General features: G+C 62.7%; 39 protein-coding genes (1 of these 39 only partly in view). 20 read left to right on the forward strand and 19 right to left on the reverse strand.

All coding sequences use genetic code 11. The features are described from left to right. Positions 1-2,670: the 5' portion of an NAD-glutamate dehydrogenase gene (locus AC19YY_RS23765; protein WP_169955757.1), read on the reverse strand. It extends 2,190 nt beyond the left edge of the window; 2,670 of the gene's 4,860 nt are visible here — the first part of the coding sequence; it begins with the start codon at positions 2,668-2,670; the stop codon falls past the left edge of the window. Between the two features lie 585 nt (positions 2,671-3,255). Between AC19YY_RS23765 and AC19YY_RS23770 the strand changes: the two genes are divergently transcribed. From AC19YY_RS23770 to AC19YY_RS23825, 12 genes are all read left to right on the forward strand, one after another. After that, entirely contained in the window at positions 3,256-4,785 is a 1,530-nt protein-coding gene (locus AC19YY_RS23770) for a dermonecrotic toxin domain-containing protein (RefSeq protein WP_500604965.1), read from the forward strand. A 94-nt stretch (positions 4,786-4,879) separates the two neighbouring features. Beyond that, positions 4,880-5,233, forward strand: coding sequence for a hypothetical protein (locus AC19YY_RS23775; protein ID WP_500604966.1), 354 nt, complete (start codon positions 4,880-4,882; stop codon positions 5,231-5,233). Between the two features lie 245 nt (positions 5,234-5,478). Further along, positions 5,479-6,438, forward strand: coding sequence for an AAA family ATPase (locus AC19YY_RS23780; protein WP_003218556.1), 960 nt, complete (start codon positions 5,479-5,481; stop codon positions 6,436-6,438). A gap of 5 nt (positions 6,439-6,443) precedes the next feature. After that, positions 6,444-7,376 carry a DUF58 domain-containing protein gene (locus tag AC19YY_RS23785; RefSeq protein ID WP_169955760.1) on the forward strand — a complete coding sequence of 311 codons (933 nt, stop codon included), beginning with the start codon at positions 6,444-6,446 and terminating at the stop codon, positions 7,374-7,376. Continuing rightward, complete coding sequence (locus AC19YY_RS23790; protein WP_169955761.1) at positions 7,373-7,867, forward strand: DUF4381 domain-containing protein; 495 nt, start codon at positions 7,373-7,375, stop codon at positions 7,865-7,867. Before AC19YY_RS23785 ends, AC19YY_RS23790 begins: the two co-directional genes overlap by 4 nt. After that, positions 7,860-8,948: a vWA domain-containing protein gene (locus AC19YY_RS23795; RefSeq protein WP_169955762.1), complete on the forward strand. Its 1,089-nt coding sequence runs from the start codon at positions 7,860-7,862 to the stop codon at positions 8,946-8,948. The genes AC19YY_RS23790 and AC19YY_RS23795 overlap by 8 nt, the downstream gene beginning before the upstream one ends. Further along, positions 8,945-10,681 carry a tetratricopeptide repeat protein gene (locus AC19YY_RS23800; RefSeq protein ID WP_169955763.1) on the forward strand — a complete coding sequence of 579 codons (1,737 nt, stop codon included), beginning with the start codon at positions 8,945-8,947 and terminating at the stop codon, positions 10,679-10,681. The genes AC19YY_RS23795 and AC19YY_RS23800 overlap by 4 nt, the downstream gene beginning before the upstream one ends. Then, complete coding sequence (locus tag AC19YY_RS23805; RefSeq protein WP_432754316.1) at positions 10,678-12,318, forward strand: BatD family protein; 1,641 nt, start codon at positions 10,678-10,680, stop codon at positions 12,316-12,318. Before AC19YY_RS23800 ends, AC19YY_RS23805 begins: the two co-directional genes overlap by 4 nt. A 483-nt stretch (positions 12,319-12,801) precedes the next feature. After that, positions 12,802-13,101, forward strand: a complete 300-nt coding sequence (locus AC19YY_RS23810; protein WP_170041060.1) for a DUF6124 family protein — start codon at positions 12,802-12,804, stop codon at positions 13,099-13,101. A gap of 209 nt (positions 13,102-13,310) precedes the next feature. Continuing rightward, positions 13,311-14,552, forward strand: a complete 1,242-nt coding sequence (locus AC19YY_RS23815; protein ID WP_169955765.1) for an exonuclease SbcCD subunit D C-terminal domain-containing protein — start codon at positions 13,311-13,313, stop codon at positions 14,550-14,552. Further along, positions 14,549-18,187 carry an AAA family ATPase gene (locus tag AC19YY_RS23820; RefSeq protein ID WP_500604967.1) on the forward strand — a complete coding sequence of 1,213 codons (3,639 nt, stop codon included), beginning with the start codon at positions 14,549-14,551 and terminating at the stop codon, positions 18,185-18,187. The genes AC19YY_RS23815 and AC19YY_RS23820 overlap by 4 nt, the downstream gene beginning before the upstream one ends. Continuing rightward, positions 18,184-18,792: a glutathione S-transferase gene (locus AC19YY_RS23825; protein WP_170041057.1), complete on the forward strand. Its 609-nt coding sequence runs from the start codon at positions 18,184-18,186 to the stop codon at positions 18,790-18,792. Before AC19YY_RS23820 ends, AC19YY_RS23825 begins: the two co-directional genes overlap by 4 nt. 21 nt (positions 18,793-18,813) lie before the next feature. On the opposite strand, the gene AC19YY_RS23830 is transcribed toward AC19YY_RS23825, so the two are convergent. The 3 genes from AC19YY_RS23830 to AC19YY_RS23840 form a co-directional block, all read right to left on the reverse strand. Continuing rightward, positions 18,814-18,993 carry a hypothetical protein gene (locus AC19YY_RS23830; protein ID WP_169955768.1) on the reverse strand — a complete coding sequence of 60 codons (180 nt, stop codon included), beginning with the start codon at positions 18,991-18,993 and terminating at the stop codon, positions 18,814-18,816. 155 nt (positions 18,994-19,148) lie between these two features. After that, the gene (locus AC19YY_RS23835; protein ID WP_170057110.1) at positions 19,149-20,324 is read right to left on the reverse strand and encodes a lactonase family protein; all 1,176 of its coding nucleotides are present in this window, start codon (positions 20,322-20,324) and stop codon (positions 19,149-19,151) included. Next, positions 20,311-20,601 (reverse strand): DUF5629 family protein, encoded by a 291-nt coding sequence (locus tag AC19YY_RS23840; protein WP_169955770.1) that lies wholly within the window; start codon positions 20,599-20,601, stop codon positions 20,311-20,313. Before AC19YY_RS23840 ends, AC19YY_RS23835 begins: the two co-directional genes overlap by 14 nt. A gap of 141 nt (positions 20,602-20,742) precedes the next feature. Here AC19YY_RS23840 and AC19YY_RS23845 point away from each other — a divergent pair, with 141 nt between their 5' ends. Both AC19YY_RS23845 and AC19YY_RS23850 read left to right on the forward strand, forming a co-directional pair. Next, positions 20,743-25,596: a hypothetical protein gene (locus AC19YY_RS23845; protein ID WP_500604968.1), complete on the forward strand. Its 4,854-nt coding sequence runs from the start codon at positions 20,743-20,745 to the stop codon at positions 25,594-25,596. Positions 25,597-25,641: 45 nt separating this feature from the next. Further along, entirely contained in the window at positions 25,642-30,303 is a 4,662-nt protein-coding gene (locus tag AC19YY_RS23850; protein ID WP_500604969.1) for a hypothetical protein, read from the forward strand. Positions 30,304-30,368: 65 nt separating this feature from the next. Here the strand turns inward: AC19YY_RS23850 and AC19YY_RS23855 are convergent, their stop codons facing one another. Together AC19YY_RS23855 and AC19YY_RS23860 are read right to left on the reverse strand one after the other, a co-directional pair. Continuing rightward, positions 30,369-32,744, reverse strand: a complete 2,376-nt coding sequence (locus AC19YY_RS23855; RefSeq protein WP_500604970.1) for an efflux RND transporter permease subunit — start codon at positions 32,742-32,744, stop codon at positions 30,369-30,371. Positions 32,745-32,759: 15 nt separating this feature from the next. Continuing rightward, entirely contained in the window at positions 32,760-33,800 is a 1,041-nt protein-coding gene (locus AC19YY_RS23860) for a WD40/YVTN/BNR-like repeat-containing protein (protein WP_170041594.1), read from the reverse strand. Between the two features lie 328 nt (positions 33,801-34,128). Here AC19YY_RS23860 and AC19YY_RS23865 point away from each other — a divergent pair, with 328 nt between their 5' ends. Continuing rightward, a complete protein-coding gene (locus AC19YY_RS23865; protein WP_500604971.1) occupies positions 34,129-35,244 on the forward strand; it encodes a Gfo/Idh/MocA family protein in 1,116 nt (371 codons plus the stop codon). Positions 35,245-35,366: 122 nt separating this feature from the next. Here AC19YY_RS23865 and AC19YY_RS23870 read toward each other — a convergent pair whose 3' ends face one another. From AC19YY_RS23870 to AC19YY_RS23915, 10 genes are all read right to left on the reverse strand, one after another. Then, positions 35,367-37,070 carry an AMP-binding protein gene (locus tag AC19YY_RS23870; protein ID WP_169955775.1) on the reverse strand — a complete coding sequence of 568 codons (1,704 nt, stop codon included), beginning with the start codon at positions 37,068-37,070 and terminating at the stop codon, positions 35,367-35,369. A gap of 27 nt (positions 37,071-37,097) precedes the next feature. Continuing rightward, positions 37,098-38,396, reverse strand: coding sequence for an acetyl-CoA C-acetyltransferase (locus AC19YY_RS23875; protein WP_170057105.1), 1,299 nt, complete (start codon positions 38,394-38,396; stop codon positions 37,098-37,100). Beyond that, a complete protein-coding gene (locus tag AC19YY_RS23880) occupies positions 38,393-39,295 on the reverse strand; it encodes a MaoC/PaaZ C-terminal domain-containing protein (protein WP_500604972.1) in 903 nt (300 codons plus the stop codon). The genes AC19YY_RS23875 and AC19YY_RS23880 overlap by 4 nt, the downstream gene beginning before the upstream one ends. Positions 39,296-39,297: 2 nt before the next feature. Next, positions 39,298-40,641, reverse strand: a complete 1,344-nt coding sequence (locus tag AC19YY_RS23885; protein WP_500604973.1) for a 3-oxoacyl-ACP reductase — start codon at positions 40,639-40,641, stop codon at positions 39,298-39,300. A gap of 143 nt (positions 40,642-40,784) precedes the next feature. Further along, the gene (locus AC19YY_RS23890) at positions 40,785-43,310 is read right to left on the reverse strand and encodes an acyl-CoA dehydrogenase (RefSeq protein WP_500604974.1); all 2,526 of its coding nucleotides are present in this window, start codon (positions 43,308-43,310) and stop codon (positions 40,785-40,787) included. A gap of 305 nt (positions 43,311-43,615) precedes the next feature. Beyond that, the gene (locus tag AC19YY_RS23895; RefSeq protein ID WP_170057101.1) at positions 43,616-45,061 is read right to left on the reverse strand and encodes an outer membrane protein transport protein; all 1,446 of its coding nucleotides are present in this window, start codon (positions 45,059-45,061) and stop codon (positions 43,616-43,618) included. 124 nt (positions 45,062-45,185) lie between these two features. Next, entirely contained in the window at positions 45,186-45,710 is a 525-nt protein-coding gene (gene praB, locus AC19YY_RS23900; RefSeq protein WP_169955781.1) for an alkane oxidation protein activator PraB, read from the reverse strand. Between the two features lie 129 nt (positions 45,711-45,839). Continuing rightward, the gene (praA, locus tag AC19YY_RS23905) at positions 45,840-46,334 is read right to left on the reverse strand and encodes an alkane oxidation protein activator PraA (protein WP_170041041.1); all 495 of its coding nucleotides are present in this window, start codon (positions 46,332-46,334) and stop codon (positions 45,840-45,842) included. Positions 46,335-46,481: 147 nt separating this feature from the next. Continuing rightward, positions 46,482-47,759: an alkane 1-monooxygenase gene (locus AC19YY_RS23910; protein WP_169955783.1), complete on the reverse strand. Its 1,278-nt coding sequence runs from the start codon at positions 47,757-47,759 to the stop codon at positions 46,482-46,484. Between the two features lie 326 nt (positions 47,760-48,085). After that, on the reverse strand, positions 48,086-49,084 hold the full coding sequence (locus AC19YY_RS23915) for an alpha/beta fold hydrolase (protein ID WP_262376859.1): 999 nt from the start codon (positions 49,082-49,084) through the stop codon (positions 48,086-48,088). Between the two features lie 300 nt (positions 49,085-49,384). Here AC19YY_RS23915 and AC19YY_RS23920 point away from each other — a divergent pair, with 300 nt between their 5' ends. The 3 genes from AC19YY_RS23920 to AC19YY_RS23930 are packed head-to-tail and all read left to right on the forward strand — an operon-like array spanning position 49,385 to position 52,673. Beyond that, on the forward strand, positions 49,385-50,941 hold the full coding sequence (locus AC19YY_RS23920; protein ID WP_500604975.1) for a flavin-containing monooxygenase: 1,557 nt from the start codon (positions 49,385-49,387) through the stop codon (positions 50,939-50,941). Next, positions 50,938-51,834, forward strand: a complete 897-nt coding sequence (locus AC19YY_RS23925; protein WP_169955786.1) for an SDR family NAD(P)-dependent oxidoreductase — start codon at positions 50,938-50,940, stop codon at positions 51,832-51,834. Before AC19YY_RS23920 ends, AC19YY_RS23925 begins: the two co-directional genes overlap by 4 nt. Further along, a complete protein-coding gene (locus AC19YY_RS23930; protein ID WP_500604993.1) occupies positions 51,834-52,673 on the forward strand; it encodes a metal-dependent hydrolase in 840 nt (279 codons plus the stop codon). Before AC19YY_RS23925 ends, AC19YY_RS23930 begins: the two co-directional genes overlap by 1 nt. A gap of 44 nt (positions 52,674-52,717) precedes the next feature. On the opposite strand, the gene hemN is transcribed toward AC19YY_RS23930, so the two are convergent. From hemN to AC19YY_RS23945, 3 genes are all read right to left on the reverse strand, one after another. Next, on the reverse strand, positions 52,718-54,103 hold the full coding sequence (gene hemN, locus AC19YY_RS23935) for an oxygen-independent coproporphyrinogen III oxidase (protein WP_500604976.1): 1,386 nt from the start codon (positions 54,101-54,103) through the stop codon (positions 52,718-52,720). Continuing rightward, positions 54,090-55,415, reverse strand: a complete 1,326-nt coding sequence (locus AC19YY_RS23940; RefSeq protein WP_170057097.1) for an oxygen-independent coproporphyrinogen III oxidase — start codon at positions 55,413-55,415, stop codon at positions 54,090-54,092. Before AC19YY_RS23940 ends, hemN begins: the two co-directional genes overlap by 14 nt. An 82-nt stretch (positions 55,416-55,497) precedes the next feature. Then, a complete protein-coding gene (locus tag AC19YY_RS23945) occupies positions 55,498-55,941 on the reverse strand; it encodes a CopD family copper resistance protein (RefSeq protein WP_500604977.1) in 444 nt (147 codons plus the stop codon). Between the two features lie 328 nt (positions 55,942-56,269). Between AC19YY_RS23945 and AC19YY_RS23950 the strand changes: the two genes are divergently transcribed. Next, on the forward strand, positions 56,270-56,875 hold the full coding sequence (locus tag AC19YY_RS23950; protein WP_169955790.1) for an SCO family protein: 606 nt from the start codon (positions 56,270-56,272) through the stop codon (positions 56,873-56,875). Further along, the gene (locus AC19YY_RS23955) at positions 56,875-57,345 is read left to right on the forward strand and encodes a copper chaperone PCu(A)C (protein ID WP_432754329.1); all 471 of its coding nucleotides are present in this window, start codon (positions 56,875-56,877) and stop codon (positions 57,343-57,345) included. The genes AC19YY_RS23950 and AC19YY_RS23955 overlap by 1 nt, the downstream gene beginning before the upstream one ends. Positions 57,346-57,671 lie beyond the last annotated feature (326 nt).

Raw genomic sequence — 57,671 nt, forward strand, 5'->3', positions numbered from 1 at the left:
GTCGGTAATGTCCAACAGGCCGGAAATGAAGATGCGATAGCAGGCGATGCCCTCGGCCGCGATCTCGTCGCGGCTGCCGCCCAATGGCAGGCGACGCGGCAGGAAGCCACCCTTGGCGCCGACCGGCACGATCACCGAGTTCTTCACCTGCTGGGCTTTGACCAGGCCCAGCACTTCGGTACGGAAGTCTTCTTCACGGTCGGACCAGCGCAGGCCGCCGCGAGCGACGTTGCCAAAGCGCAGGTGCACGCCTTCGACGCGCGGCGAGTAGACGAAGATCTCGAACTTCGGCACTGGCTTGGGCAGCTCGGGAATGGCGTGGGGGTTGAACTTGAAGCTGAAGTAAGACTTGTTCTGGCCGTTGGCATCAGTCTGGTAGAAGTTGGTGCGCAGGGTGGCCTTGATCAGGTCCAGGTAGCGCCGCAGGATCCGGTCCTCGTTGAGCACCTGCACGTCGTCCAGGGCAGTGAGGATCGCTTGCTCCAGGCGTTGCTGCTTGTCTTCCAGGTCGTCGGCGGTGAGCTTGCGCGCCAGGTAGAAGCGGGTCTTGAACAACCGGGTCAACTCGCGGGCGATGTCGGTGTGGTTGTTCAGGGTGCTGGCGATATAACCCAGGTCGAAGCCCAGGCGGATCTGCTTCAGGTAACGGGCGTAGGCACGCAGCAGTGCAACGTCACGCCATGGCAGGCCGGCGGTCAGTACCAGGCGGTTGAACGCATCGTTCTCGGCGTCGCCGTTGACGATATGCACGAACGCGTCCTGCAGGGTGTCGTTGAGCTGCTGGATATCGAGGTTCAGGCCTTCGGCGGCGGTGAACGCAAAGTCGTGGATCCAGAACTCGCGGCCATTGGCGTGACGCAGGCGGTACGGGAACTCACCGAGCACGCGCAGGCCGAGGTTTTCAAGGATCGGCAACACGTCGGACAGCGCCAGCGGGGTATCGGCGTGATACAGCTTGCAGTGCAATTCCTGCTGGCCGGTCACGTGGCCCAAAGGCTGGTAGAAGCTCATCACCAGTGGCTTGGCTTCCGTCAGGTTCAACAGATGCTGCATGTCGACCACGGCTGAATGCGCGGCGAAACGCTCGCGATAGCCTGCGGGGAAGCCTTTGGGGAAGTCTGCCAGCACGTTGGTGCCGTGGGCTTCGCCGAAGCTCTCGACCACCAGGCTCGCGTAGTCGTCCTGCCAGCTGCGGCAGGCCTGCACCACTTCTTTTTCCAAAAGCAGGGGGTCGATATCCAGGCGGTTCTTCGGGTCAACCCGCAAAATCAGCTGGACACGGGCCAGCACGGACTCGGAGAAGAAGGTCCAGAACTCGCAATCCGAGGCCTTGAGGCGATCCATCAGCACTTGCTGGATCTTCTGGCGCACTTCGGTGGAGTAGATATCACGCGGCACGTAGGCCAGGCAGTAGCAGAAACGACCGTACGGGTCTTTGCGCAGGAACACGCGGATCTTGTTGCGTTCCTGGATCTGCACGATCGACATCACGGTGCTGAACAGCTCGTCCACCGGGGTCTGGAACAGGTCGTCGCGAGGCAGTACTTCAACCACCTGGGCCAGTTCCTTGCCCAGGTGCGCCTTGGCCTGGAAGCCCGAGCGGCGCTCGATTTCCGCGACCTTGCGGCGGATATAAGGAATCACCCGCACGCTTTCGCCGTACACCGAGGAGGTGTAGAGGCCCATGAAGCGGCATTCCTTGATGACCTTGCCATCGGCATCGATCTGGCGGATCGACACGTAGTCCGGGTAAGCCGGACGGTGCACACGGCTTGGGTGCGCAGCCTTGGCGAACGACAATACAGCCGGCTCGCGCAGATAGGCCACGGCGTAATCTTCGATGCGCAGGTCTTCAGCGGTGAGGCCGGCGCGCAGCAGTTTGGTCAGGCCGAGGAAGGAAGTGGCGTCATATTCCAGATGACCGCCGTCCTGCTCGTCATGCACCACAAACTCTTCGTAGCCCAGGAAGGTGAAGTGGTTGCCCACAAGCCATTCCAGGAAGCTCTTGATCTCGGCCTTTTCTTCGCCTTCGATGGCGAACTGGCTGTTGTCGATACCGGCCAGCAGTTCCTGGACCTTGGCCTTCATCGGCTCGAAATCAGCCACGGCCACGCGCACCTCGCCCAACACCTGCTCAAGTTCCGTGCTCAGGACATTCAGCTCGGCGGCATTGGCGCAGCGGTCGATCTCCAGGTACATCAGCGATTCTTGCAGGACGTCTTCGCCCTGGGTGCCCTTGGGCAGGATTTCCAGCAACTCGCCCTTCTTGCCACGGCGCACGCTCAGTACCGTGGTTTGCAGGGTATGGATGCTGTAGCCGCGGCGGTTCAGTTCGGTGCGCACCGAGTCGACGAGGAACGGCAGGTCGTGGTGCAAGACCTCGACCGCCGTGTGGGTCGACTGCCAGCCGTGGCGTTCGTAATCGGGGTTGTACACTCGCACTTGCGGCTGGGTGTGATCAAAGCGCTCAAGCAGGCGCCAGGCAGACAGGGTGCAACCGGCCAGGTCGGACATGCGACGCTGGGTCAGCTCGTCCAGGGAAATAATGCCGAAGAATTGTTCAGCGAACAGCGCCACTTGTGGCAGTGCCTGTTCACTGATGTGCTGCGCCAGTGCCGCTTGCAGTTGATGCTGGAAGTCGGCTTTGCTGGCTGCGGTGAAGAACGCCATCTGTGGTACTCCGCTTGGGCTTGTTATTGATGGAAGCGTCGCGTGTTATCCCCTGGTGGGGAGACCGTCATTTCTGTTCGCAGGTGATGATGATAAACACCATAAACGAATCAGGGTGACAGGTGGGTGAAGCTGGACAAGTCAATGAGGTCACATTCGACGTCCACTGGATGCACCCCCTGCGCATGACGGTACGGCGGGCAGGTCAGAGTCACGCAAAAGGCACATCCGTTGCGCAGCTTAACGAGTGCGGCAAGCTGGCTGCTTGCTGCACTGCGACATATTCGGTCAACACACGGCATTGCGCGGTTGCACCAAGAGCAACCCTTCCTACCGCTCAGGTGTAGGTTGAGGATTAAAAGCGCAGCCGCCAAGCAGGCATGATCAACCTGCCGCCCGGTAAAACTTCATACATCCGTAAAATCTAATTCCTAACTCCGCGCAGGAACCGTATTTCAATATTGAGTCACTTAGTTTGAGCAGGTATTTCCTTCGACACAGGCTCTATTACCACTCAACGAGGCGCTATTGAACGTATATTCCCCCGCCCTCCGCACCCCGCTGCCAGGGCACCAGCACCCTTGCATGCAGCCCCCTGCACCATCACGTCCGGGTAGTGCTGCCACTGCTGGGCAAGACATTACGGCGGCCTGTTTCAAAGCGCCCGTAGCCAACAATAAGGCCGTGCAACAACTCATCACCGACTACACCTACCCCAAGACACCGGACGAAGTCACTTCGCTCCACGTCAGGCGCCAGATCAAGCAAACGTTCGGTAAAGATATTGACCCCGATAAAACTTACTTAGTGAGCATTCAATATGATCACCGCACTAACGCCCCACCTTATAGCGGGGTCATTGTTCAAAAAATATCACTGACCCAGGCAGCAAGGCTCAACCAGCAGGACGAACCTGAGTTCCACGGGGCGCTACGTTCAAAAGAAGACGGGCCCTTTGAAATAAGACAAAGCTCAACACATACCCACGACCCTGACGGCTTTGGCAGGTTCGCGCGCCCAAATGAATCGGGGTTCACCAGCCACTTTCAAGGTATTTACACTGAGCCGTCGCAAGCGACTGCCCATCTCTATGATGCAAGCAATAGAGTCGATATCAGAGCCACCGACTTTAAACAGATGGTATGGGATAACAGTTATAAGTCCCCCTATGACCAGTACCTGAACAATTACTGGAACAGCAATTCCCGCCATGCCTATGCCCAAGCCTCCAGAGGCGCCTTCTTGCAGGCGTCGCACAGATCCCTGAGCGAAAACGATCGACAGATCGCCATGGGTGCCGCAGGACTACCGGCCGACCAAAGTTACCAGTCCCTTAGTCACAATGACCTGATACAGCCCTACAAGGCTGATCCAAATCTGCAAACCAAATTCCTCACGTTCAAAGGTTTTAACATGCGCGCCTTTTACACTTTGGATAAGTCCACAGGCCGGGTCTTGTTGTATCTGCCTGGCCATGGGTCCATGTTGAAAGGCTTCGACTCCAAGAAACACATGAATAAGTGGCTGGCCGAACAATTGAAGGACCCGCAACAAGTCGACAGTTTCAAACTGTACTTCCGCCCCCAGGACCGTCCCGATGAATTCCTGTCCAAAGGCATTGATGCGCTCATAGACAACACCCGTAATGTGCTTAACAGTGACCTTCCTGTCGCTACGCAAGAAAAGCTCGGGTACTTTGACGAGGGCGGCCTATTCGATGGCCAGGTAGTCCAAGGGAACCCGTTTGAGGAACTGCAGCAACGCACCGAGCAAGACCTGAAAAACGCCACTCGCTTTCAATTCGTACTTAATCGCGACGTCACGGCAAAGACTGCCTTCAAATATTTGAATTGGGCCAAATATGGGCTGCTGCTTTTAGCTCCGCTAGGTATCGCTTTTCCACCGCTGGGCGCTGCACTGACAGTAGCGAGCGTCTCAGTGGGTGCAGCAGAGCTCGGCGTTGGCATTGACAGCTATATCAATAAGCGCCCCGAGGCAGACAAGCTCATCAGCGAAGGCACGGCGAAAACCTTTGTCCCGCTGTTTACCAGTGGTCTGGGCAATGCCTTTAAACCGATCAGCAGCACAATCAGCGCCTGGGCCTTCAATCCCTGATGCCCGTTTGACACAAAAGCCGACACAAAGCCCGAGGTAATGGCAGAATTACAGCCTGCCGGCCTTGTCGCCGCCTTTCCACACAGGACTCCACATGCAACTGACCACCGCCCACCTGCTCGCCACCCCTTGCGATGACGAAGAAGACAACATGGCCATGCTGTGCTGCCACGGCACCCAGGGCGAGATGTTCATGCTGTCCCGTTATCCGGATGAGGACGAGGTGGAGCTGACCTGGGACTACGAGCCTTCGACCCTGGATGGCTTGAAGATCACCTTGAGCGCGACCACCCTGCTGGTGGAGATCGGTGCGGCGGACAAGGATGCGCCGGGCGGCAATGATCACCTGCTGATTAACCACGCCACCGCCGAGTCGGACCTGGCCGAGGTAGAAGAAACCTTGCAGAACATTCTCAAGGGCACTGGCACTTACATCCGCACGCTTTGACTGGCGGCGGCTAAATCGCCATCGCAGCGATGGGGCGACCTGACAAACCCGCTCCCACCTGTGGGAGCCGGGCTTGCCCGCGATGGAGCCCTCATCAACGCCAAAAACCTCAGGCCTTTGCTGTAAGCCGCAAAAAATACCCCCCGGTTCGTTAGTCGCCAGCCCCTCCAATGCATTAAAGTAAGCGCCCCAGGCCTTGGCGTTTTTCACAATCCCCAGGCTCATCTTTCCAGGAACCGTCATCGATGGAACATCGTGAAGCGCTGCTCGCGCTGCGAACCTTTCTTTCTACGCAGATTCTCGGCCAGGAAAAACTCATCGAGCGCTTGCTCATTGCCCTGCTCGCCGACGGCCATATGCTGGTAGAAGGCGCTCCCGGCCTGGCCAAGACCAAGGCCATCAAGGAGCTTGCCGAAGGGATCGAAGCACAGTTCCATCGTATCCAGTTCACCCCCGACCTGTTGCCCGCCGACATCACCGGCACCGAGATCTACCGCCCGGAAACCGGCAGCTTCGTGTTCCAGCAAGGGCCGATCTTCCACAACCTGGTGCTGGCGGACGAAATCAACCGCGCCCCGGCCAAGGTGCAGTCGGCGCTGCTCGAAGCCATGGCCGAGCGCCAGGTCAGTGTCGGGCGCAGTACCTACGAGCTGTCGCCGCTGTTCTTGGTGATGGCCACGCAAAACCCCATCGAGCAGGAAGGCACCTATCCCCTGCCCGAAGCCCAGCTCGATCGCTTCCTGATGCACGTCAAGATCGGCTTCCCCGATGCCGCCGTGGAGCGGCGCATCCTGCAACAGGCCCGTGGCGAAGCGCTCAACGGCGAGACCAAGCCCGAACGGCGGGTCAGCCAGCAGGCGATCTTTGCCGCGCGCAAGGAAATCCTCGGCCTGTACATGGCCGATGCCGTGGAGGAATACCTGGTGCAACTGGTCATGGCCACGCGCACACCAGCCAAGTTCGACCCGGAAATGGCCGAGTGGATTGCCTACGGCGCCAGCCCCCGGGGCTCGATCGCCCTCGACCGCTGCGCCCGCGCCCACGCCTGGCTGGCCGGGCGCGACTTTGTCAGCCCGGAAGATATCCAGGCGGTGCTGTTCGACGTGCTGCGCCACCGCATCATCCTGTCCTTTGAAGCCGAAGCGGCCGGCATCGACCAGGACCGCGTGGTGCAACGCATTCTCGACGTCGTTGCCGTCGCTTGATCCCCATGAACGCCGGCGATGGAATCCGTGTTTCCCTCAGCGAATTGATCGAGATGCGGCATCGCGTGCGGGAGGTGCAACTGTTTTCCACGCCGAGCCAACGCAGCCCGCTGATCGGCCTGCACCATTCCAAATTGCGCGGGCGCGGCGTCGACTTCGACCAGGTGCGGGTGTACCAGGCCGGCGACGATGTGCGCACCATCGACTGGCGCGTCACCGCCCGCACCCAGGAGCCGCACACCAAGCTGTTCCATGAAGAGCGGGAGCGGCCGATCTTTATCATGGTCGAGCAAAGCTGCCGGCTGTTTTTCGGCTCCGGGCTGATGTTCAAGTCAGTCCTCGCCGCCCAGGCCGCGAGCCTGATCGGCTGGGCCGCGCTGGGGCACAACGACCGGGTCGGCGGCCTGGTGTTCGGGGATAACGAGCACTACGAGATCAAGCCCCGGCGCAGCAAACAAAGCCTGCTGCAACTGCTCAACCGCCTGGTGCGGGTCAACCAGAGCCTGAACACCGAGAGCCGCCCCGAAGCCGATGCCCTGGGCATGGCCCTGCGCCGTGGCCGCGAGGTACTGCGCCCCGGCAGCCTGGTTATCGTGATCTGCGATGAACGCGCCCTGACCGAAGGCGCCGAGCAGCAACTGAGCCTGCTGTCGCGCCATTGCGACCTGCTGCTGCTGCCGGTCTCAGACCCGCTGGACCACGCCCTCCCCGCCGCCGGCCTGCTGCGTTTTGCCGAGCGTGGCGCACAACTGGAAATCGACACCTTGAACTTCGAGCTGCGCCAGGCCTACAAGGCCCAGGCCGAAGCACGCATCGCCCGTTGGGAACTGCTCGCGCAGAAGCTGCGGGTGCTGCTGATGCCATTGAGTACCCAGAGCGAAATGGTCGAGCAGCTACGTGAATACCTCAACCCCCAGCGCCCGGTGAAAAAGCCATGAGCAGCCTGGACTCGTTGCAACCGCTGATCGCCCCGCCGGCCATTGGTTTCTGGCCACCGGCGCCGGGCTGGTGGCTGTTGCTGGTGCTGATCCCCCTGGCGGGCTGGGGCGTGTGGTGGCTGCGCCGCTTTCTGCCCGGCAAACGCCCGCTGGCCCGGGCCGAGCAACCGCTAGACCCTCTGCGTATCGCCGCCCTCGCGGAGCTGGCGCTGATGCCCAAACCCTACGATGGCGCACCGGCCGGCGCCTGGCTGCAGCAGCTCAATGGCCTGCTCAAACGCCTGTGCCGCAACGACTACCCCTACAGCCAGAGCCACACCCTCAACGGGCGCAAATGGCTGGCCTTTCTTGACAACCGCTGCCCGGCGGCCGGCCTGACGCGCTGGATGGTCCTGGTGGAAGGCGCCTACAAACCCGAATGCAAACTCGACGACAAGGCCATCGCCGGCCTCACGCAAGCGGTCGACACCTGGATTCGCAAACATGTTTGAGTTCGCCTGGCCGTGGGTCTTTGCCCTGTTGCCCTTGCCGTGGGTGATGCGCCTGATCCTGCCAGTGGCCGACAGCGGCGAGCCGGCGTTGAAGGTCAGTTTCCTGGGCGATCTCGAAGGCCTGGCCCGGCGCCGTGCGCGCATCAATCTGCCGGGTTGGCGCCAACAAGCGCCGTTCGTGGTGCTGTGGCTGTTGCTGCTGACCGCCGCCGCGCGCCCGGAATGGCTCGGCGAGCCGCTGCCGATTGCCGCCAGCGGCCGCGACCTGCTGGTGGCGGTGGATGTGTCGGGCTCCATGGACTTCCCCGATATGCAATGGCAGGACGAAGACGTCAGCCGCCTGAGCCTGGTCAAGCACCTGCTGGGGGACTTTCTCGAAAGCCGCGAAGGCGATCGCGTGGGCCTGATCCTGTTTGGCAGCCAGGCCTACCTGCAAGCGCCGCTGACCTTCGACCGGCGTACCGTGCGCACCTGGCTGGACGAGGCGCGCATCGGCATTGCCGGAAAAAATACCGCGATTGGCGACGCCATCGGCCTGGCCCTCAAGCGCCTGCGGCAACGCCCGGCACAAAGCCGGGTGTTGATCCTGGTCACCGACGGCGCCAACAACGGCGGCGAAATCGACCCACTGACCGCCGCCCGCCTGGCCGCCGAAGAAGGCGTGAAGATCTACCCCATCGGCATTGGCGCCAACCCCGAACAGACCGGGACCCTGGGCATGCTCGGCCTCAATCCCAGCCTGGATCTGGACGAGCCGGCGCTCAAGGCCATCGCCGCGGCGACCGGCGGGCAATATTTCCGCGCCCATGACGGTGCCGAGCTGCAAGCGATCAAGCAAACCCTCGACCAGTTGGAGCCGGTGGCGCAACAGCCGACCCAGGCCCGCCCGGCCCAGGCGTTGTATAGCGGGCCCCTGGCGCTGGCGCTGTTTCTCAGCCTGCTGTTGGTGATCCAGGAACGCTGGCCGGATAACGCCTTGCAACGGCTGCTCAATAAACTCTCGACCAAGGGCCATTTCCTGCAACAGCACCCACAATGGCGCCAACGCCTTCAACGCCTGCGTTTGCGGAGGCGTCGATGATCGCTTTATGGCCGCACTGGTTCCGTCCCTGGTGGTTGTTGCTACTGCCCGTGCTCGGCTGGTTGCTGTGGCAACTGTGGCATCGGCAAAAACGCGCCGGGCGCTGGCAGATGATCCTGCCGCCGGCCTTCCACGCGGCCCTGCTCAGTGGCGGCAATGGCCGGGAGAGCAAATCGCCGTGGCTGCTGCTGGGCCTGGCCTGGCTGCTGGCCCTGCTGGCCTTACTCGGCCCAGGCTGGCAACGGGTCGAGCAGATCAGCCAGAAACCCGCCGACCCGCTGGTGGTGTTGCTGGAACTGACCCCCGAGATGCTCGCCACCGACAGCCCGCCCAACCGCCTGGAGCAGGCACGGCGCAAGCTGGTGGACCTGCTGCAGGCGCGCAGTGACGCGCAGACCGCCATCGTCGTGTATGCCGGTAGCGCCCACACACTGGTGCCGCTGTCCGACGACCTGGCCACCAGCCGCAACCTGCTGGAAGCCCTGCGCCCGTCGATCATGCCCGAGGCCGGCCATCGCGCTGACCTCGCGGTGGAAAAAGCCCTGGGCCTGCTCAAGCACGGCGGCCTGGGCCAGGGTCGCCTGTTGTTGATTGGCTCGTCGCTGTCCAAGCAGGAGCGCCAGGGCATTCGCCTGCTGCTGCAAGGGCAGGCACCGAGCCTGTCGATCCTGGGCATTGGCAGCCGTGAAGGCACGCCGGTGACTCAGGAAAGTGGCGAGTTCCTCAAGGACGAACAAGGCGCGATCCTGATCCCGCGCCTGGACAGCCCGACGCTCAAGGCCTTCGCCAGTGAAATGGGCGGCCGCTATCGCCAGGCCCGCCTGGACGACAAAGACCTGCGCAGCCTGGGCCTGCTGGACGGCCCGCAAAACCTGCGCGACGACGGCCAGCGCCTGCAACTGGACACCTGGGCCGACCAGGGTTACTGGTTTTTGCTGCCCCTGCTGCTGCTCGCCGCCTGCGCCGGGCGCCGTGGCTGGCTGTTCTGCCTGCCGCTGCTACTGCTGGCGGCGCCGCAACCAAGCTATGCGTTCAGCTTTGATGACCTGTGGCTGCGCCCCGACCAACAAGGCCAGTACCTGCTCAAGCACAAACGCCCGGCCGAAGCCGCCGAACACTTTGAGAACCCACAATGGCAAGGTGTGGCCCTGTATGAAGCGGGCAACTACGCCGAGGCGGCCCGGCGCTTTGCCGAGGGCAGTGACGCCTACTCCCACTACAATCGAGGCAATGCCCTGGCCCGCGCCGGCGAGCTGGAAGCCGCGATAGACGCCTATGAACAGGCCCTGGAAGCCCAGCCCGACCTGCAGCCGGCCCTGAAAAACAAAGCCCTGGTGGAACGCCTGCTCCTTGAAGAACCGGAGCCCGAGCCGCCAGCCCCCGAAAAAAACGAGGATGACGAATCCCCCCAACCCGGCCAAACTGCGCAACCAGGCGACAACAGCCAGCAAACCAACGGCGGCGAGCAATCGCCCCAGGGCGCAGGCCAGGCGGGCACCGGCGAGACACAAACCGGCACCCCGCCCACCGCGGGCAACAACGAAGTACCCGGCAGCGAACTGGGCGACGAACAGACCACCACGCCCCCCTTGCGCCCGGCCGATGCCAACCTCGACGAGGAGCACCGCCAGGCCCTGGAACAATGGCTGCGACAGATCCCGGACAACCCCGGAGAGTTGTTGCGACGCAAATTCTGGTACGAACAGCAACAACATCAGGACAAGACTCGATGAGCCGCTGCACCCCATTTGTCTTATCGCTAGCGCTGTGGGCCGGTCACGCCCAGGCGGCCGACCTGGCCGCCAGTATCGACCGCAGCCGCGTCAATTCCGGGGAAACGGTGGAGCTGACAATCGAGTCCGATGACGTTACCCAGTTCGGCAAGCCGGACCTGTCGCCCCTCGACCCGCTGTTCGACGTACGCGGCACCCGCCAGATCAACCAGCTCACCACCCTCGACGGCAGCAACCACGCCACCACCCGCTGGATCATCACCTTGCAGCCCAAGACCACCGGCACTGTGGTGATCCCAGCGCTGCAACTGGGCGAATTCAAGACCCAGCCGATCAGCCTGCAAGTGGACGAAACCCTCGGCCAGGACAGCGACAACCAGCTCGAACCAGTATTCATCGAAGCCAGCCTCGATGAGGACAGCGTATATGTGCAGGCCCAGGCCCTGCTGACCGTGCGTATCTACCATTCGGTGGCGCTGTATGACGACAGCGTCCTTACGCCCTTGCAGTTGTCTGACGCGCGCGTCGAGCCAGTGGGTGATTCGCGCACCTATGAAAAAGTCATCAACGGCGTGCGCCATGGCGTGATCGAAATGCGTTATGGGATCTACCCGCAGCACAGCGGGCAACTGCTGATCCCCGCGCAAATGTTCAGCGCCACCATGGTCGAACCACGCCCGGCCCAGGGCACCGCGCCCCAGGCGCCCAGGCCCGGCAAGCTGTTGCATGTCAATTCCACCGAGATCCCCCTCACGGTCAAGCCCAAGCCTGCGCTCTATCCAGCGGACGCCCCCTGGCTGCCGGCGCGCAGCCTGAGCCTGGGCGAAAGCTGGAACCCGGAACCCACAAACGTGCAGGTCGGCGACTCCCTGACCCGCATCCTCACCCTCAAGGCCGAAGGCCTGGCCAGCGCCCAGCTGCCCGCGCTGCCCAGCACCGAAATCGCCGGCCTGCGGCGCTACCCCGACCAGCCGGTGCTGAGCAACCAGAACAGCGAGCGCGGGGTGATCGGCAGCCGTGAAGACCGCGAAGCCCTGGTACCCAACCGCGCCGGCGCCCTGGAATTGCCCGCCGTGGAAGTGGTGTGGTGGAACACCCACGAAGACCACCTGGAGCGCACCAGCCTGCCGGCCCGCACCCTGCAGGTGGCGGTCAACCCGAGCCTGGTGGTCGACACCCCGGCCACCCCCACCGTGATCACCGCACCGGACGATGGCCGCCTGTGGATCTGGCAGCTCACCAGCCTGTTCCTCGCCTGCACCACCCTGCTCGGCTTCGGCCTGTGGTGGCGCGCCCGCTCCCGCCCGGCGATCCAACGCGCCGCCCAGACCGGGCCCAGCCCCCGCACCTTGCTCGACGACCTGCGGCGTGCGAGCCAGGCCAACGACCCCCAGGCCACGCGCCAGGCGCTGGACGCCTGGGCACGCCAGCAACCGGAAACCCTGGCAGAGATGGCGGCGCGGTTTGTGCCGCTGTCCGATGCCCTGGATGGGTTGAACGGCGCGCTCTATAGCGAAAGCGGCCAGTATTGGCAGGGCGAAGAGTTGTGGCGGGCAGTCAAGGCCATTCCCATGGCCGAACGCGAACAGGCCCCGGTGGCCGACAGCACCAGCTTGCCGCCGCTGTATCCCAAGTAACCGCCCACGCTGTACCGACGGTGAACTCAGCTGTAGGAGCTGGCTTGCCTGCGATGGCGGTGTATTAGTCGATAAATGTGTTGGCTGACCCAGCGCCATCGCAGGCAAGCCAGCTCCCACAGGGGAATGCAGCTTCGCGCTCTGGCGTTGGAGGGCTCGTCACAGATTGTTAAAGGCCAGCAATCCATATCCCTTTAATTTGCAGGACGTTTCCTAGACAATCCTTCGGCCTTGCGCCTGCACAGTCCACTGGCTAGCCTTCGCTCCTTCGCTGAGCATCAGCGATCGGGTGTGAGAACCTGCCAACCAGTAGGCGCCAAGCGCCACTACCGTCATTACCATGTTCTATGGCGGCTGTGTGCGGGCAGACTTCGGTCTGGCCGGAGTCCTACTGTCCGGTATTCTCACCCTGCACATAGCTGCCACCTTTTTGTCGAGTGAGACCGACATCGGGATGGCTCCCTTTTCAGTAGGAGCTTATGCATGAACAAAATCGTCCCCGACCCACCCCGCTTCACCCCCGACCGCGAAATATTTGACCGCGCCCTGAGCCACTACCTACAACCCGCCTCGCCCCCTTCCTTCACCGTGCATCAAGACCTCAGTTTTGAAGACGCCCTTGCCCAAATCAGCGACCTGCTGCGCTGCGCAGCCGCCACCGCAGCCGGCACCACCCAAGGGCTGACCGGCAATCAACGGCACATGGCAGGCGCCACCGAGCATTTGATAGACAAGGCGAAAATCCTGGCCGACCGTGCGCTCGACTGCCTCAAACCCCATTGACCTTCCACACGCAGCCTGCGTGGATGCGAAGGCCATGCGTTAGAGATGGCGGTGTATCAGCCGATAAATGTCTTGGCTGACCCATCGCCATCGCCGGCAAGCCAGCTCCTACAAAGGATGCAGCTTCGCGCTCGGTTCTTGATCTTGGGCGCCTCGTTACCATTACAGGTAAACTCCGCTCCTTTACCTATTCCCCCACGGAGTTCGCCTTGCGTCTGTTTCACACCTCCGACTGGCACCTGGGCCAAAACCTCCACGGCCAGGAACGCGACTTCGAGCACGCTTGTTTCCTCGACTGGCTGCTGGGCCAGATCAAGCTGCACGGCCCCGATGTGCTGCTGATCGCTGGCGATATCTTCGATACGGTCAACCCGCCCCTCAAGGCCCAGGAGCGTCTGTATGACTTCATCATCAACGCTCATGAACAGAACCCCGACCTGACCGTTGTGATGATCGCCGGCAACCACGACTCCGGCTCGCGCATTGAACTGCCGGCGCCATTGATGCGGCGTTTGCGTACCCATGCCCTGGGCCGGGTGCTGTGGCTGGATGACGGGCAACTGGATGTGGAGCGCTTGCTGATTGCCCTGCCGGACAAAACCGGCGCCGTGGCCGGCTGGTGCCTGGCGCTGCCGTTCCTGCGCCCGGCCGAAGTCACCGGTGCGCTGTTGGGCGACGATTACCTCAAGGGCATCGGCCAGGTGCATGAGCGCCTGATCGCCGCAGCCAACGCCAAGCGCCAACCGGGCCAGGCGCTGGTTGCCATCAGCCACGCACATATGGCCGGTGGCTCGGTGTCGGAAGACTCCGAGCGCAGCCTGATCATCGGCAATGCCGAAGCGCTGCCGGCCAGTCTGTTCGATGCCAGTGTCAGCTATGTCGCCCTCGGCCACTTGCACAAGCCCCAGCGGGTCAATGGCGAGGAACGCATCCGTTATTGCGGCTCGCCGATCCCGCTGTCATTTTCCGAAATCGGCTATCAACACCAGATCCTCGACGTGCAACTGGACGGTGCAACCCTGGTCAGCGTCGAACCGCGCCTGATCCCCCGCGCCGTGCATCTGCAACGCCTGGACGCCGCGCCCCTGGCCGAGATCCTCAAGCAACTGGCGCAGTTGCCCGACGTCGATCTGCTGGCCGACACCCAGCGCCAGCCCTGGCTGGAGGTGCGCGTGCGCCTCGACGAACCCCAGCCTGACCTGCGCCAGCAAGTGGAAAACGCCCTGCTGGGCAAGGCCGTGCGCCTGGTGCGCATCGCCGCCGAGTACGCCGGCAGCGGCGCGCGTCAGGACCAAGGCGATGAGCCGTTGATCGAACTCGACCAGCTCACGCCCCAGGAATTGTTCAGCCGCGCCTGGCAGGAAAGCTATGGCAGTGACGTGGACGAACAGACCCTCAAGGATTTCGCCGTGTTGCTCCAGGACGTACAACACGAGGAGCAACAGCCATGAAGATCCTCGCCATCCGCCTGAAAAACCTCGCGTCGCTGGCCGGGCCGTTCGAAATCGACTTTACCGCCGAGCCCCTGGCCAGCGCCGGGTTGTTTGCGATCACCGGGCCCACCGGCGCCGGCAAAAGTACCTTGCTCGATGCCTTGTGCCTGGCGCTGTTTGGCGCCGTGCCACGCCTGGGCGACACCGGCCAGGCAAAAATGCCCGATGCCGATACCGATATCTCCATCGGCGACCCGCGCACCCTGATCCGCCGCGGTACCGGCGGCGGGTATGCCGAAGTGGACTTTGTCGGCGTCAGCGGCCGGCGCTACCGCGCGCGCTGGGAGGCCAATCGCGCCCGCGACAAGGCCAGCGGCAAGCTGCAGAACAGCCGGCAAAGCCTGATCGACCTGGACAGCGAGCAACTGCTGGCCAGCCAGAAGACCGAATACAAGACGCAACTGGAGCTGGCCCTGGGCTTGAACTTTGAACAGTTCACCCGTGCGGTGCTGCTGGCGCAAAGTGAGTTCAGCGCCTTTCTCAAGGCCAACGATAACGAGCGCAGCGAACTGCTGGAAAAGCTCACCGACACCGCGCTCTACACCCAACTGGGCCAGCGCGCGTTCATCAAGGCGCGGGAGGCCAAGGAAGCCCACAAGCTGCTGCAAGACCAGGCCACTGGCGTCACGCCGTTGCCGGCCGAGGCCCGCGCCGAGCTGGATCAACAATTGAGCGCAGCCCAGCAGCAACTCAAGACCCAGCAGGCCCAGCTCAAGCAACTGGAACTGCAACACACCTGGCTCAAGGAGCTGCGCGAGTGGCAGGAGCGCCAACACAGTGCGGCCGAGCAATTGCAACAGGCCGAGCAGGCGTGGCACGCCCAGGGCCCGCAACGCCTGGACTTGAGCCGCCTGGAGCAACTGGCGCCGCAGCGTCATCATTTTACGCGGCACAACGAACTGAACGGCCAATTGGAGCCCCTGGCCGCGCAGATCCGCCAGCACCTTGAGCAACAAACCGCCCTGCACGCACGCCAGGAGCAACTGCAACAGCAGCAAGCCAGCGCACACAGCGCCTTGGCCGCCGCGTTGCAACAGCAGACCGAAGCCGTGCCGTTGCTGCGCCAGGCCTTCGAGGAACAAAGCAGCCTCGCCCGCCTGACCCGCGAGCTGGCCCAAAGCAGTGAACAGCAACAACTGGGGCAAGCCGCCTGCACCGAAGGCCAAGCCGCGCTCGATACGTTGCATACCCAGCAGCAACAGGTTGCCAGCCGCCTGCAACAACTGGCGGCGCAACTGGAACGCAGCGCCACCCTCGCGCCCTTGAGCGACGCCTGGAACGCCTACCGCGACCGTCTGCAACAACTGATGCTGATCGGCAATCGCCTGAACAAGGGCCAGGCCGAACTGCCGCAACTGGAAGAACGCGCCAACCGCGCCAGCGAGCAATGGACCCAGCAACGCACGGCCCTGGAGTTGCTGTATCAGGAAGCCGGGGCCGAGCCCCATGCGGTGGCCGAGCAGATCCAGTTGCTCGATAGCCTGCTCAAGGACAATCGCAAGCAGCAACGGGCCTTCGAGGACCTGACGCGGCTGTGGGACAGCCAGCAGCAATTGGACCAACAGCAACAGGAGCTGGCCCAAAGACAGGCCAGCGCCCAGCAACAGCGCGAGCAACTGAACCAGACCGGCCTGCAAGCCAAGGCCGAGCTGACAGTGGCCGAGCAGACCCTGAGCGTGACCAAGCAGTTACTGGAACGCCAGCGGCTGGCACGCAGCGCCAGTGTCGAGGAGCTGCGTGGGCAATTGCAGGATGAGCAACCCTGCCCGGTGTGCGGCAGCGTCGAGCATCCGTATCACCAGCCCGAAGCCCTGTTGCACAGCCTCACGCGCCATGATGAAAGCGAAGAAGCCAATGCGCAGAAAGCGGTCGACACCCTCAAGGAAACGCTCACCGAACTGCGCGCTGCAGTCGGCGGCTTGATCGCCCAGCAAAAAGAATTCCTGCAACAGCAAGAGCAGTTGGCGACCCAGCTCCAGGGCCTGGCGCCAAGCCTCGAGGCCCACCCGCTGAGCGCCGCGCTGTTCAACCAGGACAGCGGCAAACGCAGCGCCTGGCTGGCGCAGCAGTTGGGCCAGCTCAGCCAGAGCATCACCCAGGACGAACAGCGCCAGGGCGCCCTGCTCAACCTGCAACAAAATGCCGGGCGCCTGCAGCAACAGCTGCAAGCCGCCCAGGATGCCAGCCAGCAAGCCCGCCAGCAGTTGATCGACCAGCAACGGGAACTGGCCAGCGACCGCGAGCGCCTGGACGAAGAGCTCAATGCTTTCGCCAGCCTGCTCCCGGCCGAGACCCTCGAAGGCCTGCGCACGCAGCCGGCGGCGACGTTCATGCTGCTGGACCAGCAGATCAGCCAGCGCCTGGAGCAGCTTGGCTACCAGAAGGATGAACTGGCCGAGCAGCAACAGCGCCAGCAAGCCATCGAAAAAGAACAGGACCGCCAGCAGCATCGCCAGCAACAATTGGCCGTGCAGCACCAGCAGTTGGCCGAGTTGACCCAGCAACAGCAGGCCACCCAGGAAAAACTCAGCGCCCTGCTGGGCACACATGCCAGCGCCGAGCACTGGCAGCAGCAGCTCGAACAGGCCGTGGAACAGGCCCGTCACAGCGAGACCCAGGCCAATCAACAGTTGCAGGACACCCGCAGCGAACTGATCCAACTGGCCGCCGACCTCAAGGCCCGCCAGGAGCGCCAGCAAGCCCTGGACAGCGAACTCCAGGCGTTGCACAGCCGTATCAGCGAGTGGCGCGCCCAGCATCCGCAGCTCGACGACGCAGGCCTGGCACATCTGCTGGCCTTCGACGAGGCTGGGATCAGCGAACTGCGCCAGCAGGTACAGCACAGCGAAAAAGCCATCGAACAGGCCAAGGTCCTGCTGCAAGAACGCGAGCAACGCCTCAAGGACCACCAGGCCCTGCACAACGGCAACCTTGACGCCGAACAGCTGGACAGCGCCCTGGCCGAGCTGAACCAGCAACTGCTTGGCGGCGAAAAACACTGCGCCGAACTGCGCGCGCAACAAGCCGAAGACCAGCGGCGCCAGGACGCCAACCAGAGCCTGGCGCTCACCACCGCCAAGGCCTATGAGGAGTGGCAGCGCTGGGCGCGGCTCGATGCACTGATCGGCTCGGCCACCGGCGACAAGTTCCGCAAGTTCGCCCAGGCCTACAACCTCGACCTGCTGGTACACCACGCCAACGTGCAACTGCGCCAACTGGTGCGCCGCTACCGCCTCAAGCGCGGCGGCAGCATGCTGGGCCTGCTGGTACTGGACACGGAAATGGGCGATGAACTGCGCTCGGTGCATTCGCTGTCCGGCGGCGAGACGTTCCTCGTCTCCCTGGCACTGGCCCTGGGGCTGGCGTCGATGGCCTCCAGCACGCTGAAGATCGAGTCGTTGTTTATCGATGAAGGCTTCGGCAGCCTGGACCCCGAATCCCTGCAATTGGCCATGGACGCCCTCGACGGCTTGCAGGCCCAGGGGCGCAAGGTGGCGGTGATTTCCCACGTACAGGAAATGCACGAACGAATTCCGGTGCAGATCCAGGTCAAGCGCCAGGGCAATGGGTTGAGCACCCTGGAGGTGAAATGAGCGAAGGGGTGTTGTATTCGTTTCGCCGCTGCCCCTACGCCATGCGCGCGCGGATGGCCTTGCGCTATTGCGCGGTGGCGGTGCAGGTGGTCGAAGTCAGCCTCAAGGCCAAGCCGGCGCAGATGTTAGCGCTTTCGCCCAAGGGCACGGTGCCGGTGTTGAGTGTGGGCGGCCAGGTGCTCGACGAGAGCCTGGCGATCATGGGCTGGGCATTGGCGCAGCATGATCCCGAAGATTGGCTGCTCAAGGAGGATCCGGCGGCGCAGGGGCTGATGGCAGCGTTGATTGCAGAGAATGACCAGGCCTTCAAGGAGCATTTGAATCGCTACAAATACGCCGAGCGCTACCCGGAGCAGCCGATGGAACACTATCGGGGCGAGGGCGAGGTGTTTTTGCGCAAGCTTGAAGGATTGCTGACGCAGCGCGACTACCTGCTGGCCGATCACCTGAGCCTGGCGGATGTGGCACTGGCGCCGTTTGTGCGCCAGTTTGCCCATGTGGACCGGGAGTGGTTTGCAACGACGCCTTATGTGCACTTGCAGCAGTGGCTGGAGCGGTTTTTGGCGTCGCCGCTGTTTGTCCAATCCATGGCCAAAAACCCGTAGCCACGGTGCAGCCTTGGCGTGTCAGCCTTGGGTCTTATGATCCAGGGCGGCATAGAAGTTGGCGCTCTGTTGCAGGTATTTCTGGGTGTAGGCGCTGGTGCTGGATTTTTTGCTGCTGATCTCCACGCTGGCGCTGGCTGGCAAGGCCACGGTGGCGGAAACAGCGGAGGCGGCGATGATCGAGAAGAGATTGAAGTTCATGGCGGTAACCCTTGTGTTCAGTTGGCTGGATGGCTTGTGAAGGCCTTGGAGCAAACTTACGCCTGGGTTCCGGCTGGCTGAAATGCTTTGAAACAGTAGCCGTTATCACTGGGATTGATACAAGGAGTCAGGCCCCGCACGGCGGGGCCTGTGGCTTATTGACGCACCAGGAACTTGAGGTCGCTGGGGGCATCAATCGGCAGTTTTTGTACGGTTTTGCCCAGTTGACCGGTCTGGGTGTCACGCGCGATCACCACAATCTGGTTGCTCTTCTGGTTGGCAATCAGCAAGAACTTGCCGCTCGGGTCGAGGCTGAACTCACGGGGATGGTCGCCTTCCACCGTGCGGCGCTGGATCTCTGTGAGCTGCGCGGTGGCAGGATCAATGGCAAACACCACGATCTGGTTGGCAGTGCCACGGTTGCTGACGTAGAGGAACCTGCCATCGCTGGAAGCGTGCAGCGCAGCGCCAGCCTTGTCCGACAGCGGCTGCCCGGCGGCAAAGTCCACCAGTTGGCGCTGGGTCAGCCTGCCGTCCTGGTAGTCGTACACCGCAACCTGCGCGCTCATCTCGGTGGTCAGCCAGGCATGCTTGCCATCGGCGCTGAACAACAGGTGGCGCGGGCCACTGCCCGGCGGTAACTGCACGAAAGCCGGATCAGCCGGGGTCAGCGGCTGTTCGTGGTTGGCCTTGGGGTCGTAGCGGTAGGCAAAGACCTTGTCCGCCCCCAGGTCCTGCACAAACACGTACTTGCCATCGGGTGACGACACCACTGAATGCACGTGGTTGGACGCCTGGCGCTCAGGGTTGACCCGGCTGGCCGGGTGCGCGCTCAGTTGCACCGGCGGCGACAGCTTGCCTGCGGCATCCACCGGCAGGACGGCCAGGCTGCCGCCCGGATCTTCCAACACCGAATAGTTGGCGACAAACAGGTAGCGCCCATCGGCGGCCAGACTGGAATGGGTGGGTTCATTGCCCAGGCTCTGCACCTGGTTGACCAGGGTCAGTTGCTGGTTGGCCGGGTCAATGCGGTAGCTGCTCACGCGCCCCACCGGGTCTTGTTGGCCAGGGCCGTTTTCATTGACCACGAACAGGTGTTGCTGGTCCTGGGACAGGGTCAGCCAGGACGGGTTCTGCGCCTTGGCCGCCAGCACCGGCGCCCCGCTGAACTGGCCGGTACGGCTGTCGAACTGCAGGCGGTAGATACCTTCGCTGGTACCTGCCGTGTAGCTGCCCACCAGCAGTGCAAAGGTCTCGAGCGGCGCGGCCTGGGCCGACATCGCGCCGACACTACCGGCCATCAGCAGGGGCCAGAATTTACGCATCAGCATGTTCGTCGTCCTCGTCTTCGTTGCTGCCAGTGATGGCGCTCAGGCACACCAGGCGGTGCTCGCCCGAGTCACCGCTGAGGGTCCAGCTTTGCAAGGTTTCATCGAACGTCGCGGCCTGCACCTGGGCGATGCTGAACGTCCAGCGTTTCTCGGCCCGACCGTCCATGCTCTTGATCAGTAACTGCCGATCATCGAAGGTGAAATCAAAGGCATGCAGCCCATCGATTACGAGCATGTCGCTGGTTGCAAGTTCAGTGGCCAGGGTAGCAGCAGTCATCAGGATCATTCATCAGTGGAAAAACGTTGATGATAGGCCAAACCGTGGTCGCCGTCGTGTCGCGATAACCGGCTACCACACTGCGGCCCCAGCGGCTTGCCATTCTGCCGGAGAACCCCATCGCGCAGAACGGAACCTCTTATGCCCGACACTTTACCCGCCCCACCCCCTGGCCCATTGCTGTTCACTCACCGCAGCAACACCCCGGCCCTGGCCGTCGCCCGCCAATTCGCCGATCGCCCGACCTTGCGTCAGGTGGTCGAACACCACCTGCAGGAACGCCTGCTGGAACAGTTCCCGGCACTGGCCCTGGACCTGTCCACCGTCAAGCTGGCGACCCCCAACCAAAAACGCGGTTGGGACCTCAGGCGCTTGAGCGATGTGGTCCTCGACCACCTGGGCAATGGCACGCCCCTGAACCTGACCCAGGTCATCGACGAACGCCGCTGCTTTCTCTCCCAGCAGCCACCCTCGCGCCTGACCTATGAAGCCAATGGCCCGCGCGAACCGGACATGGCGGTCATTGAACGGTTGATCGTGGACCTGCCCTTTACCCTGCCGATCGCTTTCCAGCAGGCCCTGACGAACTACTGGAACCTCAGCGCAGACACCCTCGCCAGCCGCTGGCAATGGCTCGGCGACCTGTTGGCCGATAACCTGAAAAGCACCGCAAGCCTGCTGCCGGCAGGCCCAACCCGGGACATGCTGTTTGACCTGACCCGCCAACCTGACCGGCGCGAGCGCCTGGCCGGGCCTGCGGGCATCGTGTACGCCTACTGCCTGGAGGCTTGCGTCGTCAGCCCGGGCAGCGATGCCCGCCTGTTGAGCACCGACCTGCTGTTGGTACAAGGCCCTCGGATCCTGCTGTGCCAGGCCTCGGGCAATGTGGAGCCGTATGCTTCATTGGAGGCGTTCACCCAGGCCTGGGGCCAACGCCTGGCCAGCCGCTTGCAGGTCGACAAAGTCGTGGTCAAGCGCTACGAACCCGATGGCAATCTCTTCGATACCCAGGCCGCCCTGCTGCTCAACCAGCAATTGGACGACCTCCAAGCCATCCAACTGCCGGCCGCCGAGGGCGTACGCGCCCTGGAGCAGCAGTTCGCCGAGGCCACCGACCCGGCACTCGCCTTGCGCGCCGCCCCCGCGCCAGACCCGACGCACCAACCCGCTCTCCAGGCAGCGTTGCCGTCCTGGCTGCAGGCGGCCAGCGCCGAACAGCGCTTTGCCTATCGCCAAGAGCTGCTGGAACAGGCGCGCCTGCAACGCAAAACCGAAGGTGCGTCCTTTCTGGACGGCGTCGAGAACCTGCAGGCCTTTACCACCCGCACCCTGCGCGAGCAGATGCGCCGTGACCACCCCGAGTCCAGCGTGGAACCGGACAACCTGGAACTGACCTTCCATGTCCCGGTCGGTGACATCCACAGCGGCTACCTGGCCCCGGTGCGCATGAGCCTGACGGCACTGGCCATCAACAACCTGGCTGCGGCGCCACAGGGCCGGCTGACCCTTCGGGACACATCGGGGGCGGCCGTCCCGGACTGGCTGACCGAGGACTACATACTCGGGGAAAAAGGCCTGTTCCATAGCACCCCCGGGCTGATCCGCCAGGTGGACGTTGGCCAACACTATTCGCAGAAAATCCGCGAGCTGCTGCTGGGGGACAGCCCCGGGATACGCCGGCGCGAGGTGCTGTTCGGCGACGAACTGGCCGTGCAACTGCCACGCCAGGCCCTGGAACTGGCAATACGCGGGCAACAGGGGTTCACCTTCCTCGGTTATCGCTACGTCAAGGCCGTGCTGCACCGCAGCGCGCCGCAGCGGGAGGTGGATGCCCAGGACATCGTGATCCGCCCGCTGGCCTTCGCCCGCAAACCCGGGGCGCTGCCGGATATCGTCAGCAATATATTTATCATCGAGCCCCGGGATATCGACGCCGGGCCGGCGATTCTCTACCGCCCGCTGTACCAGGACGCGTTGCAGCAATTCAGCCAGCGCGCGGCCCTGTTCGACGCCATCGCCGCGCCCGGGGCCTTGCAAGACAGCGTGCTGGCCTGGATGTCGGACCAGGCCCGGCCGATCTACAGCCACGGCGGTTTCCATAGCCCGCATATCCTGCGTTTCGGCCAGGGCGACGACACCGTGCAGTGGCCCGCGCCGCCCCCGGCACAGTTGGCGCAGGACACCAACGGTGGGCAAATCCCCGGGTCCCTGGCCCAGTCCCTGGCCACCGGCAACCTGACCCAGTACCTGTACGGCAGCAATGCCCGGGCGCTGGTGGACCTGGCCGACCGGGACGCGGTGTCCAATACCGAAAGCCGCTGGGCGGTGCTGCTCGAAGGTGGCTGGCTGCTGTTCAACGCCTTGCTGTTGCCGCTGCTGCGCGGGCCGGCGATGGTTGCAGGCTGGATGGTGCAACTGGCGGTCAGCCTGCGGCACGATATCGCGGCCCTGCAAGGCGAGGATGACGCCGCGAGGGAGCTGGCCTGGGTCGATGTGCTGCTCAATATCGGCCTGATTCTGTTGCATGTAGCCTCCCGCCCCCCTGAATGGCTGGCGCACGACAGCGAGCCGCCCTTGCCGCTGACTCTCGCAGCGCTACGCCGCCCGGCGGGCGCGACCCAGCCGGCCATCCCGATCGAGCTGGGCCCGGTGGGCCTGCCCGCCGAACCACCGGCCGGCGACCAGACCCTGGTGGATTTTGTCCACTCCAACGCGCGCGACAGCAGCCGCCGCCGCCTGCTCGATGCCTTGCGCGAGCTGCATGTACCCTGGCCGGTGCCGGCCCCGTTGCCCCTGGAGATCGGTGATTTCAAAGGGTTGTACCGCATCGATCAACAGTGGCACGCCTCGGTGGCCGGCCTGCTGTTTCGGGTGAATATCGTGCCGGACCTGGGCGAAGTGTCCCTGATCCATCCGCAAAAACCGCAACATCCTGGGTTCGCGCTCACGCGTAATGCCCAAGGCCACTGGGTCCTGGATCTGGGCCTGAAACTGCGCGGTGGTGGGCCGAAGAACCGGTTCAAGGCCAAGCTGGCGCAAATCGCTCAGCAACGCACCCAGGCCTCGGATGAGATCAATCGCATCAGTGACGAGGTCAGCGCCCTGATCAAACGCCTGCAACCCATCGACCGGGTGCTGGAGGCTGCCCGACTGAAGTTCGAGACCGCCCACAATGCCCTGGGCGAGGCCCGCAACCGCTTGCGCAGTGCCCCTGACGACCCGGCGCGGGTGGCCGAACACCGCAACAGCGTGGCACAACGCTCCTGGGCCAGGACCGGGTTCCAGGCCTTTCAGGAGCGCTTTGACCAGGCCGCCGCCCAGTTGCTGCAACAACGACGCCTGCTGATCGAGGCCTACGGGCAGATGAAGGCCGTTGACAGCCACTTCGACTATGAGGGCCAGTGCGTGGAGCAATACCAGTCGATGCTGGCCACCGATGAGATACGCGTCAGCCAACTGGCCTCCCTGTATCTGGCAAGCTTTGTCTCCGAGCACGGCGAATCGCTGATCGAACTGCAAGGCACGGCGCACGATACGGCGGCGGTGCACTATGTCAAAGACCTGCTGGAGACTAATTTTGCGGTTTCCGAGCGTCATGCCCAGGCAATGCTTGCCATCGAGAACACCCTGGAGGAGATGGCCGCGCGCTTGAAGACCGGCCCTGCGCAACGCCTCAAATACCTCAATGGTCATCCCAAGCGCCGCTTCTACAACCGCCTCAACGCCACCCTCGAATCCCTGGATGTGCTGACCGATTTGAGCATTGACCAGACGGTTGCGGCCACCACGCCCCAGGAACAGTACTTCCTGGAGCGCCATGACCACTTGCAATCCTCGTTGTCGTCCCTGGAAGACTCGCACCTGGACCTGCTGACCACCGAGGGGTTCACCTCCACCGAGCGCAAGGAGGTGTTGACCAACCTGATCCAGCACTACAACCGGCGCCTGCAGATTTATCAGAGCCTGCTGGAGCTCGACTCGCCCCTGGCCCACCCACGGTATATGCCGCTATTGATCGAGCGGTTGTACACCGTGCGTGACAGCGCCGAGGCTGATCTGGCTGCGTTGTTGCGTGAAGATGAGTTCCTCCCGCCCCAACCGGGCGCCTTCAAGCCGGTACGGGCACCGTCAAGGACCAAGCGCGTGTTCAAGTCACGGGACAAGGGGGCCCTGGTGGGCGATCTGGAACCGGCCCAACGCGACCTACCCTTCCCCACCATTGTGACCCGCAATCCCATCACCCAGCAGATCAGTGGGCGTTTCATGGAGCAGCCCCAGGAAGGCTGGGTGGAGATCATCGAGGCCAAGCCCACCCCACCCGCCAAGCCCACCCAGGTGCCGGCGCTGGCGACCTTGCGCAGCCAGGCGCAACGGCTGCTGGAGGAAGTGCCGGCTATCGAGCGCTCCATCGAGTTCCAGAAAAAGAAACTCAGCGACCCTTCGCGCCGCGATGAACTCAACCCCCAGGACTGGCGCGACATGCTCGCGCACCAGGCCGAACGCCTGGAAACGGTGGCGGCCGGGCTGGCCCAGCACCACGGGGACAAGCCCGACATGCTCCAGACCGTAGAGCGCCTGCGCCTGCTGGCCGTCGAACTGCGCGCACAAGGCACACAACACTGCATCGAGGGCTACAAGGCGCAACGCCCGCGCCAGGAAAATATCGAATTCCTGCGCGCCCACGCCGCGATCGACATCGGCCTGGTCCACGGCCCGCAACGCACCGCGGCCAAGGACTACGTGTCGGAGTTCGCCGTGCGCGAGAAGAACCGCCTCACGGTGCTGTGGTATGCCCACTTTCACTACCCCCAGGCCGACAGCCTGCCAGGCGCCTACACCACCGCGCACCTCAAGCGCCCCGAACAGCGCTTTGTGACCCTGCGGGACCTGATCGCCCAGGCCGGTGCAGACAGCCAGGCAATCGTGCGAGACCTGTACCACCCGATCACCGCGCCGCTTGACCAACGCCTGTTCCTCAGCCTGGTGCCCGCCTAGAACCCGGCCATGAAGGGCAACGACTGCCAATAAAAAAGGATGTTTATGCAAACCCTCACCCCCTCCTCTATCGCCCATGCCGTGAGCGCTCAATTTGCTGATCGCCCGACACTGGAAACGGTAATCCGCCAACAACTCGCGTCGGCCATCGGCGCCAAATACCCCACGTTGACGATAGACCTGAGCCGCACTCGCCTGGCCCGGCCGCAACGCCGCAGTTGGCTGTTACAGCCATTTATGGCAGTGGTTCAGGATGCGCTGGCCAGTGGCATCGCGCTGGACTTCAGCGACGTGGACAACGTGCCCTGGTACCTCTCGGACGAGCCGCCAAAACGCCTGAAACTGCCCGGTTTGAGCCGGGAAAACCTCGATATGCAGGTCATCGCCAGCCTGATTGGCGAACTGCCCCAGACCCTGCCCATCGCCCTGCAAAATGCCTTGGCCGACTATTGGGACGCCGGTCATTGGCGCTGGCTTGCGCACGTACTGATGGACACCTTGCGCGTTTGCGCCCTGCGTCACACAAGCCTGGATGCACAGGCGCAGGAGGCGGTCGACCAACTGGTCACCCTCCCCGACCGTGAAGCGCGGATCGCCCGCCATGGCCAAGGTGTGGTGTTCGCCTATGGCCTGGAAGTCACCCTCAAAAGCGCGGAACAGAGCAGCCACCTGCTGAGCCCGAAACTGGTGTTGATCCGTACCGTGCAAGGCAAGACGCCGGCGCTGCTGTGCAGCCCCGGCGGTGGCATTGAAGCGTTTGCCTCCATGGATGCGTTGGTCCAGGCCTACGGCCAGCGCCTGGGTAGTCAATATCAGGTCGACGATATCCTCATCCAGCGCTACGAGCCCGACGGCGATATCTTCGAGCACCAGGCAGCGATGATCCTCAATCGCCAACTGGCAGACCTGGGCAACCTGCGCCTGCCCACGGCCCAGCCCTTCAGCGCCTGGCAGGCGCTGTATGCTGAACTCACCGATCCCGGGCGGTTTTTGCGCGACTCACCGGCCGCCCCACTCCAGGCCTTGGACACCCTGCGCCAACACCTGCCGAGCTGGCTGCTACAGGCCAGCGTCGACGACCGCGCGACTTACCGGCGGTATGCCCTGGCACTGGCCAGCGCCAAACAGCGCGGCGGCGGGCGCCACTTTTTCAGTGATCTGGACGATATCCGCACCTTCACCGTCAAGGCCCTGCTGCAAGCCCTGCAACACGACGCGGTGACCTTCGACTCCCTGTTGCCTACGCCACCGTCTGTCGCCGCCCTGCACCCCGACGACCTGCAACTGACCTTCACTGTCACCTCGGGCTATCCGGGCACCGTCGGAATTATCCGCCACGAGCGCATGAGCCTTACGGACATGGCCATCGACAACCTGGCCAGCCGCCCCAGCGGCACCGTGACCTTGAGCAATCGCCATGGCCTGGCGCTGCCGTCCTGGCTGACCGCCGACTATTTGATGGGCGCCGGTGGCCTTATTGAAAAGGTCGATATCGGTCAACACTACCCGCGCCTGCTGGAGCAGCACCTGTTGGGCGACAGCCCCGAGGCGCAGCAGCGTGAAACGTTGTTTGCCGATCAGCAGGCCGCGCAATTGCCGTTGCTGGCGCTGGAGTTGTACCTCAAACAACAGGCCGGCGTGAGCCGCCAGGGCGCACGCCTGGTGGCCGCGCTGATGCAGGGCAATGTTGCCGAGCAGCAGGTCGACAACCGCCAGGTGGTGATCCGCCATTTGGCGTTGGTACGGGCCCCTGGCGCCCCTGCCGATAGCGTCTGCAACATGTACCTGATCGAAGCGTTGAACGCCGATGTCGGCCCTCATCTGCTGTATCGCCCGTTGTATGCCCAAGCGCTTCAGGAATTCGCCAGCCGCCAGACGCTGTTCGAGGCCATCGCCCAGCCCGGCGAGCTACAGGACAGTGTGCTGACCTGGCTAAGTGACAGCGCCCGGCCGATTTATGCCCACGGCGGGTTCCGTGAGCCGCACTACCTGCGCTTCGGCCAGGGCGATGAATTTGCGCTCTTGAGCAAGCCGGTGCCGGCGACCCTGTCCCGCGATGGCATCAACGAGGAATTGCAACAATGCCTGGCCACCGGGCGCCTGATGAGCTACCTGTTCAGCGACCATGCCCGCTCACTGGTGCAACAGGCCGACCGCGAGTCGGTGTCCAACAGCGAGAGCCGCTGGCAGGTACTGCTGGAGGGTAGCAGCCTGTTGTTCGGCAATCTGTTGCTGCCATTGTTGCGCGGGCCGGCGATGCTCACTGGCTGGCTGCTGGGCCTGATGGCCAGCCTGGGCCAGGACATTGCGGCACTGGCCGCCGAGGATCAGCAGCAGCGCGAGCTGGCAGCGGTTGATCTGCTGCTCAATCTCGGCCTGCTGCTGTTCGAGGCGGCTCCAGAGGTGACGGCGTCTTACCCGCCCCTGGCTGCCGGGCTCAAGGCGCGTGCACTGCCTTCGGCGCTCGCCCCGCGTATTGCCGAACAATGGCCGGTGCCCCTGGCTCCGACGATTCGCGAGGGAGCCGTGACCCTGCCGGGCATGTTGCCGGACACCAGCCGCAATGTGTTGGACTTCAGTTTCGCGCAGACCCGTCAACGCCTGACGCCTGCCCAGCGCGTGCGGCTGAGCAGTTTCAAGGCCATCCGGCCGACGCCCCTGCCGCGCCCCGTGCTGAATGGGCCACGCAAGGGGCTGTACCTGGTTGAAAACATTTGGCACGCCGAGGCGAATGGCGAATGGTTGCAAGTGACCCTGGGGCCGGAGGGCGACATCAGGGTCGTCGCCCCTGGCGATACCACCCGCAGCGGCCCTTACCTGCGCAGCGATGCCAACGGCGTGTGGTCGGTAGATACCCGCCTGCGCCTGCGAGGTGGCATGCCCCCCAGGCGGATCGCCGCCGAACGTCAGCGACGGGCTGAGCGGATCAGCCAACTGACGCGTTCTTACGAACAGTTCATCCAGGGGCAGGTGGCCCGGCAAAAACGGATCGAGATTATCCTGGGAGTGATGACCAGCACCGCCGAAGACCCACGCTTTGGCGAAGCGCAACAGGCTGACAGTCGCCAACGCTTCGATACGGCCCTGCAGGAACAGACATTGGAATACCAGCAGCAGTTGGACAGCCTCAAAGAACGCAGCGAGCTGGGGATTGCCTTGCCACCCGAGTCGGTGGCGAGCTTGCTGGAAAATATCGTCAACAACACGCGCAAGCATGTGGTGGTGGCCAAGAAAGATCGCGACGCGCTGTACCGCAACAACAGACACTTCACGTTCCGAGGAGAACGCCTGGCCGAGGCTGTGTTCGGTAACTTTGCAGCTTACCGGCGGTTCATCCGGGAAATGATTGTCATCAATGAGCGTTCGATCCACTGGCTGGAGCAGCGTGATCGTTACCTGGACCAACTGTTCAACCTGGGCAACGCCGGCAGCGAACACTACCGCCGCCTGACCTGGGAGCGTCCCCAGGAAATCAGCGCCCTGGCCGTCAAGGACTTGCTGATACGCAACTACGCACTGATGACCCACAACCACCCGGATCATCCACTGGTCAATGTACTGATCGACATCCTTGAACCCCTGCAGGAACACTTGCGTACCCACAGTGAGCTGAACGATCTGGAACTGACGGCCGAGGACCGCGTCAGCGTGCTGGAAAGCCTGGTGGAGCACTATGGCCGGGGCCTGGATTCGTTGCAGGGGGTCGGCATCGTCAAAGCCGATGAGCTGGACAGCGAGCATTTTGCCAAGTTGCTCAAGCTGGTGGAGGGGCTGTACCAGGACGCGGCCCAGCAACTGGCCAGCGAAATCAAACCCGTCGCCCAGCCACCCAGGCGCCCGAGCCGGCGCAACCCGGCGGTAGCCGGCAAGCCGCTGAAAAAAGTCATCCGCACCCCGAAAAAAGGCACGTTTATCGGTGAGGTCAAACCCGTGGGCAGCGTGGAAACCGTCGAAGTACGCTCCCAGGTCAATGACGAGCTGCTGGGCCTGTATTCACAGCGGGGCGAGCAATGGATCGCATTCAAAGAAGCATCGCCCCCGCGCTCTCCGGCGGCACCGCGCGCGCTGAACCTGGTCAAGGGTGAGGCCCGCAAACTGCTGGCCATGCTTGAAGAGCACCTCAAGCGTGGCGAGCAATACAAGAAAATTTCCCGGCACCCGGAAGAGGTCCAGGAGGTGCTGCAGTATGAGTCGACGCGCTATGACAAGCTGGCCACCGAGCTGCACCAGGCGATCCAGGCCCAGCCCGTCGAAGCCCGCACACCGGCTGACCAGACCCTGGAAAATGACATGCGCCAGGCCGCGGCCCGCCTGAGTGAGCGTGGCCAGGCGCTACGCATCCAACTGTGCCTGGAACTGCCGCCAACCCACGGCAACCTGGAATACCTGATCGAGCAGAAACACGCCAATATGGCGTTGCTGGGCGAGCGTATCCAGTTAAGCGGCGAGCGCCGGGACTTCGTCCAGGAGTATGCCGTCAACGACCCGCTCGGTTACCCGTTGTGGTACGCCCACTTCCACTACCCGGCAGCCGATACGCCCAAGGAACACTACACCGCCGCCCACCTCAAGACACGCGAGCAACGCCGGGTCGGCTACTACTCGCAACTGGCCAGGGCACAAAGCCCCCAGGCGGTCGTGGATGTACACCGTGGTTTGATTGGCAAGGCGTTGGCCGAGCGGTGGTTCCTGCCATTGGCCACCTGACAGGGCACACACGCTCGCGGGTGACAACAGGCCCCTGGGGACAAGGGCCTTGCCTGCGGTAAGGCTCAGTGGGCAAACAGCGAATTGCCCTTCTGCCCCGCCAGTTTCTCCGGCTTGATCAGGAACCGCGCCAGGGCCGGCAGCAGCCACAGTGCACCGAACATGTTCCACAGCAGCATGAAGGTCAGCATCAGGCCCATGTCGGCCTGGAACTTGATGGCCGAGAAGATCCAGGTGCACACGCCGATCGCCAGGCACAGGCCGGTGAACAGTACGGCTTTACCGGTGGATTTGAGGGTCTGGTAATAGGCTTCCTGCAACGGCAAACCGGCGCGCAGGAAGCTTTCCAGGCGGCTGTAGATGTAGATGCCGTAGTCCACGCCAATCCCCACGCCCAGTGCCACCACCGGCAAGGTCGCGACCTTGACGCCGATGCCCATGAACGCCATCAGCGCGTTGCCCAGCACCGAGGTCAGCACCAGCGGCAATACGATGCACAGGGTCGCGGCCCAGGAACGGAAGGTGATCATGCACATGGTCGCCACGCACAGGTAGACCAGGATCAGGATGGTCAGCTCGGCTTCCTTGATCACCTCGTTGGTAGCCGCTTCGATCCCGGCGTTGCCCGCGGCGAGGATGAACTCCAGGCCTTCCTTGTTGTTTTCCTTGGCGAAGTCCTGCACCGCATGCACCGCACGGTCGAGGGTCTCGGCCTTGTGGTCGTTGAGGAACACCAGCACCGGCGCCAGGGAGCAATTGTTGTTGTACAGGCCATCGGCACGGGCGATGGAGTTGTTCAACACATCCGGGTTACGGGACAGGGTTTCCCATTTCAGGTTGCCCTCGTTCATGCCCTTGATCATCTGCTTGGACACGGTCACCAGGGAGATCGCCGACTGCACGCCCTCGGTGTTCTGCATTTTCCACATCAACTGGTCGATGGGCGCCATGGCTTCGTAGTGCGAGCAGCCTTCTGCGGGGGTCTTGACCATCACTACCAGCACATCGGAGCTGGTGGAGTAGTTGTTGATGATGAAGTTGTTGTCTTTGTTGTAGCGCGAGTCCGGGCGCAGCTCCGGGGCACCCTGGTCGAGGTCGCCGATCTTCAGGTTCTGGCTGTACCACAGGCCGCCACCGAAGGCGACCAGGGCCAGGGCAATGGAGATGGGCGCGACTTTCGGGCTGGCAAAGTTCGACAGCAGGCGCCAGAACGGATGATCGCGGTTGGCGTCCTTTTTGCTCTTGGCAATCGCACGTTTGCTGATACCCACATAGGAGATCGCGACCGGCAGCAGGATCAGGTTGGTGAACACGATCACCGCCACGCCGATGGAGGCGCCGATGGCCAGTTCGCGGATCACGCCGATATCGATGATCAGCAGGGTGATAAAGCCCACCGCGTCCGCAAGAATCGCGATCATCCCTGGCAGGAACAGTTGCCGGAACGTACGGCGGGCCGCCGTCAGGGCGTTGTCGGCCTCACTGGATTGCAGGGCGATGCCGTTGATTTTCTGCACACCGTGGGAGATGCCGATGGCAAAGATCAGGAACGGTACCAGCATCGAGTACGGATCCAGACCGAACCCGAAAAAGTGCATCAGGCCCAGTTGCCAGACCACCGCCACCAGCGTGGTACTCAACACCGCGATGGTGCTGCGCACGCAGTTGGTGAACCACAGCAGCAGCACCAGGGTGATCACGAACGCAACGCCGAAGAACAGCACCACCATGATCAGGCCGTCGATCAGGTCGCCCACTTTCTTGGCGAACCCGACGATATGGATCTGGACGTTGGGGTTCTGCTCCTGGAACTTGGTGCGGATCTTGTCTTCCAGTTCGTGGGAGAACTTCTGGTAGTCCAGGGCCAGCAATTTTCCCTGGTCCTGCGGGTCCGGGTAGGACTCCAGCAGCGGGATATCGACGATGCTCGACTTGAAGTCGTTGGCCACCAGGCGCCCCACCTGCCCGGACTTGAGCACGTTGTTGCGCAACTGGTCGAGGCTTTCCGGCGAGCCGTTGTAGCTCTGCGGGATCACTTCGCCGCCGGCGAAGCCCTCCTCGGTCACTTCGGTCCAGCGCACGCTGGGGCTCCACAGGGACTTGAGGCCGGAGCGGTCGACGCCGGAAATGTAGAACACTTCGTCGTTGATCTGGCGCAGGGTCTCCATGTACTCCTTGGAGAAGATGTCACCGTCCTTGGCCTCCACCGAGATACGCACGGTGTTGCCCAGGTTCGCCAGGTCGTTGCGGTGCTCCATCATCTTTTCGATGAAGGGGTGTTGCAGGGGGATCATTTTTTCGAAGCTGGTGGACGGGCGAATCAACGTCGCCTGCCAGAACAGGAAGATGCTCACCAGCAGGCAGATCACGATCACTGCCGGGCGGTTATTGAAGATCAGGCGCTCAAGAAAGGTCGCTTTATCGTTGTGATGACTGCTCATTCTATCCCCGCCTTCTTATTGTTTTTTGCGTTCGGCGCCGGTTGGCTCGGCGACGCGCACGCCACCCTGCCCCACCAGAATCAAGTCGCCATTGCCCGCCGCCGTCACCGCCGAGAGTGAAATGCGGTCCGGGCGGTTGAATACGCTGAACGTCAGGCCATCGTCGTGGCTGACCACCACGCTGCCGCCGTTGCCAACCACCACCAGGGTGCCGTCGTCGAGCAGGGTCGCACCCGACAGGCCAAACTCCAGGGCGCCACGGGCGGCCTTGAGCTCTACCGGCATCCAGGTGTCGCCAAAATCGGTGGAGCGGAACAGGTTGCCACGCAAGCCATAGGCCAACAGGGTCTTGGGCTGGGCGGTGCCGATCACGCCAAACAGCGAGCCCTCGTAGGGGCCTTCAAGTTTTTCCCAGGTCTGGCCCGCGTCGCTGGAGCGGAACATGCTGCCCTGCTCGCCAACGATAAACAGGCCGGCGTCCTTGACCTGGGCGATGGCGTTGAGGTGGTACTGGTCTTCGTTGTCCAGGCGGTCGCTGACATCCTCCCAGGTCTTGCCCGCGTCGGTGGTCTCGATCAGCGCACCGTAGGCGCCCACCGCAAAGCCGTGGTTGGGGTCATTGAACAGCACGTCCAGCAGCGGTGCTTCACGGCTGAGGTCCTTGAACTGCTCGGTCCAGGTAGCCCCGGCATCGCTGCTGGCGAGGATCTTGGCGTCATGCCCCACCGCCCAACCATGCTGCTCGTCGATGAAAAACACCGCCGTGAGCAACTGCCGGGTCGGCACCTTGGCCTGCACCCAGGTCGCGCCCTGATCATCGGAATAGAGGATATGCCCGCGATCACCGACCGCCACCAGGCGCTTGCCGGCGTGCACGACGTCGATCATCAGGCCTTTTTCGGCCTTCGGCGATTCAATGGCAAATGCCGCAGGTTCTGCGGCGTCGGTTGCAGCCTGGGCAGCCGTCGACAACGCGACAACCCCCAGCAGCGAGAGCGCTGTAGCCAGCACCGCGACCTTGCGCGACGCGAGCGGGCGGCAAAAACCCACACCCATGACAGGCTCACTCATAGACCTTTCTCCCATTTATTATTGTTAGGTCGTAACACCTTGCAGGGTGTTCGCAGTGCGCAAACCTGCAATCTAGAGCCCCTTGAGGAAGCAGGGGCCATCCTATCGGGCTTTGGAATCGTCTGACAATCGGCGCTACGTTATCTTTTGTTAACTAGAGGCCTTTTGCCTTCGCGCTGAATATAGCCGCATTCGCTGGAATGATGACTTGCCCGCAGCCAGCTGGCGGTATTTTTATTCCACATATTGATTGTAGGGAATTTTTATTCTATTAATTGCCCTCCTGAAAACAATAACCAAAAGGACCACCGCCATGCGCGCACTTGGAATCGGCCTGATCGGTACAGGCTTCATGGGCCGTGCCCACGCACTGGCGTTCAATAACGCCCGTGCAGTGTTTGACTTGCCCTTCAACCTGACACTGGCGGCCCTGGCCGATGCCGACACCGAGCGTGCGCAGCGCTGTGCCAGTGCCTGGGGGTTTGCCCAGGCACACGGCGACTGGCAACAACTGATCGAGGATCCGCAAGTGGACCTGGTGGCCATCACCACCCCCAACCACCTGCACTACCCCATGGCCATGGCGGCACTGGCGGCGGGCAAGGCGGTGTATTGCGAAAAACCCCTGGCGACCAGCCTGCAGCAAGCCGACGCCATGCGCCGCGCCGCCCGCGACGCCGGGGTGGTGACGCGAGTCGGCTACAACTACCAGCACAACCCGATGATCGTCCTGGCGCGGCAGATGATCGAGGCGGGCGAGTTGGGGCAGATCATCAGTTTCCAGGGCGAGTTCAGCGAAGACTTCATGGCCGACCCGGCGTCGCCCTGGTCCTGGCGCTGTGAGGTAGAGCATGCCGGCGGCGCCCTGGCGGACCTGGGCAGTCATCTGCTGGCCATGGCACGTTACCTGGTGGGCGATGTGAGCAAGGTGTGCGCCGACAGCCAGACCGTCCACGCCCAACGCCCGGCCAGCCCTGGCAGCACCCAATTGCGCTCAATTGCGGTGGACGACCAGGTACATGCCCTGCTGCGTTTTGCCAATGGCGCACGCGGCACCGTCAGCAGCAGTTGGCTCAAGCACGGCTACAAGAATCACCTGAGTTTCGAGATCAGCGGCACACGCGGCACCCTGGCGTTCGATCAGGAGCGGTTGAATGAGCTGCGCCTGTTTCGCCTCGGTGACCAGGGTTTCCAGCGCCTGCTGGCAGGCCCCGCCCTGCCCGGCTATGCCGCGTTCAGCCCGGCGGCGGGCCATCAGTTGGGGTACAACGAACTGAAGACCCTGGAGGTGCAGGAGTTGATCATGGCACTGGCCGGGCAAGGTGCAGCGGGTACTGATTTTGACGCGGCATGGGAGGTGGAGCGGTTGGCGACAGCGCTTCGGCTGGCGGTGCGGGAAGAGCGGTGGGTCAACGTGAGCGAAATTTAAAGACCTGCACCGATCAATGTGGGAGCGGGCTTGCCCGCGATGGCGGGCTGTCAGTCAGCACATTTATTGACTGACATTCTGTCATCGCGGGCAAGCCCGCTCCCACATTAGACCGTATCAAGTCAGCGCAATGCGCGGCGCAGGACCTTGCCCACCGTGGTCTTGGGCAACTCTTCGACGCGGAACTCGACAAACTTGGGCACCTTGTAACCCGTCAGGTATTCCCGGCAATGGGCCAACAGCTGTTCCTGAGTCAGGCTGGGGTCGCGGCGCACCACGACAATCTTTACCTTCTCCCCGGTCACCCCATCCTCCACGCCAATCGCCGCCACTTCCGCAACGCCTGGATGCAACGCCACTACGTCTTCGATTTCATTGGGGTACACGTTGAAACCCGACACCAGGATCATGTCCTTCTTGCGATCCACCAGGCGGATGAAGCCCTGTTCGTTCATCACCCCGATATCCCCGGTCGACAGCCAGCCCTCGGCGTCCAGTACCTCGGCGGTTTCCTTGGGGCGCTGCCAGTAGCCCTGCATTACCTGTGGGCCGCGTACCTGCAATTCGCCCTGCTCGCCGATGTCAGCCACTTCACCGTCCTCGCGGATGAAGCGCACCCAGGTCGACGGCAATGGCACGCCGATGCTGCCGGTAAATTCCATGTCGCGCATGCGTGAGATATCGATGGGGCTGATGCTCACCACCGGCGAGCACTCCGTCAGGCCGTAACCCTCGATGATCGGCAGCCCGGTGACTTCTTTCCAGCGCTTGGCCACCGCGGTGTGCGTGGCCATGCCGCCAGCGATGACCAGGCGCAGGTCGGAAAAGTCCCGGGCGCGGAACTCTGCGTTCTCCAGCAAGCCGTTGAACAACGTGTTGACCCCGGCAATGCCGTTGAAACGCTCCTTGCGCAGGATCATCTGCACCCGCTTCACGTCCCGTGGGTTGGCGATCAGGATATTGCGCCCGCCCAGGCACATGAACATCAGGCAATTCACGGTCAGGGAAAAGATGTGATAAAGCGGCAACAGGGTGACGTTGGTTTCCTGCTGGTTCTGGTCCAGTTGATCGCCCACCCAGGCCTTGGCCTGCAACAGGTTGGCGATGATATTGCGGTGGCTGAGCATCACGCCCTTGGCATCGCCGGTGGTGCCGCCGGTGTATTGCAGGAACGCCAGTTCTTCACGCGCCAGCGGCACCGGGGTGTGGGTCAGGCCCCGGCCCTGTTTGAGCGTCTGGTTGAAACGCAGCGCACCCGGCAGATTGAAAGCGGGCACCTGTTTTTGCACACGGCGCAGGATGAAGTTCATCGCCGCGCCCTTGAAGGTGCCGAGCAGGTCGCCAATGGCCGCGATGACCACGCGTTTGATCGTGCTGCCGGCCACGACTTTTTCCAGGGTGTGCGCGAAGTTCTCGAAGATCACCACAGTCTCGGCGCCGCTGTCCTTGAGCAGGTGCTTGAGTTCGTGGGAGGTGTACAACGGGTTGACGTTGACCACCACCGCACCGGCGAGGATGGTGCCCAGCAGGCAGATCGGGTACTGCAGGCAGTTGGGCATCATCAATGCCACGCGATCGCCCTTGCGCACGCCCTGGGCTTGCAGCCAGGCGGCAAAGGCGATGCCCTGGGCCTGCCAAGTGGCGTAGGTCATTTCGGTGCCGATGCTGACGTAGGCCACACGGTCGCGGTATTTGTGCAAATGCTCGAGAAACACCTCGCGCAACGACGGGTAGTCCTCGATGCCGGCATCGATGTCGCTGGGCACGCCGGGCAGGTAGGCGTTCAGCCAGATACGTTCGGTTTGGTCCAGGCTTACAGCATTCATCGCAGTCTCCTTATTGTTGTTGTAGGGCTACTTTTCAACGATGGCGGTAATGCCCAGGCCGCCGGCGGCACAGATGGAAATCAAGCCGCGCCCGCCACCACGCTGGTGGATGGCCTTGGCCAGCGCCGCCAACTGACGGCCACCGGTGGCGGCAAAGGGATGACCGCAACCGAGCGAGCCGCCGTTGACGTTCATCTTGGCGCGGTCGATAGGCCCCAGCGGCGCCTCCAGCCCCAGGCGCTCACGGCAGTAATCGGCGTCTTCCCAGGCCTTGAGGGTGCACAGCACCTGGGCGGCAAAGGCTTCGTGGATCTCGAACAAATCAAAGTCGGCAAAACCCAGGCCTTCGCGCGCAAGCATGCGTGGCACGGCGTAGGCCGGTGCCATCAGCAGGCCCTCACTGCCATCGACGAAGTTCACCGCCGCGGTCTCGCCGGTACGCAGGTAGGCCAGCACCGGCAGGCCGCGGGCGGCGGCCCATTCCTCGCTGGCCAGCAGCACCACCGAAGCGCCGTCGGTCAGCGGCGTGGAGTTGCCGGCCGTGAGGGTGCCGTTCTGCCGGTCATAGGCCGGGGACAGGCTGGCGAGCTTCTCCAGGCTGGCGTCGGCGCGCAGGTTGTTGTCGCGGGACAGGCCGCGATAGGGGCTGATCAGGTCGTCGAAGAAGCCGTTGTTATAGGCCGCTTCGAGGCGCTGGTGGCTGGTCAGGGTCAGTTCGTCCTGGGCCAGGCGCTTGATCTGCCAGCGCTTGGCCATTTCTTCGCAGTGTTCGCCCATGGACAAGCCGGTACGCGGCTCGCCATTGCGTGGCAGCAAAGGCTTGAAAAACATCGAGGGACGCACCGCCAACAGGCTGCGCAACTTGTTGCCGGCGCCCTTGGCGCGGTTGGCCGCCAGCAGTGTGCGGCGCAGGGACTCGTTGATGCCGATGGGCGCGTCGGAGGTGGTATCGGCGCCTCCGGCAATCCCCACTTCAATCTGCCCAAGCGCGATTTTATTGGCCACCAGCAACGCCGCCTCAAGGCCCGTGCCGCAGGCTTGTTGCAGGTCGTAGGCCGGGGTCTCGGCAGACAGGGTGGTGGACAGCAACGATTCTCGGGCCAGGTTGAAATCCCGTGAATGCTTGATCACCGCGCCAGCGGCAAACTCGCCCAGGCGCAGGCCGTGGAGGTTGTAGCGGTCCACCAGGCCTTGCAGCGCAGCCACCAGCAAATCCTGGTTGCTGTCGTGGGCGTACACCGTGTTGGAGCGGGCAAACGGAATGCGGTTGCCACCGACAATCGCCACACGGCGCGTCGGGGCGGGGTTGAAGCTGTAGTCACTCATGGACGACTCTCATCAAAACGTGGGTGCCAGATAAACAGGCCGCGCATATGGGGTTTGTCGCCGGCCGGGTTGCGCACCTCGAACGCGTGGCGCGGGCCGTCTGCCGGGGCATTCCACAGGGCGACCTGGCCGGGCAGGAAGATCGGCAACTTGAACTCGCAATGGGCCTCGGCCACATCCAGCCCGCCCGGGGGTTGCTGGGCGGCCAGGGCGCGGCCCAGGGTCCACATGCCATGGGCAATGGCCCGGCGAAAACCGAACAGACGCGCGCCGATCAGCGAGGTATGGATCGGGTTGAAATCCCCCGACACCTTGGCAAAACGCCGCCCCAGATCCGCCGGCAGCACCCAGCGCTGGGTCCGCCGCAGGTCCTCTTCGGGCAATTGCAGGCTGTGCCCCCAGGGTTCGCCCAGCGGGTTGGCGACATCCCGGCGCAGGTACAGGCTTTCGCTTTGCCACACCAACTCGCCGGCGCTGTAGGCATGGGTGGCAATGCTCAAGGCCTGGCCCCTGGCATGGGCCACCCAGCGCTCGGCAAACACTTCCAGGCGCAGGGCCTGGCCTTCCTGCAGGCGCCGATGCTGGCGGATGCGATTGGCCAGATGCACCATGCCACTGGCCGGGTACGGAAAACTCGGGCGCGTCAGCAGCATCAAGTGCAAAGGGAACGCCAGCACATGGGGATAGGACAGCGGCACCCCTTGCTCACGCCGGAAACCACAGGCCCGGCCGTAGGCGGCAATATCCCTGGCACTCAACTCCACCGCCGAGCGCACCAGGCGCTCCCTGGGCAAGGCCGGCGCCCCCTCAAGCTTGGGTTTGCGCAGCGCCAACAGGCCATCGAGCAACAGGCGATTGCGCGATGGCGGCGGATCGATAATCTGCGTCACGTAGTCCATGCTCAGGCTCCCAACAGGCTTTGGCCGCACACCCGCACCACCTGGCCGTTGACCCCGCCCGAGGCGGGATGCGCCAGCCAGGCGATGGTTTCGGCGACGTCGATGGGTTGCCCGCCCTGGGACAGGGAGTTCATGCGCCGCCCCGCTTCGCGAATCATCAGCGGGATTTTCGCGGTCATCTGGGTCTCGATAAACCCCGGCGCCACGCCATTGACCGTGACCTGCCGCGCCGCCGCCACGGGCGCCAGGCCCTGCACCAGGCCAATCACCCCGGCCTTGGAGGTGGCGTAGTTGCTCTGCCCCAGGTTGCCGGCGATCCCGGAGATCGACGACACACAGACCACCCGCCCACCGGCATTGAGCCCCTGCCCCTGCAGCAAGGCTTGACTCAAGTGCAACGGCGCTTCGAGGTTGACCGCCAGCACACTGCGCCAGGCGGTTTCGGTCATTTTCGCGATGGTCTTGTCGCGCGTGATCCCGGCGTTATGCACCACCACATCAAACGCACCGTGCTCGGCCACATAAGCCTGCAACTGCTGCACCGCATCGGCGGCGGTGATGTCCAGCGCCCAGGCGTGGCCGCCGACGCTGCTGGCCGCCTGCTCCAGGGAGGGCAACGCTTGCGGCACATCCACGCACACCACGTGCGCGCCGTCACGGGCCAGGACCTGGGCGATAGCCAGGCCAATGCCACGGGAGGCGCCGGTGACCAGGGCGCGGCGGCCGCTGAAGGGCTTGTCCCAGTTGATGGCGGGGGCGGCATCGACCGGATGTTCCAGGCGCACCACCTGCCCCGAGACATAGGCCGAACGCCGCGACAGGAAAAAGCGCAGGCTGCTTTCCAGGGCCTGCTCGGCACCCGGCGCGACATAGATCAGTTGCACCGTGATCGCCCGCCGCAGCTCCTTGGCCAGGGACCGCACCAGGCCTTCCAGGGCACGCTGGGCGATGGCCTGGGGCAAGTCCTGGCAGTGTTCGGGCGCGGTGCCCAACACCACCACGCGCGCGTGCTGCCCCAGGCGTCGGGCGTTGGCGTGGAAGAATTCGTAGAGTTCGTCCAGTTGCTTGAGGTCGAGCACGGCACTGGCATCGAACACCGCGCCCTGGACCTTGACCGTAGACGGCGCCTTGAGCGTGGCGGCCTGGGCCGGCACGGTGTCGGTGGCCTTGAAGATGCGCCGCACCTCGTCCGCCAGGCGCCCTGCCCCGGCGATGATCACCGGGTTGGCCAAGCCTTGCTGGCCGCTGCGATGACGTTGCAGGGGCAAGGGTTGTGGCAAGCCGATAGTCTGGGCCAGGCGACGGCCCCAGGCAGAGTTCACAAAAGAGAGATAGCTGTCGCTCATAAATCGATCCGTTTTCCTGACCTGCAAACCCAATCTCCTGTGGGAGCTGGCTTGCCTGCGATGGCGGTGTGTCAGATTGCATCTTTGGCACAGACACACCGCTATCGCAGGCAAGCCAGCTCCTACAGGGCGCGTGTTGGTGTTTAGTTCACCGGGGCGTTTTCACGTTTTTTGCTGCTGGGTTTGGCCACTTGCTCCAACGCCTGTTGACGCTTTTGCAGTGCCTCCAGCAACCCGAAGTCCTGCGGGAAGTCGTCCACCTGGATACCGTGGTCGGCGTACTCCACGTAGCGCGCCAGCAGGGTGTCTTCGTCGGCGCTGATCAAATCCAGGGCCCGGGCCTTGATGCGCCAGGCGGTAAACGCCGTACTGCTGATCGGCATCGGGTCGAGGGTGCCTTGCTTGACGGCCGCCTTGAGTCGCCCTTCGATCAACTCCACCTGGGGCAGCAGGCGGAACGCCAACTCGCCGTAGGCCAACTTGTCGACTTCCGGACGCGGGATGTAGGAGTTGGCCAGCAAACGGTCGCGGCTTTCGCCCGGGGTCTGCACCAGTTCGGCCACCTGGGCCAGCAAGCGGTCTGACGGCTTGCGCTGGGGAATGCCGAACGGGAAGCTCAAGCCACGAATCACTGCCGCAGCCGGCTTCGAAGGATAATTGTCGAGCACCTCGGCCAGGGCTTCATGGGCCCGCAACAGGGCGTCCTGGGCCGACCAATGCACCAGCGGCAGATCCGCCTGGGGCCGGCCATCGTCTTCAAAACGCTTGAGCACGCAGGACAAGATGTAGAGCTGGGACAGCATATCGCCCAGGCGCCCGGTGATGCTTTCTTTGCGCTTGAGCGCCCCGCCCAGCACGCCCATGGAAATATCGGAAATCAATGCCAGCACCACCGACAGCCGATTGGCCTGGCGGTAGTAGGACGCAAGCGAAGGGTCGGTCTTGGCCGGCACGGCAATCAGCCGCCCGCCGGTAAGAGAATGCACCGCCGCACGTACGGTGTTGGCCAGCACAAAGCTCAGGTGACCGAACATGGCACTGTCGAACGCCAGCAGCGCCTGGCGACTATCGGTGTTGCGCGCCGCTTCCATCTCGCGAAACACATAAGGATGGCACCGGATCAGGCCCTGGCCGTAGATGATCAGGCAGCGGGTCATGATGTTCGCGCCTTCCACCGTGATCGCGATGGGGCTTTGTTGATAGGCACGGGCCAGGAAGTTGTTGGGCCCCATGCAGATGCCCTTGCCGGCGACGATGTCCATGCCATCGTTGACGATGATCCGCGCACGCTCGGTGACGTGGTATTTGGCAATTGCCGAGATAACCGAGGGTTTCTCACCGGCATCCAACGACGCCACCGACACCTTGCGCACCGCATCGCAGGCATACAGGTGCCCGGCCATGCGCGCCAACGGCGCCTGCACCCCTTCAAACTTGCCAATCGGCAGGCCGAACTGCTTGCGCATCGCGGCATAGGCCGTGGTACCGCGTACCGCCACCTTGCCCAGGCCAACGTTGGCCGACGGCAGGGAAATCGCGCGCCCGGCGGCCAGGCATTCCATCAACATGCGCCAGCCGTTGCCCACTTGCTCGCGGCCGCCGATCACCCACTCCAGGGGGATAAACACGTCCTTGCCGGTGGTCGGGCCGTTCTGGAACACCGCATTGAGGGGCCAATGGCGGCGACCACTGTTCACCCCGGGATGGGACGTGGGGATCAACGCGCAGGTAATGCCCAGCGAACCCGGCTGGCCCAGCAGGCCGTCCGGGTCTTCGGCGCGAAAGGCCAGGCCCAGCACCGTGGCGATGGGGCCGAGGGTGATATAGCGTTTGTCCCAGGTCACGCTGAAACCCAGCACTTGCTGGCCTTCATGCATGCCCTTGCAGACGATGCCCAGGTCGGGAATCGCCCCGGCGTCGGAGCCGGCATAGGGGCTGGTCAGGGCAAAGCACGGGATGTCTTCGCCCCGGGCCAGGCGCGGCAGGTAGTAATTGCGCTGGGCGTCGGTGCCGTAATGCAGCAGCAGTTCGGCAGGCCCCAGGGAGTTGGGGACCATCACCGAAATCGCCGCCGCCGAGCAACGGGTCGACAGCTTCATCACCACTTGCGAATGGGCATAGTGGGAGAAGCCCTTGCCGCCATATTGCTTGGGAATGATCATGCCGAGGAAGCCGGCGTCCTTGGTGTACTGCCAGCCTTCGGGCGACAGGTCCTGCCAGACCTGGGTGGTTTCCCAGTCATTGGCCATGTCGCAGAGGGTTTCCACTTCGTTGTCGAAGAACGCCTGCTCTTCGGCGCTCAAGCGTGCCGGAGCGGCTTGCAGCAGGCGCTGCCAATTGGGTTTGCCGCTGAACAACTCGGCGTCCCACCACACGGTGCCGGACTCGATAGCCGCGCGCTCAGTGTCGGACATGGCCGGCATGATCGTGCGAAACAGGCCCAGGGCCTTGCTGGTCAACAGTGCGCGGCGCAGCGGCTTGATGCTCAGCAGCAGCGCCGGTACCACCACCAGCAACGCCGCAACGCTCAGGCCAAACCCAGCGACCACATTGAACAGGTAGCCGCCCGCCAGCCAGGCCAGGCCAGCCCCCAGCCACAGGGTGGCTGCCGCTTGTCGATACGCCAGGGCAGTCGCCGCAGCGAGTCCCGCCAATAACCAGATAACCATGGAGATACCTCTACTTGATCAGGGCAACTATTCAGGGCACGGCACGCATGTCAGCAGGTCGGTATGGCCTGCGACTGATCACCACACTACAAACTTGAAAAGACAAATTCAAATTTTGTTTTGAAATTTTTATTTAATCTGTTTGCGAAATAATTCTCTGCCGAACGTGTCAGCCGAAGTGTTGAAGGGAGAAGGAAATCACCAAGGGTCGCGTGGGCGACCCATGGGTGCAGCACCGGGTAAACGCAGTAGAAAGATGCGCTGACTACGCGTTTACCCAGGCACTACGCAGATACAACCTCAGGTCAGAAGGCGTAGGTAGCCGAGAGGCTGACCACTTCGCCCTTGGCCTCGGATTTGCCATCCAGCGACGCCGCGCCCAGACGATCAACGTTCTTGGTCTTGAGCTTGACGGTTTCCACAAACTGGCGGGAATACGCGCCGTCGATGCTCAGGCCAGGAATGGCGCGGATGTTGTAGCCAAAGCCCAGGGAGGCGAAGGTGCGATCACCATCCGGGATACGTGGGTCACGGGTGGAGTTGCGGGTTGGGGTCTGGTCGAAGGCCACACCGGCACGCACGGTAAAGTCATCCGTGAGTTTGTAGTCGCCACCGAACGAATACATCCAGGTGTTCTTGTACTTGTACGGGATCGACACGATGGTGCTGCCATTGGACTTCAAGGTCAGCGCCTCGAAGGAGGACCATTGGGTCCAGGTCACACTGGCGCCCAGGGTCAGGCGGTCATTGAAGTCGTGTACCCAGTCCAGGGACGCGTTGGCAGGGATATCCAGTTGCGTGGAGGCATTGGCACCACCCGGATACAGCTTCAGCCCAGGGTAAGCCAACTCGACCAGGGTTTTACCGTCGATCACAGGAATGGTCATCAGTGCTTCCGAGCCCGGATCGGCGTACATGTTGTACTTGCCTTCCAGCTTGTTCTTGATCTTGGCGTGGTAGTTCAAGCCCAGGGTGTCTTGCGCCGTAGGCTTCCAGGTCATCCCTGCAAACCAGCCCAGAGAGTTGTTGTCGACCTTGACGCGCATCAAGGCGAAGCCCTGGCCGGCGGGAAACGGAACGAAACCGAAATCCGGCGACTGCGCAGCAGCGGCATACAGGTCGACGTTCTGGCTCACAAAGCCTTTGGTGTGCTGAAGAATCGCACCACCACCGATGGAAAACTCATCATTGACCTTGAACGACAGGGAGCCGGTCAAGCCAACGGTTTCGATGCGGGTATCCACTGCAAAATCGCGGCCTTTCCAGTCCTCATCCCAGGTTGTGCGGGCGCCCATGGGCACCACCTGGCTCAGGCCAAAGGCAAAACGGTCGTTGATCGGGATCACCATAAAACCGGTGGGTACCCAGGCTTCGAATCCGCCTTGGCCGCCGTCACCGGTGCGCGGGGTCGACGAGACAAGTTCCCCGGTCGTAGGATCCATGACAGTGGTAGACGTCGGATTACCAGCGTAGTCATACGCCGAGCCTTTGTATTTGATATCGATATTTGCGTAGTTGATGGTGAACTGCGAAATAGTCTTGTCAATGAAAGCCATGGCAGCTGGGTTGTTGTAGGCCGCTGACGGATCGTTTTTGAACATCGAACCACCACCGAACGCCCGACCCCAGCCAGCAGTGTTAGCAGTAGGAGTCATGAAGCCGCCTGCCTGGACCGAGCCTGCAGTCACCATCAGCCCACTCAACAATGCCAGGCTGAGGAACACTTGTGCCTGTTGTTTCTTATTATTCATGCCCCACTCCTTATTGTTTTTTTTCGTCTCAATCGATAAAACCGATCAGACTTTCTTCAACAGGCGCCTCTTACGAGGCGCCTGTCTTTACTGGGTGATCAGCCCTTTTGGAGCAGTTCCTACATTAAGGAATAATAGTGACCCCAAGAGCGCCAACATTCAGTTTCACAACGGTGCAATTGCCAGAAAGCGGCTGATTGTTCGCAGTCAATGCGATACTTGGAGACGGTGCTGGTGTCGATGACAACAGCACGTCAATGGAGGAAGGGCCGCAGTTGGTTGGCGGTGGGAAGCCTGGAGTGACGATCTTGTAGCCAACGTTGTGAGCCTTGCCAGTCGTTGCAGTGAGAGGCTCCAGCAACCAAGGCAATCCAGTGATCTGAGGCAGGTCGCACAGAGAGCTGGTGCCTTGAGAGATGGTGACCTTGGTGATATCCGCCTTGCCATCTGAACGGACCGTGCCTTCAAAAACAGCCTTACAGGTCACCGAGCTCTGGAACGAAGAAGGCGACTTAACCTCAATGCTCCCAGTCGCCCCTGTAACAAACGTCGCTCCAATTGGACTAAAAGACGCCGCACTGGCCATCGAAGCCGCGCCAAAGCACAGAGCAAACGAACTTACACAAACGAGGGTTTTCAAACTTTTCATTATTTTTCCTCACATGTATGGCGAGTCATTTCGCCGGGGTAATGGCCATGATCGAGAGGTCACGGAGAAACAGCAGAACTTCCCTTTCCAGCCAAATTTCAATGCAATTACCGCTACAAATTCGGGTGGTTACTCGACGACTTTGAACGTCGGCGGCATCTTGATCGACACCGTCTTGATCTTGCAGTCTTCGCCAATCGGCACATTGGCCGCCTCCAACTTGCCGGTGGCGTTATCCCAGGTGCCTTCGGCAGTGGATGGGCCGCACTTGCCGCCCAGGCCAAAGGCGTGCACATCGACGCTGATCTTCGACATGGAGCCGCTCTTGGCATCCTTGGCCACTAAAATCCACGGCAGGTTGATGGCTTCGACGCGGCTGCACTTGAGGCCACCGTCGAACTCGACCTTGTCGACATTGACTTGCGAGCCATCGGCCGCGACCTTGCCGGCCACCTTGATGGTGCAGTCGGCGCTGATCAGCGCGCCCTTGGAAAAGCTGATGGGGCCCTGGGCAGTGAAGGCGCTGCCGGCAGGTTCGATGCGTGCGGCCTGGGCCTGGTGATAGGCGATAAGGCCCAGCGCAGCGAGCACGATATGGGTGGTGAACTTGGCAGGTGTTTGCATGGTGTACGTCCTTCCCTTGATTTTATTTTTGTTAGGGTCAAACAACTTTCTTGCAACTTAAGCAGCACTCGAATCCGGCAAACCGTGGGCGATGAAAACCTGCGCGATACACAGACCCCGAGTGCGCCCTACAACAGTTGATTCACATTAGAAGGTGCTGGTCTTGCCGTACTTCTCCAGTATCTTCAAGCGTTTGGATGGCTGGATATTGGCCAGGGTGACATCCCCCGAATAATGCCGTAGTACCCGGTGATCCATACGCCGGCGCCACAAGTAAGGGATATAGGCCCAGACAATCATGCTGGCGTAGCCATACGGCAGTTGCGGCGATTCATCAAAGTGGCGCAACGACTGATAACTGCGAGTCGGGTTGGCGTGATGATCGGAGTGGCGCTGCAACTGGAACAGAAAGATATTGGTGACAATACGGTTACTGTTCCACGAGTGGCGCGGCGAACACCGCTCATAACGGCCATTGGGCAACTTCTGGCGTTTAAGCCCGTAGTGCTCGACATAGTTCACTACTTCCAGCAACGAGAAGCCGTAGATGCCCTGGATCAACAGGAAGGGAATCACCGCCGCACCCAGCCAGGCGATCATCGCGCCCCACAACACCACGCTGTACATCCAGGCGCTGAGTACGCCGTTCTTCCAGTGCCAGGCTGGCAGGCCGAGCTTGCGCAGGCGTTCGCGTTCCAGGTTCCAGGCCGAGCGCGCACTGAACCACACCGAGCGCGGCAGGAAGGCCCAGAAGCTCTCCCCCAGCCGCGAGCTGGCCGGATCTTCCGGAGTGGCGACGCGCACGTGATGGCCACGGTTGTGTTCGGTGTAGAAGTGCCCGTAGAAGGTCGGCGCCAGGGTGATCTTCGCCAGCACAATCTCCAGCAGGCGCGGCTTGTGCCCCAGTTCATGGGCGGTGTTGATCGCGATGCCAGTGGCGGCGCCGGTGGACATGGCCATGCCCAGGTAGGTGAACCAACTCACCTCGCCATGCAGTTGCACCCGGGCGGTCAGGAAGCTGGCGGTTTGCGCCATCCAGCTCGATGGGTCCATGGACGCCGTGAGTTGCAGCAGGCCGCCGTTGATCATCCAGTCGATGCCGCTGACCGCCAGCCAACCGGTCATCACCAGGGATGAAATAACCAACAACACCCCGGTGTAGACGATCCAGCGGTAGTACTTCTGCGACTCAAGGCCGCTGACAGCGGATTCTGGCGGGTTGCTGACGTCTTCCCCAAGCAGGCCGTCGATCAACGGGATCAGCCCGAAAATCACCAGCACACCGACCCACCACAGCTCTTGTACACCCGTAGTAATAGCCAGGGCGCCCGACAGCAGCGGGGTCGCCAGAGGCATGATGCCCAGCCACCACAGGTGGCGCTTGCCGTCGGTCCAAACGTGCGGGGCAGCCAGGGTCTGATTCATGGCAACCTCCGGACGCACTGCGCGGCAGGGAGGGAGAGCGAAGCAAAAGAGACAGGAAACAGGTTCAGGCGGCACTGAAGGCCACTTGAAATCAACCATGCGATAAAAGGCGTTTTTTTCATTATTTTATTCGCTCTTAGGCATTTCAAAAATCATTTCAAAATAAATATTGAAATATTTTTTTAAATAAATAGCGCGGAACCGATAGGTCGTCAACTACTTTTTCGAGGCCTTTTTTACGTGACCGGGCAGTCTCTTTTTCAGCCGTTCGGTCAGGTGTCTAGGGCAAGCGTTAGCGACTTTCGACCGCACCGTGGGGTTCATGATTATTTGCTCGCCAACGCAAAGGGCGGGTGCAGGACTGTGGCTGTTTCCAGCGGCCTGCTGCGCTTGGCCACCTGCTCGACCAATGCTGCCACCCGCTCGGTAGCGGTGATGGGCAACATATGGCCACGGCCTTCGACCAGCTGCAGCTTGAGCCCTGGCACCTTGTCCGCCAGGGCCTGGCCGTGCATGCGAAAGTCCAGCACCTTGTCCCGCGAGCCATAGATCAGGCCGATGGGCAGGCGCAACTGGGCGTAGCGCTTGACCATATCGGGCAGGTAATCGTTGACCAGGCCGATTTCGGTGGAGGCGGCATAGAAGTTATCGGGACGCATCCCCAGCAGGCCGCCGCCACGGGTGGCGAAGTCGGCCGGTGCCGGGTCGGGAGCGAATACGCCCTTGACCACCGCGCCACTGGTGAGCATGCCGATGGGCACGGTCAGCGTGCGCGACACCCAGCGCCGCAGCCAGCCAGGGCGCACCGCCAGCGACAGAAACACCAGGGGGATCATGCGCTGGGGATGGGTCAGCGGGGCCACCAGCACCAGCCCGGACACCGCATGGGGATGGTCCAGGGCCAGGGCCAGGGAAATCGCCCCGCCCAGGGAATGCCCCAGCACCAGGGGCTGGCCCAGGTCCAGGGTCTGGATAAAGGTCGCCACTTGTCGGGCCTGGCTTGGCAGGTCGGCACCGGTGCCTTTATGCCGGGTGGAATAGCCTGAGCCGGGGCGGTCCAGGGTGATCACCCGAAAGTGCTCACGCAATTGCGCGGACAAGGCATAGGTCAGGTTGCGACTGCTGCCCATCAGGCCGTGGATCATCACCAGCGGCGGGCCCTTGCCCTCGTCTACATAATGAAAGCGCTCGCCATCGATCTCCACAAAGCGCCCGTTGCTTGGAACAGCCGCTTCGATACGGCGCGTCATCCAGGCACTCAAGCCCCATAACGCCGCACTGGCAGCCATAAACACACCCGCAGCGACAACCCATTCGACAGCCATAGCTCGGTCCTCTGCTTCCCTGCTGCTGGCGATCCGACCGGTATTGGTCAAGACCTCAGCCATCGTCCACACCCTGGACTTCAACTGCGTGCGTAAAGGTTCGTCCGTCGGACAAATCGCACATAAAGGACAAGGTTGTAGCGTAGGCGATATTTTCAGGTAGATTATTTAAAATCTTTTTTAAAATAATAAATACAATTTTTCTTTGCAATGGTGTTCTATCTAAAAAGCCAAAAACAAAAAAGGAGCACATCCGATGTCAAAACCCGTAAGGCGCCCACAGCCCACGAGGGACACCCTATGAATGCCTCTACCCCGCCGAGCGGCCCGGCAGATTGCGTTGATATCGCCATCATTGGCTCAGGCTTTGCCGGCCTGTGCATGGCGATCAAACTCAAGCAAGCCGGGCTCGACGACTTCTTCATTGCCGAACAGGCCGACTCCCTGGGCGGCACCTGGCGCGACAACCACTACCCGGGCTGCGCCTGTGACGTGCAATCCCACGTCTATTCGTTTTCCTTTGCGCCCAACCCCGACTGGACCCGGCAGTTTGCCCCCCAGGCGGAAATCCGTGCCTACCTGGAGCACTGCGCGCAGCGCTTTGAACTGGCGCCGTACCTGCGTTTTGGCATGGGCCTGCAACGGGCGGTGTTCGATGAGCAGTTGCAACGCTGGCAACTGCAGTTCAGCAATGGCCGCCGTGTCAGTGCGCGGGTGCTGGTGTCGGGTATGGGCGGCCTGTCCCGTCCGGCGCTGCCGGATATTGCGGGGTTGGACAGCTTCAAGGGCAAACGCTTTCACTCCCAGCACTGGGACCACGACTATTCACTCAAGGGCAAGCGCGTGGCAGTGATTGGCACCGGCGCCAGTGCCATCCAGTTCGTGCCGCGTATTGCCCCGCAGGTGGCGCACCTGGACCTGTTCCAGCGCACCGCGCCGTGGATCATGCCCAAGCCGGACCGCCCCATTTCAGGTTTTGAGCGCTGGCTGTTCAAGCATATGCCGTTCACCCAGCGCCTGGTGCGCGGGGCCTTCTACTGGGCCCTGGAAGGTCGGGTGGTGGGGTTTGCGCTGCACCCGCGCCTGATGAAAGTGGTGCAGAAAATCGCCCTGCGTCACCTGCACAAACAGGTGGCGCGCCCTTCCCTGCGCAAGGTCCTGCGGCCGGACTACACCATCGGCTGCAAGCGCGTGCTGATCTCCAACGACTACTATCCGGCGCTGTCACGCAGCAATGTCGAAGTGGTCACCGAGACGGTGCTGCGGATCGAAGCCGACGGGGTCATCACCGCCGATGGCATCAAGCACCCGGCTGACTGCCTGATCTTCGGCACCGGGTTCCAGGCCACCGATCCCCTGCCCCGCGACTGCATCATCGGGCGCGGTGGCGTCGACCTGATGGAGGCCTGGCGCGATGGCGCCCACGCATACAAGGGCACCACCGTGCCGGGCTATCCGAACCTGTTCCTGATCGTCGGGCCCAACACCGGGCTGGGCCACAACTCGATGATTCTGATGATCGAGGCGCAAGTCACCTACATCCTCGATGCCCTGCAACAGATGCGCCGCCAGCAAATTGCCACGGTCGAGGTCAAGCCGGCCGTAGAAAGCGCCTACAACCAGCAAATCCAGGCAAAGCTCCAGCGCACAATCTGGAACACCGGAGGCTGCCGCAGTTGGTACCTCGACCCGCGCACCGGCAAAAATACGACGTTGTGGCCCGGTTCGACGTGGCGTTTCAAGCAGGTCACCCGCCAGTTCGCCCTGCGCGATTATCAAGTCACGCCATTAGTGACCGGCGCGCCGTCGCGCGCCGTCGCGCCATCCCATGCCACCGCAGAAGGAAGCCTGTCATGAAGTCATTCAATGGCCGTGTGGCGGCCATCACCGGTGCTGCGTCCGGCATGGGCCGCGCCTTGGCCCTGGCCCTGGCCCGCGAGGGTTGCCACCTGGCCCTGGCAGACAAGAACCAGGCCGGGCTGCAACAAACCGTGGAGCTGATCCAGCGCAGCACCCTGGCGCCGATCCGCGTGACCTCGCGGGAGGTGGATGTTGCCGACCGCCAGGCCATGGAGGATTGGGCCGCCAGTTGCGCGGCAGAACACGGCCAGGTCAATTTGATTTTCAACAATGCCGGGGTGGCCCTGTCGAGCACCGTGGAAGGTGTGGACTACGCCGACCTGGAGTGGATCGTCGGCATTAACTTCTGGGGTGTGGTGTACGGCACCAAGGCCTTCCTGCCGTACCTCAAGGCCAGTGGCGACGGGCATGTGGTCAACACCTCCAGCGTGTTCGGCCTGTTCGCCCAGCCCGGCATGAGCGGCTACAACGCCACCAAGTTCGCGGTGCGCGGCTTCACCGAAGCCCTGCGCCAGGAGCTGGATTTGCAACGCAGCGGCGTCTCGGCCACCTGCGTGCATCCCGGCGGGATCCGTACCGACATCTGCCGCAGCAGCCGGATCGACGCGAACATGACCGGGTTCCTGATCCATAGCGAACAACAGGCCCGCGCCGACTTCGAAAAACTCTTTATCACCGACGCCGACCAGGCCGCCAAGGTGATCCTGCAAGGCGTGCGCAAGAACAAACGCCGCGTGCTGATCGGCCGCGACGCCTACGCCCTGGACCTGCTCGCGCGCTGCCTGCCAGCGGCCTACCAGGCACTGGTGGTGTTTGCCAGCCGGCGCATGGCACCAAAAAAACGCAAGCCACCGCTGCCCAACCCCATCACTGAACAGGAGTCGCCATGATGCTGCCCATTCGCCGCGACCTGCATTTCGTCCTGCCTGCCGAACGCATCAAGGACTGGCATGAGCAAGGCCCGTTCATCACGCACTTTTTCAATGCCCTGTCGTTGCTGTTTCCCCAAGGCGAACTGTTCTTCATGGATAGCGTGCGCCACTATCGCCAGCGCATCGACGACCCGGCGTTAAAGAAGCAGATCCAGGGTTTTATCGGCCAGGAGGCCATGCACAGCCGCGAACACGTGGCCTACAACGACCTGCTGCAAGCCGCCGGCCTGCCGGCCCATCTGCTCGACCGGCGCTTGAAATTTATGCTCGACCTGCAAAAGAAGCACTTGCCGCCGTCCTTCAACCTGGCGGTGACCATCGCCCTGGAACACTACACGGCGATGCTCGCGGAGATCCTGCTCAGCGACCCCACCCGTTTTGGTGATTCGCTCAAGGGCTACCAGCAAATGTGGTACTGGCACGCCCTTGAAGAAACCGAGCACAAGGCCGTGGCCTTCGATGTGTGGAACAGCGTGATCAAGCCGGGGCCCAAGCGTTACTTGCTGCGCACCGGGACCATGCTGTTCACCACGGTGTTTTTCTGGCTGGTGGTGTTTGATTTCCACCTGCGCCTGTTGATCGCCGACCGCCGCGCGGGCGGGCATCTGAAGGGGTTCTGGCGGATGCTGAAGTTTCTCTACGGCCCCAAGGGCGTGTTCCCGCGCATGGCGCGGCCGTGGCTGCATTACTTCAAGCCGGGGTTTCATCCGTGGGATCACGACAATCGGGTGCGACTGGAAGGGATCGATAAGCTGGTGGAAGAAGTGGAGCGCACCAACTCGGTTGCCGGAATGTAGCCTTGCAGGAGCCGGCTGGCCGGCTCCTGCAGCACGCCAACGGCTCAGACCGTGCGCGAAAACTGGCCCTTTTGCTGCCCGCCCAGGTACGCATCAAAGGCCATCGCCACGCTGCGCACCATCAATTGCCCCTGGGGCAACAGCTGCACGGCATCGTCCTCGATGTGCAGCAAGCCATCCGCCACTTGCTCATCCAACCGCGACAACGCGTGGGCAAAGTATTCGGTAAAACGGATCGCATGCCCGGCCTCGACCCCGGCAAAGTCGATGCGCCCGTGGCACATCAGGCCGTTGATCACGTCGCGGCGCAGCACGTCATCGGCGTTCAGGCGGTAGCCGCGCTGCACCGGCAACAGCCCGGCGGCGATCCGCGCGTAGTACTGGGACAACTCCTTGACGCTCTGGCTGTAGCTGTCGCCCACCTTGCCGATGGCCGACACGCCCAGGCCGATCAGATCGCAATCGGCATGGGTCGAGTAGCCCTGGAAGTTGCGCTGCAAGGTGCCATTGGCCCGGGCCAGGGCCAGTTCGTCGTCGGGCAAGGCAAAGTGGTCCATGCCGATATACACATAGCCCGCCTCGGTCAGCCGGCGAATGGTCAATTCCAGCAGCTCCAGCTTGCGCTCCGGCGGTGGCATGTCTTCGGGGCGGATCATGCGCTGGGCACGGATTTGCGTGGGCAAATGCGCGTAGCTGTAGGCCGCCACGCGGTCTGGGCGCAGGGCAATCAGCTTGCCCAGGGTCACGTCGAAGCTGGCCACGGTCTGCAACGGCAGGCCGTAGATCAAATCCACACTGATCGACTTGAACCTTGCCTGCCGGGCGGCCGCGACCAACTGCACAATCTGCTCTTCGCTCTGCACGCGATTGACCGCCGCCTGCACATCGGCATCAAAGTCCTGCACGCCAAAACTCAGGCGATTGAAGCCCAGCCCGCGCAGGTTGTGGATCCGTTCGACGCTGATGGTGCGCGGGTCCACTTCAATGGAAAACTCATGATTGTCACTGGTATCCAGGCTGAAGCCCTGCGCCAGGCAGTCCATCAATTCGGCCAGTTGTGCATCGTCGAGGTAGGTCGGCGTACCGCCGCCCAGGTGCAACTGGGTCAGGGGCCGCGCGCGGTCGAACAGCGCGGCCTGCATCTGGATTTCGCGCTTGAGGTAGCCCAGGTACTCCGCGGCGCGATGGGTCTTGCGCGTGATGATCTTGTGGCAACCGCAGTAGTAGCAAAGGCTCTGGCAGAACGGGATATGGATGTACACCGACAGCGCCTTGGGTGCCAACGCCTGGTTGCTGGCCGCTACCGCCTGCTGGTAATCGTCCAGGGCAAAGGCTGAGTGAAACTGCGGCGCGGTCGGGTACGAGGTGTAGCGCGGCCCCGGGCGGTCGTATTTCTGCACCAGGGCGCGGTTGAACTCAAACGCTTTCATGATCGATGGTCTCATCGTTGGAGCAAGGGGGAACCGCGCTGCCTGCCCGGTCAAACAGTGCGCATAGAGCTTCGACCCGCTGCCGGCCCGCTGGCAGCACACAGAGGAAGCGCTCGGACAGGTCGATCAGGCCGTCCTGGTGCAGATGCTCCAGCAGCGGCCAGATCGCCGAGAAATAGCGGGAAAAAATCACCCCATAGCGGCGCTCAAGGGCCTGGATGTCCAACTCCAGGTCACAGGCCAGGCGCTCCATCACATGCTGGCGGATCTGGTCGCCGGCCTCGCAGCGCCAGCCGCGGGCGGTGGGCAGCAGGTCGCTGTCCAGTTGCTGGCGATAGCGCGCCAGGTCTTCGGTGTTTTGCGCATACAGGGTGTCGAGCTGGCTGATGGCGCCCAGGCCAAAGCCGATATGGTCACAGTAGCCGTGCCGGGTAAAACCCTGGCAATTGCGGCTCAGGTGCCCACGCTCCTGGGCCAGTGCCAGGTCGTCGTCGGGGCGTACGAACTGGCCCAGCCCGATGTAGTGATAACCGGCGGCCTCCAGGCGCTGGAAGGCGATGCGGCGCATGCCACACTTGTCGACATTCGATGAAAGCGCACGCCGTGGCTGCTGCTGGTAACGCCGTGGCGCCTGGGCATAGTCGAACACTTGCAGGCGGTCCGGCTCCAGGGCGATCAGGCTGGCCAGCTTGGCGGCAAAGCTGTCGCAGGTCTGCCAGGCGTGGCCGTAGCCGAGGTCGACATTCACCGAACGAAAGCCGAAGGTGCGCGCCGCGTCGATCAGCGACTGGATCGGGGCCGGGTCCTGATAGCCGGCCACCGACGGCGTGGCCTCGGCACTGGCATCCGGCACGCCGATATTGATGTGGTTGAACCCCAGGTCGCGCAACAGGCCCATGGTTGCCCAGTCGGTGTGCAGCGGGTCGAGGTCGAGGCTGTAGTCACCCTGGTCATGCTCAAGAAAATGCAGGCGGCTGCGCAGGTGCGCCATCAAGCGTTGCAGGTCGGCGATCGCCGGGGTGGCGCCGCCCAGATGGAATTGGTCCACCGGTTGCCGGCCGCCCACGTGGCAACCGACCAGGTGGATTTCCTGCTCCAGCGCGCCCAGGTAGTCATCCGCCACCAGGCCTGCCGGCCACTGCAGGTTCAGCGCCAGCGGGCGTTGGCGCTGACGGCTGCTGCGCAAGGCGCGCAGCAGGTCGAGGGAGCCGATGCCCGGATGGAATTTGCCGATGTCGACCTGGCTCTGGTCCAACACGCTTTGGTCACGGCGCAGGCGCCACTCGCGGGCGGGATGAATGACAGTGAGCATGACGGCCTCCGGGTCTGGCTACGGTGGGTCATTGTGCGGTGCGACCGGGCAGCGCACCTTGATATGCATCAAGCGCCGACGTTTACCAGGTGATGTAGAACATGCTCTTGGCCAGCAACACAATGGCAACCATATGGCAGAACAGGCTCAGATGGACGAAGCGCAAATAGGCCGCGCTGACCCGCCCACAGCGCATCAACCACACCGTCAGCAAAAAATGCATCAGCACGCTGGCGGCGAGGATCAGCTTGAGGGTCAGCAAGGCACCGAATGCCGAACTCGATGGCGCCGCCAGCACTGGCAGATAGCGCAACCAGACCATGCCGATCCCGGCGCCAAACAACACCAGCAGCACCCACGGCATCAAGGCCCTGGCGCGGCGGCCGATGCCCTGCTCCACCAGCAACATCACGCGGGCCGGCAGTTGCTTGTGCACACTGGCAAGGATCAACACTTCAAAGAACACCGTGCCGATAAACATCAGCGCCGCGAACAGATGGGCCAGCAGGAACAGGAGATAGAGCATCAGAGCCTCACGGTGGCCGGTCCTTGTACCGTGACTGTGCCCCAGTGCGGACGAGCGGCGCCTTGATGCCGGTCAAGGGCCCTGATAATCGTTGAAACATTTGCCCAACGCCTTGTGCGGTGGGCCTTTGGCGGTCTCTGCGACAGTGTGCCACAGACTCAATCAGCGCCCTGGCTGGTAAGGTGGCCACCGCCCCTGTGGCAGAACGTCGCAGATTATCAAGCGTGATCAAGGCCGGTAGACTACCCAGCCTTATTGTTCACCGCTTTTCAAAGCCTGACTGACCTGTTATGCGCAGCCGTCAGGCGCTTCACGGGACGCCCATTTCATGAGTACGTTATTCACCCGTCGCAAGGTCCTCACCGGTATGGGCCTGCTGGGCCTGGGCCTGTTGAGCGGCTGTGACACCGGCCCCAAGCTGAACTTCAAGTACGGCAAGGACCTGAGCGACAAGATCATGGGCCGCACGTTCAAGCTCAAGAACACCGACGGCGAGACCGTCACCCTGAGTTCGTTCCGCGGCCTGATGCCGGTGGTGTTCTTCGGTTTCACCCAGTGCCCGGCCGTGTGCCCCACCACGCTTGCGCGCATGGCCCAGGCCAAGAAGATGATGGGCCGCGACGGCGAAATCATGCAGGTGATCTTTATCACCCTGGACCCGGAACGCGACACCCCCCAGGTGCTCGACGCCTACGTCAAGGCCTTCGACCCCAGCTTCGAAGCGCTCTACGGCACGCCGGAAGAAATCGCCGTGGCCGCCAAGGAATTCGGGATCTTTTATGAAAAGATCCCCGCCGGCGACACCTACACCCTGTCCCACACCGCCACCAGTTTTGTGTTCGACACCCGCGGCAACCTGCGCCTGGGCCTGTCGGCATCCCTTAACGCCAAAGAGTGCGCAGAAGACCTGCTCACCGTCATGGAGGTCTGCTAATGACTGCTGTCCATACCCTCAAGCGCATCGCCCTCTGTCTTTCCCTGCTGGGTCTGGCCGCCCACGCCAGCGCCCAGGTGCAGGTCAGCGACGCCTGGGCTCGCGCCACCGTGCCGGGGCAGCATTCGAGCGGGGCCTTCATGACCCTCACCGCCGACAGCGACAGCAAACTACTGAGCGTCAAGTCGCCGGTGGCCAAGGATGTGCAGATTCATGAGATGAGCATGAAGGACGACGTCATGCGCATGGGCCCGGTGGATGCCGTGGCACTCCCGGCCGGCCAGGCGGTGAAGCTCGATCCCGAGGGCTATCACGTGATGCTGATGGGCCTGACGGGCCAGATCAAGGAAGGCGACCAAGTGCCGCTGACCCTGACGGTGGAAGATGCCAAGGGTGACAAGCAGACCCTCGAAATCCAGGCGCCGGCCCGCAGCCTGGGCAGTGCTGACGGCCATCATATGAACCATTGATCCTGAGGGTGGGAGCTGGCTTGCTCGCGGTGGACATAGGTATCTACACAACTCTCTTCTGGGTTTGTGTACATATCCATTGCTGCGGTCACGGCCACTTAGGGTTCCGCCCTTACGGCGGCTCACTTTTGGAAAAGAGCCCGGAGTGCCGGCCCAGCCAAAAGCAACCAAAAGGGCTCTTGCCCCACCACTCGGCACCTCGCCCAGGCTCGGTGTGCCCGTCATCCGACATTGATTTGGGGGGCCGCCGCGATGGGCCCTCCATGGCCCAGCGCGGCTAACCCGGCGTCCTGCCGGGTTACCCCCCAAATCAATATCGGATGACG

This window comes from Pseudomonas sp. MF09156 (genome assembly GCF_059862305.1).

Bases quoted from the DNA above. Each gene is read 5' to 3' on its own strand.
- AC19YY_RS23885 (WP_500604973.1), bottom strand. From the start codon at position 40,641: ATGAGCGACAGCTATCTCTCTTTTGTGAACTCTGCCTGGGGCCGTCGC.
- AC19YY_RS23910 (WP_169955783.1), bottom strand. From the start codon at position 47,759: ATGAATCAGACCCTGGCTGCCCCGCACGTTTGGACCGACGGCAAGCGC.
- AC19YY_RS23875 (WP_170057105.1), bottom strand. From the start codon at position 38,396: ATGAGTGACTACAGCTTCAACCCCGCCCCGACGCGCCGTGTGGCGATT.
- AC19YY_RS23780 (WP_003218556.1), top strand. From the start codon at position 5,479: ATGGAACATCGTGAAGCGCTGCTCGCGCTGCGAACCTTTCTTTCTACG.
- AC19YY_RS23930 (WP_500604993.1), top strand. From the start codon at position 51,834: ATGCTGCCCATTCGCCGCGACCTGCATTTCGTCCTGCCTGCCGAACGC.
- AC19YY_RS23920 (WP_500604975.1), top strand. From the start codon at position 49,385: ATGAATGCCTCTACCCCGCCGAGCGGCCCGGCAGATTGCGTTGATATC.
- AC19YY_RS23830 (WP_169955768.1), bottom strand. From the start codon at position 18,993: ATGAACTTCAATCTCTTCTCGATCATCGCCGCCTCCGCTGTTTCCGCC.
- AC19YY_RS23940 (WP_170057097.1), bottom strand. From the start codon at position 55,415: ATGCTCACTGTCATTCATCCCGCCCGCGAGTGGCGCCTGCGCCGTGAC.
- AC19YY_RS23840 (WP_169955770.1), bottom strand. From the start codon at position 20,601: ATGACTGCTGCTACCCTGGCCACTGAACTTGCAACCAGCGACATGCTC.
- AC19YY_RS23795 (WP_169955762.1), top strand. From the start codon at position 7,860: ATGTTTGAGTTCGCCTGGCCGTGGGTCTTTGCCCTGTTGCCCTTGCCG.
- AC19YY_RS23860 (WP_170041594.1), bottom strand. From the start codon at position 33,800: ATGGGTGTGGGTTTTTGCCGCCCGCTCGCGTCGCGCAAGGTCGCGGTG.
- AC19YY_RS23790 (WP_169955761.1), top strand. From the start codon at position 7,373: ATGAGCAGCCTGGACTCGTTGCAACCGCTGATCGCCCCGCCGGCCATT.
- hemN (WP_500604976.1), bottom strand. From the start codon at position 54,103: ATGAAAGCGTTTGAGTTCAACCGCGCCCTGGTGCAGAAATACGACCGC.
- AC19YY_RS23805 (WP_432754316.1), top strand. From the start codon at position 10,678: ATGAGCCGCTGCACCCCATTTGTCTTATCGCTAGCGCTGTGGGCCGGT.
- AC19YY_RS23855 (WP_500604970.1), bottom strand. From the start codon at position 32,744: ATGAGCAGTCATCACAACGATAAAGCGACCTTTCTTGAGCGCCTGATC.
- AC19YY_RS23785 (WP_169955760.1), top strand. From the start codon at position 6,444: ATGAACGCCGGCGATGGAATCCGTGTTTCCCTCAGCGAATTGATCGAG.
- AC19YY_RS23845 (WP_500604968.1), top strand. From the start codon at position 20,743: ATGCCCGACACTTTACCCGCCCCACCCCCTGGCCCATTGCTGTTCACT.
- AC19YY_RS23825 (WP_170041057.1), top strand. From the start codon at position 18,184: ATGAGCGAAGGGGTGTTGTATTCGTTTCGCCGCTGCCCCTACGCCATG.
- AC19YY_RS23820 (WP_500604967.1), top strand. From the start codon at position 14,549: ATGAAGATCCTCGCCATCCGCCTGAAAAACCTCGCGTCGCTGGCCGGG.
- AC19YY_RS23770 (WP_500604965.1), top strand. From the start codon at position 3,256: ATGCAGCCCCCTGCACCATCACGTCCGGGTAGTGCTGCCACTGCTGGG.
- praB (WP_169955781.1), bottom strand. From the start codon at position 45,710: ATGAAAAGTTTGAAAACCCTCGTTTGTGTAAGTTCGTTTGCTCTGTGC.
- AC19YY_RS23835 (WP_170057110.1), bottom strand. From the start codon at position 20,324: ATGCTGATGCGTAAATTCTGGCCCCTGCTGATGGCCGGTAGTGTCGGC.
- AC19YY_RS23915 (WP_262376859.1), bottom strand. From the start codon at position 49,084: ATGGCTGTCGAATGGGTTGTCGCTGCGGGTGTGTTTATGGCTGCCAGT.
- AC19YY_RS23800 (WP_169955763.1), top strand. From the start codon at position 8,945: ATGATCGCTTTATGGCCGCACTGGTTCCGTCCCTGGTGGTTGTTGCTA.
- AC19YY_RS23955 (WP_432754329.1), top strand. From the start codon at position 56,875: ATGACTGCTGTCCATACCCTCAAGCGCATCGCCCTCTGTCTTTCCCTG.
- AC19YY_RS23925 (WP_169955786.1), top strand. From the start codon at position 50,938: ATGAAGTCATTCAATGGCCGTGTGGCGGCCATCACCGGTGCTGCGTCC.
- AC19YY_RS23890 (WP_500604974.1), bottom strand. From the start codon at position 43,310: ATGGTTATCTGGTTATTGGCGGGACTCGCTGCGGCGACTGCCCTGGCG.
- AC19YY_RS23810 (WP_170041060.1), top strand. From the start codon at position 12,802: ATGAACAAAATCGTCCCCGACCCACCCCGCTTCACCCCCGACCGCGAA.
- AC19YY_RS23950 (WP_169955790.1), top strand. From the start codon at position 56,270: ATGAGTACGTTATTCACCCGTCGCAAGGTCCTCACCGGTATGGGCCTG.
- praA (WP_170041041.1), bottom strand. From the start codon at position 46,334: ATGCAAACACCTGCCAAGTTCACCACCCATATCGTGCTCGCTGCGCTG.
- AC19YY_RS23945 (WP_500604977.1), bottom strand. From the start codon at position 55,941: ATGCTCTATCTCCTGTTCCTGCTGGCCCATCTGTTCGCGGCGCTGATG.
- AC19YY_RS23865 (WP_500604971.1), top strand. From the start codon at position 34,129: ATGCGCGCACTTGGAATCGGCCTGATCGGTACAGGCTTCATGGGCCGT.
- AC19YY_RS23775 (WP_500604966.1), top strand. From the start codon at position 4,880: ATGCAACTGACCACCGCCCACCTGCTCGCCACCCCTTGCGATGACGAA.
- AC19YY_RS23870 (WP_169955775.1), bottom strand. From the start codon at position 37,070: ATGAATGCTGTAAGCCTGGACCAAACCGAACGTATCTGGCTGAACGCC.
- AC19YY_RS23880 (WP_500604972.1), bottom strand. From the start codon at position 39,295: ATGGACTACGTGACGCAGATTATCGATCCGCCGCCATCGCGCAATCGC.
- AC19YY_RS23850 (WP_500604969.1), top strand. From the start codon at position 25,642: ATGCAAACCCTCACCCCCTCCTCTATCGCCCATGCCGTGAGCGCTCAA.
- AC19YY_RS23895 (WP_170057101.1), bottom strand. From the start codon at position 45,061: ATGAATAATAAGAAACAACAGGCACAAGTGTTCCTCAGCCTGGCATTG.